The organism is Sphingobacterium siyangense (assembly GCF_023277505.1).
Classification (GTDB): domain Bacteria; phylum Bacteroidota; class Bacteroidia; order Sphingobacteriales; family Sphingobacteriaceae; genus Sphingobacterium; species Sphingobacterium siyangense.
On record NZ_CP080574.1, the window covers coordinates 1,037,904 to 1,095,574 of the forward strand.

Below are 57,671 nucleotides of genomic sequence, written 5' to 3' on the forward strand. Positions count from 1 at the left end.
CGGAGGCATTGGTTTCAAAGCTCTCGCTTAAGTCACAGCACGCCGCTTTGAATAACTCCTTTCCTGTAAGAACTTCCAGTCGTGCAGGTGTCATACGGTCGATGTAATTTGAGCGTCGTGTTCCTTTTACCTCGACTTCCATCAACACATTTCCTTTTGCTGTAATCATGATGACTTCATGAAGATCTTTGATGGTGATGGTGTCAGGTTTCATCCCAACATAACTTACAACCAATTTGTTGAATCCTTCTTTATGGTCCAATTTAAAAACACCATTTTCGTTTGTCCTTGTGTTTTTGGTTGGAAGGTTGGCCCAGTGTAAATTGGCACCAATAATGGGTTTAAGATCCCCCTTTTCATTTTCTTCAACGACAACACCGGTAACTGTATGTGGATGGTCATGGTTATCGGTTGTTACAGTTTTCTTTTCGGGTATTTTGCCATTTTCCAATCGCGGATACATACAACATTCATGGAGTTTAGCGTAGGATTCATCAGTGGCAACCAAGTTGTCTACATCATGACCAACTTGAGCAATATTTTTCTTGATTGTCTCCAGTTGAACTTTTTGGGGGTTATATTTGATTTGCAATAAGTTGTCTCCTGCATTCCAAACGGCCGTTTCTACGCCATGCATTTTTGCGGCAGTTTCAATACGTTTTTTACACATGGCACAGTTCCCAGCCACTGTAAGAGTCCTCGTACTGTCGGTCTGTGCCTGTACAAATGCCAGAAAAAATAAGGATAGAATGGTTGTCGTATATATTTTTTTGAAAATTTGATTCATCATTTTAATTAAGAGTATTCGCTTCAACTAGCATTTAATTTTTACCTTCATGATACCACGCAACCACATTCAAGGGGTACGGATTTATTTTTTCAGTTCTACTATTTTTGCTGAATGATTTAAAATCCACTGTTTTTTGTTCCGTGACAAGCTACGGAAAGATCAATGTTGGGAATGACAGTCTGCCGTTCTCACGAAATATAAAAACTATACTGGACTTCGGTCAATTCAAGAAAATGAACTGCGTTCGGTGAAAAGAGGTGATATTAAATTCTAAAATTTTGATTGAGAATAAAAACAGGTGGGTTCTGTCTATTATCGCTCGCAAAATCGGTATACTTTAATTTAGAAAAATCGTCCTCCTCCCCAGAGAAATGATAATAATTAAGTATCCAATGAAGCGTAACTATTGCGGGAGAAAAAGTGTTAAAATCAAGATTTTGTGTTACTCGGCTGAAGTGATCGACCTTTTGTGCTTCGATCTTAACATCTTTACAGCTTCCTGTTTCATGACAGTGGTTCTGCTGTTTTTTTGCAGACTTGGCACAAAGAGGGCAGGCCATAGTATGGCTTTCCGATAACGATACACTTTTTGTTTCCCCTTGGCAAAAATGAAGATGCAGTGAGGCACCACTTGCTGCGAGCAAATAGAAAAATAAGCCGATAAATAGTGCAATTTTCTTCATCGAAGCAAAAATAAAGAAAATATGTAATTTTTTTTTGTAATATTTTGGATAAATGTTATAACTTGTAGTAACAAATGAAAAACCAAAAATTACCAGAGTTATGTATTTATTATTTATCAATCCGGTCAGCTCGTATTTGTTAGCTATCTTTTTGATTGTTGGGGCAATTCTATTGTACAAGGGATTCTATCATCTGGTTCGTCGTATACAGGAATAGTACAGTGTGTTCGATCTTTTTTCGGAACACTTTATCGGATAACAGCGTATGTAATTTAATTCCTGAAATTTACCTATTCCAGGAAGATGTTATAAGAATGGGAACATTTTTTAAATGCTCCCTTTCGTTTTGTTTATCGGCTTAATAGAGGATCACTTTTTCCCGCATTTCCAATCTCTACACGACCCGCATATTGTTCCTCAAAGTTTAGAAAACCGGCGCAGGTGAGGCGGAAATCATACCAAAAGTTTTGCTTAGCCAAATCAAAATGTATCCTAATGGATTGCCCACCTTTAAGTTGCAGACTCCTTTTTTCTTTTCCATAGCTGATATCCTCGAAAACAAGTTGCTGGGTTGTTTTCCCCTTGTTTGTACATGAAAAAGACAAACGCCCAGTAAACGCGGATTCATTTTTACTTTTTTCATAGGTACAGCGGACCTTTAACTCTGGGTTGTTTGTGTCACCTTTAAACGCTCGATAAAATCCATTTGGGCCATAGATTTCGAGGTGGTACATTTTTTTATCGAAGGCGTCTAGCGACCATTGGTCCGTTACACGATCTCCAGGAGAAACAGCATAATTTCTTGAGGTTCCAACTTCTCCTTTGTAGCTAGCAGCATGGTAGACGGTAAAAGGTGAGCCCGCAGCATGTTTGCCAAAAATTTTATTTGAAGCTTCAAATGTGACCAAGTAATCCCCTTTGGATTGGTATTCGCCATGCACATAAAGTTCATAGGGAAGGATACATGAATCCCGGAGCCCTTTTTCTTGTTTTGGGAAGTAGGGAGAACTGCTGGGGTCTTGCTCTATTTGTTTGATCTCCATTGCGCTGAGCGCTTTGAAGCCCATGGGAAGGCCTTTGAACTTGGCTTGGTGAATCTCTTGGATAAAAGGTTCCCGTTCTAGTACAATCGGTTTGTTAATGTTTTCGCCATGATAGGGCCTAAATGCCGAAGTTAAATCTCCACATACTGTACGCCGCCAACTGCTGATGTTGGTTTCTTTTATATCTTTCTTGATTTTGTGGTTAATAAACTTCTCTAGGAATTGTAAACTGGAGGTATGGTCAAACACTTGCGAATTGACCCAACCACCTCTGGTCCATGGAGAAGCAATGATCATCGGTACACGATAGCCAAGACCGATATTGCTTTCTCTTCCGCTTTCAGGATAATATTGCTCATCGCGGCGTACATATTCTAACCCAGGGTTGATTCCCGCTGATACTTTTCCGCTTTCTGTATCATCCGGATTTGGAGCTGTAAAGGGGGCAAAGTGGTCAAAATACCCGTCGTTCTCGTCATATGTAAGTATAAAGATTGTTTTTTTCCAAACTTCTGGATTTTGGGTAAGAATGTCCATGATTTCGCTAACATACCATGCGCCAAACCAAGGAGAATCAGGATGGTCAGAAAAAAGCTGCGGTGGAGCCAGCCATGATACGGTTGGAAGTTTACCTTCCTCGACATCTTTTCGGAATTGATACAGAACATCCCCTTTAGGGATCTGTAACTCGCGCTGTTGTCCCCCTTCTTGATAATGCATTGTTTCCAATTCCATATAATCGGGCTGTGCACTGTTGTTAACAAAAGCACGGCGATGAATATCTTTTGTCCGCTCATCGAACTTTTCAAAGTTCTCGGCAGTATATAGCTGTAATTCTTCTAGCGTATGTTTGAGATTTTTCTTTAAATTTTCAAGCGCTTCGCCAGCTGTTGTTTCGCTAATTTTGCGTTCGAGATCTTCTTGTTTTAATGTCAGGAGCTGACGATAGCGCGGATGATATTTGACTTGATATTGGGGGAAGTATTCCATCGGATTACAACCAAAATTGGCGAGCCAGCTATTTGCTTCGCCACTATAACCAGCGCTGCTCGAAGAAATTTCATTTTGATAGATTTTCCAGTCTACGCCTAATTCCGAAAGGCGTTCGGGGAAAGTTGTCCATGTTGCTTTCCCGCTAAACTCGGAGTCTCCATTCCAAACCAAGGCTTTTCCTGTAAGATTTTCCCGGATATTGGCTGTCCAGAAATAAAGCCTATTCGGATTCGTGCCGGTGATGCTCGAACAAAAGTGTTGGTCGCAGATTGTGAAAGAGTCCGCGAGAGAATAGTAAAATGGAATATCTTCGCGACTATAATGTCCCATAGTCAACGGTAGATTCGAAAATTCTTTAAATCCGGAATGTTTTACATCCAACCATTTGTTCATCTTGCCTTTATTGCGAGCATCTGTTTGGTCGGTCCAGTTGTGCGGGAGACAACCCATCCAGGTGACTTTTGAATCTTTGATATCCAATCGGAAAGGAGCAAATGTTTCGCCGGATTTTTGCGTCTGAAACCAAACTTTATTCCGATTGGGTTGACGGATAGCTCTAGGATCATTGAAGCCTCTTACACCACGCAGTGTTCCAAAGGCATGATCAAATGAACGGTTTTCCTGCATTAATAAAACAACGTGCTCGGCATCATAAAATGTGCTGCCCAATGCTGGATTTATAGCCATCGCTTTCGCAATAGCGGATGGAATAACATGGGAGATAGAAGCTCCCCCAGCAAGCATAGCCGCTTTCTTTAAAAAATCTCTTCGCGTATCCATGGTTATAACAGTATTGATTTGATTGGCTGCCTATTGCTTGGTTGATCAAGGCAACAAAGTTATTCTCTTCGAAAAATCACATTTTCGAAAACTGCCTTAAAAATAAGAGTTCGATCCAAGAAAAAAGACTTTAGACCGAACTCTTATTAAAAAATTAACGCTTTGCTAATTTCTAGCCTACATATTAAGCTTTGATAGACGCAATAAATGCTGGAATCTGTGTAAGATAATCCGGTTCTTTTAGCCGTTTGACAAATGCTGTACCTATAATGGCACCGGCCGTATGCTTACTTGCTTTTTGAAAGGTAGGTTTATCGGAGATACCGAAACCAACGATCAATGGGTTTTTTAATTGAAGATCATGTATCCGCTTGAAGTAAGCAGCTGTATCGTCTCCAACATCAAGTGTTTTACCTGTCGTTGCATTGGAAGAAAGTAAATAAATAAAGCTCCTGGAAAGGCTGTCTATTTTTCTGATTCGTTCTTCAGAAGTCTGCGGTGTTACAATGAATATATTTGCAATCCCATTTTTCTCGAACGTCTCTTTGTAAAGTTCTTCGTATTCATCCATGGGTAGGTCAGGTATAATGACACCGTTTACACCTGCATTTTTACATTCTTCACAGAATCTTTCAACACCAAATTGGAGCACAGGATTAAAGTAGCCCATCAAAAATACGGGAATGCTAACATGTTTACGGAGGTCAATCAATTGATCGAACAACTTTTTTACGGTCATGCCGTTTGCCAAAGAGACTTCTGAACTGTGCTGAATGACAGGCCCGTCTGCCACTGGGTCGGAATAAGGAAAACCGATTTCCAAAAAGTCCGCGCCAGCTTCTTCCAATTTCTTGGCAATACTTATTGTGCTGTCCAATGTTGGATATCCAGCTGTAAAATATATCGATAAAAGGGGAGTACCTTCTTTTTTTTCAATTGTATTCATGCCTTAAAAATCAAAGTATTTCATATAATTATCTAGATCCTTGTCACCACGTCCAGAAAGACAGACAACGACAGTCTCATCACCTTTAAAAGGTATTTTTTCCAAATAAGCCAGGGCATGAGAACTCTCAATAGCCGGTATGATACCTTCTAGTCGGGTAAGCTCAAGACCTGCCTGCATCGCTTCGTCGTCAGTCACACTTACATAGTTACCTCTGCCGGATTTGAATAACCAAGCGTGTTGAGGGCCAATACCGGGGTAATCGAGTCCTGCCGATATGGAGTAAGGTTCTATGACCTGGCCATCCGCTGTTTGCATCAGTATAGATCGGCTTCCATGTAAAACGCCCTCTTTTCCTAGTGCTGTTGTCGCAGCGGATTCGCCTGAATCAACACCATGGCCAGCTGCCTCTACGGCATACAATTGAACCGATTCTTCATCGAGGTAATGATAGAACATACCTGCCGCATTGGAGCCTCCACCGACACAAGCCAATACGATATCTGGATTTTCTCTTCCTGTTTTTGCTAATAGTTGTTTTTTCGTTTCTTCAGAAATAATAGACTGAAAGCGAGCAACCATATCGGGATAAGGGTGTGGTCCCACAACAGACCCAATGATATAATGGGTGTCGACAGGATTGTTGATCCAATCGCGCAAAGCTTCATTGGTCGCATCCTTTAGCGTTTTGGAGCCCGATGTTGCGGGAATAACTTCGGCCCCCATCATTTTCATCCGTGCTACATTTGGAGCTTGACGTTGAATATCAACTTCTCCCATGTACACTGCACATTGTATACCTTTCAGCGCACAAACGGTAGCTGTGGCAACGCCATGCTGTCCTGCGCCTGTCTCGGCAATGATGCGCTTTTTACCCAAGCGTTCCGCTAATAGAATTTGGCCAATAGTATTGTTGATTTTATGCGCTCCGGTATGGTTAAGGTCCTCCCGTTTTAAGTAAATCGTAGTTCCATATTTTTCAGAAAGACGCTTGGCATGATATAATGGAGAAGGACGTCCGACATAATCGCTGAGCAGTTGGTTAAATTCCTCCTGAAAGCTCTCTTCTTCGATAATTTTGAGATATTCTTCACGTAGCTCTTTCACATTGGGATAGAGCATCTCAGGGATATAGGCTCCTCCAAAGGGACCATAATATCCTTTTTCATTGACTTGATATATACTCATTTTTTAATAGTATTTATACTGTGGCTTAATAGCTCAATATCTTTTAAGCCGGGTTCTACTTCAAATTTTGAATTTAAATCCAGTGCATATAGCCGTGGATCATTTCTTTCTAGCGCTGTTTTGATATTTTCGGGATCTAAACCGCCGCTGAGAAAATAGGGGGTAGTAAGTTTGTATTGGTCCAATAGGGACCAGTCAAATTGTACTCCTGTACCACCATAGGAACTACTTTTTGTATCAAATAAAAAGTAGTCTACAATTTTAGCGTAAGGATCCAGCTGTATCCAGTCAAAGTTTTTATCTACTCCGAAGGCTTTCACGATGCTAACTGCTGATTTTTCTTTCAATTCAAGACAGTATTCCGCAGATTCATTTCCATGCAGTTGAATTGCATTTAGTTGGAATTCAGTTATTTTATCTAGAATTTCTGAAAGGCTGGCATTGACGAAAACTCCGACCTTACTTAGGCTGTCAAGGTCCTTAATGTATGAGGAGGAGCTTTGACCAACATAACGTTTGGATTGATCATAAAATATGAATCCCATATAATCGATGCCCAAGGAGGCTACAGCGGTTATATTGTCGGGATATTTCATGCCACAAACTTTTACTTTGATCGCCATTTTATTTTTTGATTAGTTTTTGGAAACTGCGCAAAGCTTTACCTCCCATCAATGAACTTTCAGCTTCATAAAAACAGTCACCAAAAGATTTTTTGGGATTAAAGGTCTTAATCGCAAATGCGGCATTCGTCAAAACAACATTGTTCTGCACATCTGTACCCTGATTGTTCAATATAGATAAGAATGTCTGGGCGGCATCTGCTATCGTTTCACCTCCCGTCAACTCCTGAGCTGAGACTGGGGTAAAACCAAGTTCTTCCATGTTGTAGTAATTCTCTCCTTGGTTGTTGATTACCTTAAAATCACCGGTCATGGATATCTCATCATAACCGTCCAAAGCATGAATAATGGAATATTGTTTGTTGGTATTTTGGTATAGATAACCATACAGTCGTGCTAATTCCAAACTAAATACACCAACAGACTGAAATCTAGGATTGGAAGGATTTGTCAATGGACCCAGCATGTTAAAGAAAGTCTTAACACCCAATGCACGACGTATCGGGGCAACGGTTTTCATGGCAGGGTGAAACAATGGCGCATGTAGGAAACAGATATTGGCTTCATCAAGTTGGCGTTGTAGCTCAGCCTTGTCGTTGCTGAACTGATAGCCTAAATATTCCATGACATTGGATGAACCACAGCTCGAAGATACCCCGATATTACCGTGTTTTGCGACATGGTAACCAGCCCCAGCAGTGATAAAAGATGCTATTGTCGAGATATTGAAGGTATTTTTACCATCCCCACCTGTACCGCAAAGGTCAATTAAATCATAACCGTTAAAATCCAGCTTGAGGCATAAATCATACATCGCATCTCTAAACCCTCCAAGCTCTTCAACGCGAATACTGCGCATACCATAAGCCGTCATAAATGCCGCAATTTGGTGACTGTCATACTTGCCCATGGCAATGTTGGTTAGGATCTCGTAGGCTTCTTGCCGAGAAAATGTCTTGTATTCAAATAAATGCGCTAAAATTTCTTTCATGGTAATTTAAATAAAAAAAGGGCTTACCTTATTTAGGCAAGCCCATCATATCTTGACGTATTAATCAAATAATGCAATAGGAGTTTGCCACAACGTTATTCGTTGTGCCACCACCAAGCTTTATTTGATACAGTTGTTATCATTGTTATTTTTATTAATACAAATATGGTTGATAGAATTATAAAATGCAAGTGTTTTTATTGAAAAATTTTTAAGAAAGCATCTTTGGCTTAATATTGCTCACAAATATACTTTAAAATAAAACCTGATAAGCGTGCATTTGTGTAAGACTAAGCGTGATATTTAAGGATTCTAACAGCAGGCGTCTGATAAAATAGGGGCAATGAAAACTAATAGAATACAAAATGAGCTTTATTGTTCCCTTTGGAAACTAATGTAAAAGAGGCAATTTTGCTATCACGGATGACTGCTGCAAATACAAAACGCTTGAGGTATTTGACAAAGTAGACTTGTTGCGGGTCAATACCTTCGAGATCGATATCACTTGTTTCTTTTCTTCCTGCTTGAGCAAAGCTAAGATATTCCAGTTGGTTGATATCCTTGCTCTGTACATTTATCCTGATTTCATCGATGCTTGCCAATAGGTATTCCTGTAGATCTTCGTCCAGTTTTTTTGATGTTATTAGATCTTGGCTTAAAATAATATCAGTCGCTAAATTAGGATCATTCAAGCGCTGGACAAACTTTTTTAAAACAACAACCTGTTCATTGGAAGTTTGTTGTTCCTGAGCAAATAGGCTTTGGCTGACAATACAGCCAATAAACATGAACAACAATAGCTTTAATTTTATCTTCATACTTGTAAGACTTGTCTTCATCAAAATAGATTAAAACTATGGAATAAAAACCTTCGGGAGGTTATGGATATCGTACTGAGTTGTCTCCGAAGAGAGGGCGATGTCTTTAATAAAAAACGCCTTTTGAATAAAGGCGTTTTTTATTTTTTAGTATTCATCTTCATTGAAGAAGAAATCGTCTTTTGTTGGATAGTCGGGCCAAATTTCTTCGATATTTTCATATGGCTCACCATCGTCCTCAAGAGATTGTAAGTTTTCAATCACCTCAACAGGTGCACCCGAACGAATAGCGTAATCGATTAATTCATCTTTTGTTGCTGGCCATGGTGCATCTTCTAGATGCGAAGCTAATTCTAATGTCCAATACATATAAAAACAATTTAAGTTCTCTATTTTCGCAAAACTATGATTTAATTTAACTTAAGCAAGTAAATCACGTGTTATTTTTGCTGTATTAATATAAGTTGTTGATTTTTAGCGTTATAATATTTTTAGATATTCTCAAAGTCACTTCCCTTTTCGTTTAACGCATCAAGTCTTGGTGACACTGATTTGATTTCTGGGTTTGGATAATCATTTTCGATCAAGCCATCTCGCATGCGTACAATACGGTGTGCATGTAATGCGATATCCTCTTCATGTGTGACTAGAATAATGGTATTACCCTTGGAGTGAATTTCCTCCAGTAGGCCCATAATTTCAATGGACGTTTTGGTGTCAAGGTTTCCTGTTGGCTCATCGGCAAGTATAATGGAAGGATCGTTGATCAATGCTCTTGCAACAGCAACACGTTGTCGTTGTCCACCCGATAGTTCATTAGGTCTATGATCCATACGATGCCCTAAGCCGACACTTTCCAATGCTGCAGTAGCTTTTTCCTCACGTCTAACTTTATTATAGCCCGCGTAAATTAGGGGAAGCGCAACATTTTCAAGTGCTGTATTCTTTGGTAACAGGTTAAAAGTTTGAAAGACGAAACCAATTTCTTTGTTTCTTACTTCGGCGAGTTCATCGTCAGTCATGTCACTCACATTAATCCCATTGAGGATGTATTCTCCTCGGCTTGGCGTATCCAAGCAACCGAGAATGTTCATTAACGTGGATTTGCCTGATCCTGAAGGCCCCATTAAGGCAACAAATTCTCCTTTATGGATGTTGAGTGTAACGGAGCTTAAGGCATGAATTGTTTCCGCACCAATTTGGTATTCTCTAGCAATATCCTTGATTTCGATTAAGATCTTTCCTGACATATTTTTTGGAGGTTCTCTAGGTTATGAAAATACGATTTATTCTTCATAATCCAATAGGAATGCATTTTGTCGTATACAACTTTTTCTAGTTCTGATGCATTATCATCGTTAAAATCTTTAGTTTCTATCGGGTTGAATACATGGATTTTAACTATTCCCGGCCGAGATCCCCTTTTCGAGCCGTCATCGAAAAAGATATCCCAGGCATTTTCTATGATAATGGGTACTGTGGGAACGTCATTCTGAATAGCGATTCGAAAGGCTCCGGATTTAAATGCATGAATCTGTGGCGGAAAACTATCGTCGATTTTTCCTTCTGGAAAGATAACGACACTTCTGCCATTTCGGACGAGTTCATTGGCACGTTGGAAGGCCTTGAAAGAAGATACTTTACTTCTTCTTGTGACCGGGATATCTATTGTTTTGAAAAAAATACGTGTAACCGGATTTTTAAGCAATGAAGCTTTTCCGATAAAAGAAAAAGGAGCTGGGCACAAATAGGTGAGGGCTGTTATATCCAAGACCGAAGTATGATTGGGACACAATACCATGGAACGGTTCCAATCTATTTTTGATTCATAGCTCACCTTAAAAAATACACCAGCTAGGGCCGAACCACCAACTGATACCCAGCGTCGCATACGGGCGATTCTAGCATAGTTTTTTTCGGGACGTCGTGCTAAAAAATAGATATAAGGGAAAAACAGAAGAAAAACAAGTAGAACGCTGATAAAATACCAATACCGATGGAGTTTTTTGAGCAATAGGATCATACAAGTCAACTAATTTTGACCTAAAGTAAAGAAAGAAAATGGATAATTAATTATCCATTTTCTTTTTTAGTCTACTGTGAAACCATATTTCTTGTAAATATTCTTGGCCGTTGGTGAGTCCATGAATTTTAAAAAGTCATCTGCAGCCTGCGTATGGGGGGCGTTTTTAAGCTTTGCAGCAACGTAAGTTGCCGTTGTATTTTGCGCATCAGGAATGGTGATCCCTTCAACTGGATGGCCAATTAGTTTTTGGTAAACGACTTCAGAAGCCCAAACGGGAGCCGCATCTGCCTGTCCATACAATATACGCATGGGGCTCTCCCTATGGTGGATCTTGGTCAGATAAGTGCTGCCATCTTTGACCTTATCATCCATGATTTTCTTGACGAGTTGTTCGCCCCCGGCTTTTTTATAAGATGCTTTGATCTGCACCCCAATTCCTTCCCATTGGGGATTAGGCATGCTAATACGAACTTTGTCATTCCCCAGATCATTCAATGTTCTGATATTAGCGGGATTTCCTTTTGGAATCATCAAACAGATATTGTTGTAGCAATAAACCTGTGTATGGCTGAAGTAATCTGCCATCTCGTTGATCGCTCGTTTGCTCGCTGTGTAAATATCGGGCTTATGCGTAATACGTAGGTTGCCTATCGTGATTGATCCGCCTTTAATCTGTTTAGCTAAAATGCCCGGCGGCAGAGTTTCAACAAAAATACGTTCGTATTGTGGGTATTCTTTTTTGAATGATGCAAGTAGATCATCGACAACCATAAATTGATTGCCAGCGAAAAAAACGGTAAGCTGCGGATTCTCGATATCACCATATAAATCTGGAATATTGTCTATCCCGGGTACCGTAAAATTTAGAGCCGATTCTGGTGGATTATTCCAGGGGGGATCAAAACGATGTTCTTGTGCCTTAATTTCCTGGGCTCCCAATAATGCTATTGTTAGACCAAGCAGTAGAAAATTTTTCATTATACTTATGGTTTAACGATAACCCAACCTTCATTTGCTCTTAAGATTAATTCACCATTTCCGCTAGGAACATAGCCTATAAAATCAAATAGTTCTTCTTTGGCAATATGTTTCTCTTCCAACGTATTCAGGCACTGGGCTACGATAACGCCTTTCTCGACGAGGTCTTTCAAAGGTTTCTCATATTGGCTGTTCTTTTTTAGGTAAGCTTCGGTACCACCGGAAAATGCAACCAACTCAATCTGTAAGTGTCCTTTTAACCGTGGGTCTTTCAAAACATTGTTAATATTACGGATTGCTTTTTCAATTGTTTTTGGATCATTGCTGTCCAGCTGATAAATGGCTTTATACGCTTTTTTCTTAGCAACGGCACCGCTATATTGATGGTTATTGAGCAACAATTTATTGTCCTGTGCTTTCGCTTGAATAGTCATTATCGCTACTAAAATGCAAGCGATTGTAAATTGTTTTTTCATATTTATTATTGATTTAATGGGGTATTTATGTTTAAAAATTAAAAGGTCCGAGTTTATGTTGTTCTGTACTAACGTTATCGGCATAAGGTGGATAGGGGCTATCTTTGGGTTTTTTGCTTAGATTAGGATAGTCCAATTGCTTGTTTGTTTTTTGAGGTCTATCGAAAGAATTGATATATGCTGCGACATCATAGGCCTCGTCGTCTTTCAATTGAGGTGCATCATAAGTTGCGCCTAAAGGCATATTAGCTTTGATAAAACGAGCCGCGGTAAGCAATCGTGCCATTCCAGCACCATCATTGTAGCTGTCTTTTCCCCATAAGGGTGGATATTGATATCCTTTTCCCGCTGTTTGTGGTAGCCCCTGACCATCCTTTCCATGACAACTTGTACATTTATTCTCAAAGACCAATTGACCATGTTTCAAGTCCGCAGCACGGTTGGGAATATCCATTTTTATAAATCCTTGGCCTGCCAACCGACCTTTATTAACTGTATTTATGCTGATGTTTTTAATATAGGTGATAATGGCTCTCATTTCCTTGCTATTTTCAGGAATGGCTCGGCCGTTCATGCTTCTCTCAAAGCAACCGTTGATGCGCTCTTCAAGTGATTCAACCTTATTTTCTCGTCCAATATAGGTTGGAAAGACATTGGTGAGCCCGACATAAGGGGCGGCAAAAGCCTTTGTGCCTCCATTGAGATGGCAGCTGCTGCAGGCAAGCTTGTTCCCGATTTTGACCTCCCCATCATAGAAATAATCGTATGTATTTTTGATTAGCTTTTCACCATAACTGGCCATTTTACCTTCGGGATTATCTTTGAATGAGATTTCCTTAAATTGGGAAACGTGCGTAATAAGCGAGTCGTTGCGCATTTCAAGAGAATCTGTTTGCTTTTTGTTTTCCTCATGTTTTAGTGGAAATACACATAAGGTCGTACATGTAATAACCAATGCTACAATGATCCAGCTGAGTGCCTTTAAATAATCTGTTAGTTTTTTATATTCCATTACGCTAATTCATTTGTACAAATCTAGCCGCCTCAAATCTGGAATTAAAACGAAGTTTGTTTATGAGATATAACATTTGGTTATAACTTGAAGTTTTGCCGCAGACAGAATTGCAGAAACTGGTTGGGCGTACCGGCAAGGCCTCCATATAAATGGGTAAAATAGAAATAACGTTCTATTGTCAATTGTGGAATATCAACAATGGTCAATAGATTATTTAACACTTCTTTTTGCACTGTATGAATAGATAAAAAAGCAAAGCTATTGCGACGAGCAAGGTAGCCTTTGATACTCTCTGTTGAAGGCAAGATCATTTCTATCTGTACTTCGGATAGATTAATGCTTTTATCTTTTAGTGCATTCTCAATAATTGTTCGTGTACCTGAGCCCTGCTCGCGTAGTACCAAAGGTAAGCGCGTGATATCGGATAGTATTGGATTTTTTAATTGAGCTAATAGTGGGTTTTGGCTATTTGTGACCAGAACTAGCTCATCCTTCATAAAAGGAATGTATTTCAGCGCTCGGTTGTCGGTAGACCCCTCGGTGATACCTAAATCCAATGTTTTGTCGATAAGCTGCTCCTCAATACTGCGGCTATTGGATTGAAAAGACTGGATACGGTTGTTGGGATATTGGGATAGAAAATCGGCAAGCAGAGCAGGTAAAACATATTGGGAGATGGTTGTGCTGGCTCCTAAGACCAGATTTCCTTTTCGCCCTTCCTGCAACTCCTGTATTTCTTGGCCCGCCTGATTATACAGATTGATAATCTGTTGGGCATATTTATAGAGAATTTGACCTGAATCGGTTAAATTAAGATTGTTGCCCTTTCTTTCGAAGAGTGGTACGCCAAGTTTCTTCTCTAGTTCTTGGATGTTTTTGCTTACGGCTGGTTGTGAGATGAAAAGGGCCGAAGCCGTTTTGGTGAAATTAAGGTGCTGAGCCGCAGTGTAAAATACAATTAAACGAAAATCAAAATCCATAAAACGATAAAGGGTTATTTCTAAAATTTAAAAATAACCCTTTATCTAATGAAAAACTAAATTATTTGCTTAGTTCCGCGTAATATTTATGAAATAAAGGAATTGTTGATATTCCCATAAGGTAATTCTCAATACCATACTTTTCATTGGGAGAGTGTAGGTTGTCACTATCTAGTCCGAAGCCTAGGAGTACAGTCTTTAAACCCAATACTTCTTCAAAAAGAGCGACGATTGGGATCGAACCACCACCACGCGTTGGGATAGGTTTAACACCAAAGGTGTCATGCAGGGCTTTTTCTGCCGCTTTGTAAGCAACACTGTCGGTCGGTGTGACGACAGGTTCACCACCATGATGAGGTTTAACTTCTACTTTCACATAATCTGGTGCAATAGATTCAAAATGTTTTTTGAAAAGCTCCGTAATACGGTGAGAGTTTTGGTTTGGTACAAGACGCATTGAAATTTTTGCATTCGCTTTTGAAGGCAATACCGTTTTGGCGCCTTCACCGATATAACCACCCCAAATACCATTTACTTCTAAGGTTGGGCGAATACCGGTGCGTTCTAATGTTGTGAAACCTTTTTCTCCCCAGATATTTTGGATACCCAGGTCAGTTTTGTATGCTTCAATGTCAAAAGGTGCTTCATTTAATGCTTTACGTTCTTCAGCCGTCAATTCGACAACATCATCATAAAATCCAGGGATAGCGATATGATTATTTTCGTCATGTAATGATGCAATCAGTTTTGCTAATATCGTCGCCGGATTGGCTACTGCTCCACCATATACGCCGGAGTGTAAATCTCTATTAGGCCCCGTAACTTCAACTTCAACATAAGAAAGTCCACGTAAGCCAGTTTCTAACGATGGTTGAGCCATGCTGATCATCGATGTATCGGAAATAACAATAACATCAGCTTTCAGTCTTTCTGTATTTTCTTTAACAAATGTGCCCAAATTGACTGAGCCCACTTCCTCTTCACCCTCAATCATAAATTTGATGTTGCATGCTAATGCATCATTTTTAATCATGTATTCGAAGGCTTTTACATGCATATAAAACTGACCTTTATCATCGGCAGAACCACGTGCATAGATTTTGCCATCACGAACCGTCGGTTCGAAAGGAGGGGTATCCCACAACTCGTATGGATCAGCAGGTTGTACGTCGTAATGACCATATGTCAACACTGTAGGAAGTGCCGGATCGATAATTTTTTCTCCATAAACGATTGGATTACCAGCGGTAGGACAAACTTCTACATTGTCGGCTCCGGCTTCACGCAATTTCTGAGCAACAAATTCAGCAGTTTTTTCAACATCTCCTTTAAATTTAGGATCGGCACTTACTGATGGTAAACGCAATAAATCAAACAACTCATCCAAAAAACGTTGCTTGTTTGCTTCTACATATTCTTTAATGTTTTGCATATTGTTTGTGTTTGAAACAAATTTACACAAATCGAGACATTTAACTCAATTTGTTGTAACCTTTTCGGGGATGGTTGCGACTAATGTAAAAACTAATTCAAATAATTATGGAAAAGCAATCAGTAGGAGCCATTTTAGGAATCGGACTATTTACATGTATCACCTTGTGTGTTTATTTTATTATGCGGTATCGGAGCGTGGCTGTACAGATTCCGGGTGAAAATAAGAAAAGAGAGTCACTAGATTGGCAAAAGCCCGGGATTTTGGTACTTGGTATAGGAATAGGATTATTCATTGTGGGAATTTTGGACAACTACATGAATACTGATTTGCCAGATTCACTTGCCGTCGCAATTTTGATTATTTCTGCGGGTGTTGCAATGATAATTGCTAACCGATTGGATAAAAAACGCGATATTTAACCCGCCAATGGATGAAATCTATATTCGAAAAGTTCTATCAGGCGATGTGGAATCCTATCGTTATTTTATAAAAACGTATAAAGATATGGCATTTTCTGTCGCTCTTTCTATTGTAAAGGAAGAGCATTTGGCAGAAGATGCCGTTCAGGATGCATTTATAAAATGCTATCAATCGCTGTCTTCCTTTAAAGGGAAATCGAAATTTAGTACCTGGTTTTACCGAATTGTTGTGCATGTTGCTTTTAATGCCATTCGTCATAAGAAACTGGAGTTGGTCAATTTTGATCTATCCCACCATGACATGTCGCATGAAGATTCCGTATTGGATGAAATAATTGAACACGAAAGAAAAGAAATGATCAACGATGCACTCACTATTCTGCCCGCTCGCGAGTCTGTTGCATTACGGTTGTTCTATCTCGAAGAACAGTCGATGGATGAAATTAAAGAGATTATGGGCTGGACATTAGCGAATACCAAAGTGATCTTGCACCGGGCCCGTAAAAATATGCAGATCATTTTAAGTCAGTTAATTAAAAAAGCGGAGTATTATGGATAAGGAACAGGAAAAATTCAAGAAAGTTATGCAAATGAGTAAAATAGAAATGCCATTTGATGATTTTGAACAACGTATCATGAACGGTATTGCTGCGCTCGAGAAAGATAAAGAGAAAGCCCTGTCAAATAAAAAGTATGCGATTACATTTTTTCTTCTTGGGACTGTTTGTGGCATGATGTTCAATAATTATCTGATGGCCAAAATTCAAGTTGCAGACATTGCCCCGGATCTTAAAAATTATAGCACGATTGGTGGCCAGTTATCTTTTGCTGTTTTGATATGCTTTTTCTGTCTTCAGTTGTGGCGTTTGATCAATATGCAAAAGAAGAGGCATTATCAGGTATAGTGAAGATCTTTTGTATGAATACATCGGATCTGAGCTGCTGTAAAAAGGACCTCTTATTTTGCTCGAATGGGGAACTATGAACCAAAATCCAATTTTTAAGAAATAAAATTAAATTTACTGTAACAAAACATTGGTTTTATCTACTAATGTTATATTGATATTAATTTACTATCCAACAATTTTATGAAAAGAGTTTTACAAATTCTCTTATTTTTCATTTTTGCTATTCCTGGTTTGGCTTTGGGCCAATCCAAGATTGCTGGAAAAATAAGTGATGTAAAGGACCAACTAAAGTTATCAGATGCAACAGTTATGCTGTTGACCGCTAAAGATTCCATATTAACAGGCTTTACGAGATCTGACGAAAATGGTCTGTTTTCCTTAGCCAAGCCTGATACAGGAGCTTACGTGCTGATTGTGAGTTATCCCAAGTATGGCGATTTTTATACGGAGATTCAATCTGGTGTGGATTACTCCAAATTGGCTATTGGTCTAACAAATACAGCCACATTATTACAAGAAGTCATCGTTACTGGACGCATCCCAATCACAATTAAAGGTGATACCACAGAATATGATGCCGGCAGTTTTAAAGTTGAGAAGAATGCCAAGGTTGAAGACCTGTTGAAAGCTTTGCCTGGCATCACGGTTGATGCATCTGGAAAGATTACTGCACAAGGTAAAACAGTCAAAAAAGTATTGGTAGACGGTGAGGAATTTTTCGGTGATGATCCGACACTGGTGACACGAAATATCCGATCGGATATGGTGGATAAAGTTCAGGTATACGAGAAAAAATCCGAGCAGGCAGAGCGAACAGGAGTGGATGACGGTCAGCGTGAGCAAACGATCAATGTAAAGCTAAAAGAAGGCTCTAAAAATGGCATGTTCGGAAAAGCGCTTCTTGGCGGTGGAACCGACGACTACTATATGGGGCAATTGATGTTGAACAAGTTTAAGGGATCGCAGAAAATATCAGTTTATGGGCTTTTCGGTAATAATGGTACCACGAGCATGAACTGGCAGGATGCACAAAAGTATGGTGGTGATTCAGGTGTTTCCTATGGTGATGACGGATCGATGAGCTGGTCTAATTTTACGGATCCTTTTTCTGGACAAGGAGTTATTGGTGTACCTAAGGCCATAAATTCGGGCGTTAACTTCTCGGATAAATTTGATAAGGATAAACATACAGTCAACATTAACTATAAATACGGAAGATTGAGCAGCGATGGAAATGATGAAACGATTACAACTGGTTTGATCAATAACAAATCAGTGAAGAATGTAGATTCTGAAAATGACCAGCATCGTGCCAATCTGAAATATGACCTGAAATTAGATTCGTTAAATCTCTTAACCATACGAGGCGGGGCATCAAGAAAGAATCTCTGGTCAGATAACAAGCGTGAAGCTTATCAGTTTGGCCAAAATGCAGATACAACTATTGCTGAGAATACGCGAGAATTGGTGAAAAATAATATCAACGAGTTCAATTTTAGCACTTATTTTACGCACAAATTCAAGAAAAAAGGACGTTCTTTTACATTCGATGGTCAATGGAAAAGAAATGAGATGAAAGGTACTGGACATTTAAATTCCGACCTGAGAAATTATAGCTTAAAAACAGACTCAACTACAGATCAAAGTAAGGTGCGTAACAATACCAGTGACGTGTTAAGCGCTTCAATTTCCTATACCGAACCTTTATCCAAAATTTGGAACCTTGTTGTGGGAACAGGAATTGAGCAAAGTAATAGTAGTTCCATCGTGGAGTCTTTCAATAGTGATGGAGCCGGAAATTATACGCAATTGGATCGGCGTTTCAGTAATAACTATGATTTTGATAGAAGCAGCAATAGGTACAAATTGGCTGTTGTTCATACAACTGAAAAATTTAAGTTCACTGTGGCTAATAATTTCAATAATGACAAATTGAAACAGTTCAATAACTATACAAGCGAGGGGATTACAAGAAGTTACTTTACGTATAATCCAAATGTAAGTGCAGGTTATTCCTTTACAAAAACTAAGGGGTTATGGATGAACTATACCGGTAAAAATCAATTGCCTTCTTTAAGCCAGATCCAACCGATCTTGGATAACTCAGACCAGATTAATCGCTATTTGGGAAATGAAAACTTAAAACCATCATTTAGAAACTCATTAAATCTGAATTATAATTCGTTCCGTGTGTTGACCGGAAACTATGTTTATGTCGGTGGTAATATTTCTACCGAAAAGAACCCGATTACGCAGAATATTGATACCCTAAAAGGGATTAATACATATACTTGGAATAATGTTGATGGTAAGACAAATACTTCCCTGAACGTATGGTCTGGAGTTTATTTCAAGCTGAGCAAAAAACTTGGCCTGTCCAACTCGCCACAGTTTTATGTGAATATGAGTGATAATTATAATATGTTCAATCACCAATTGAATAAAGTAAATACGACGAACTTTAATTTTACGTATAATTTCAAGAGAGATACCAAGACAGGTTTAAATTTTGACCTGAACTTTAGTCCGCAATATCGTTTGATGAAATCAAGTTTGGAGCGCAATACCAACAGTAATGGTTTTGTTTTCGCTTCCAACGGAAGTGTGGAGTATTTTTTCAACAAAACATTTAAGGTTTATACCAATTATACCTACTCCTACGAGGCGGCCACCAAAGCTTTTGATGAGAAGTTTGAGCAGTTTTTGTTGCATCCGGGTGTAAGCAAGAAATTCCTGAAAAATGAATCGTTGGTGTTGGATTTTATGATCAACGATGTTCTTAACCAGAACAAAGGCTTTAGTCGATCGGCATCGACTTCTGTCTTTACCCAACGCCGATATGATACGATACGCAGATATTATATGCTTAAACTATCATGGGATTTTACAAAAATGTTTTTATAAAATATTAAGCGAAATACAATGTTAAAATATATCTTTTTTATCTTCTTCTGTTGTTCAGCCTTAGGTCTTAAAGCACAGTATACGTTGTTTGGTCGATCGGGAACTATTTCCTACGATAAGACGATGTATATGAAGAATATCGTAAGTAAAAAATTCATCGCTAAGGCCGATGATAACTCAAAACAGTTTTTTGAGCGTATAATACCGAGATTACCAGAAAGTGCCGTGTTAAAGAAGTCAATGAAATTCAATACCACGGAGACTTTGTTCGAGTCGGTAAAAGACGAGAGCCTGGATGCAGAGATTAAGCAGTATATTATGATGCTTGCGCTAGACTTTGATGCAGCAACACTTTCAAATATGTCCAACCGATCCTTTTTGAGATACAACGATATCGTAGGTGAAAAAATCATCGTTCAGGATTCCATGAAGCGTATCAAATGGAAAATCACAGATGAATACCGTGAGATCGCTGGCTACAATTGCAGAAGAGCCAATGGTATTACACCGGATTCCATTTATGTCATTGGATACTACTGCAATGAAATTCCTATCAGTGGCGGTCCAGAGTCCATCAATGGTCTTCCGGGAATGATTTTAGGCTTGGTCGTACCTAGTCAGCACGTTTCCTATTTTGCAACAAAAGTTGAACTCAGCAACACAGTTGTGATGGACAAAAAGAAATTTGAGAATACAAAGGTCAAGCGAATGACAAGAAAGGCCATGACAGATCAAATTACAAGTGTGCTGTCTCAACACATGAACAAAGAAACTGTTCAATTTATTATGGAACTTGGCAATTTATAAAGATCACAGCATGCTGTTTAAATAATATGTTGTGTATTTCTAACTGTTTAGATAAAAAAGCTCTTCTTTTGAAGAGCTTTTTTTATGATTTTTAATTTGTATTATGTTGTTAATCAATGGTTTGTTTTATTTTTTTAATATCTTTTTATTACTTGTATTTTTTTTGAGATAAACTAAAATTAACTGAAACAAAATATTAGTTTTGTGCACGAATTTTATTATTTATATAATTATATACTATCCAAAACTATATTATGAAAAGAGTGGGGCAACTACTTTTACTTATTTTATTCTGTTTCTGCGGAATAGTTCATGCTCAATCCCGTATTGAAGGAAAAATCACTGATGTAAAAGATCAGCTTAAGCTGCATAATGCAACAATTATGTTGTTAACAGCTAAAGATTCCATTTTGACCAATTTTGCCCGTTCGGATGAAAATGGTAAGTTCTCTCTTGAGCGGCCTGATACTGGACAATATTTTATCATTGTAACCTATCCGAAGTATGGTGAATATTACGCGGAGATCTTGCCAGGGCAGCATTACAATAACATGTCTATTGGAATGACCAGCAGCGCAACCTTGCTGGAGGAAGTCATTGTTATGGGACGGGTGCCCATTAGTATCAAGGGCGATACAACGGAATATGATGCAGGAAGTTTTAAAGTGGAAAAAAACGCCAAAGTTGAAGATTTGTTGAAAGTCTTACCTGGGATTACCGTCGATGCCTCTGGAAAAATTACTGCCCAAGGAAAAACAGTGAAGAAAATGCTTGTTGACGGGGAGGAGTTCTTTGGTGACGATCCTATTTTAGTAAGCCGGAATATTCGTTCTGATATGGTTGATAAAATTCAGGTCTATGAAAAGAAGTCTGATAAGGCTGAGAAAACAGGGATTGATGATGGTGAACGTACACAGACAATCAACGTGAAGTTAAAAGAGGAAGCTAGACGCGGAATATTCGGCAAAGTGGATGTTGGTGGAGGTAGTGATAAATTCTACGCTGGACAGGGCTTTTTGAACTATTTTAATCAATCGTTTAAAGCTTCGGCTTATTTGATTGCAAGTAATACCGGCAAGAGCGGACTCAGTTATGAGGAGGTATCAAGCATGGGGGGTGATTACGATAGAGGCGATAATTTTAATGGTGAAGGTATTCCTAAGTCCTTGAATACGGGATTTCTATATTCAGATAAAACCGCTAACAAAAAGCATGCTTGGCGAATCGACTATAAGCATATCCGATCCGATGTTGATCTGGATCGCAGCGTGTTTACGCGCAATGCGGCACGCGACACGATATTGACTAGCAATAGCAGCACATTGGCTTCAAATGAGAACAGAAAGCATAATATTGGTTTGAAATATGAATTTAAGGTCGATTCCATGTCGGATTTAACGGTTTGGGCAGGTGCAAACAAAAGACATGATCATAGTTCTTCAGAGACACAATCAACTACTGTAAATCAATTTGATCAAAAGATCAACGATAACATGCGAAAGTTTAAGAACGATTCTAGGTCAGAACAGTATAATGCCTCAGCACTCTATGTAAGACGTTTTAAAAAGAAAGGCCGTTCGTTATCATTCAACTATTTTACATCGGGCAATAAACAGGATGGCGAGCAAGATTTGTTTTCTAAACTTAGATTTTACAAAGAAGGGAATGCTGAAAGAGATTCGACTCTCGACCAGAAGAAATTTGTGAAAAATAGCTCTTTTTCCACGGGGGGTGAATTTGCTTATTCCGAACCGATTTCAAAAAAGATTATCCTTTCTTTCGAATATGGATTGAATCTCAACAGAAATAACAACGCAGTTAGGTCTTTCGAGAAAAATCAGAATACCGGTACTTTTGATAGACTAGATAGTTTGTATAGCAATGATTTCTTATATAAAACGATAAAAAACACCTATAATTTCGCAATTAATTACAAGCCCCTGGAAAAGCTGGTGGTCAATGTCTCGAATAAGTTCGAGAACAGTAATCTGTCGCAATTAAACCGCATGGAGAATTCGAGACTCTCACGATCATTTTTTGTGTATAATCCGCTGGTTGATGTTAATTATGAAATACAGAAAAATAAATCGATCAATTTGGAATATCAGGGTACCAATGGTTTGCCCTCTTTAAATCAGATCCAGCCACTCCGGTCGAATTTGGACCCTTTGAATGAATATCTAGGTAACGAAAATTTGAAACCATCCTACACCAATAATCTGAATCTAAGCTTTAGAACGTATTCCGTATTGGAAGATAAGTTTATAGGTATATTTTTAAGTGCATCACGTACAAACAATGCTTTGGTGCAAAATACAACGATTGATTCACTGGGTAAGACTACATTTGTTTGGGGAAATTTGAATCATAATAGCAACAATCAAATTAGTATCAGGCCAATGTATTACGGCAAATTATGGAAAAAAATTCAATTGAGACATGGAGGCGGTCCATCGGTATCTTTCAGCAACAATTATAACTATGTCAATACTGTTTTGGCGAATGCCAAAGTGCAGCGTTATGGATTCAATTATAGTCTACAGCGATCGACAACGAAAGGCTTGGACTTTGGTATTGAATTGTCTCCAGGCTATCTTATACAAGACAATTCCATTGGTGCAATGGAAGATAGTAAGGGATTTACGTTTTCATCTGAAGGAAACCTAAAGTACTTTCTTCCGGCTAAATTTATTGTGCGGGCAGATTTTAGCTATAATTATCAGGCTCCTACGGCGGTGTACAGTAAAAAATTTGAACGATTTGTGCTGAGCCCTGCATTATCGAAAAAATTCCGAAAAGATGAAAAGTTGGAATTGACCTTTATGGTTAATGACCTCCTCAAACAGAATGTGGGTTTTGACAGAAGTCAAAACGGGACACTACTGACCGAACGCCGATACAACACAATCAGCAGATATTATATGGTTAAGCTCACTTGGGAAATAAATAAAATGCTCGTAAAATCGAAATAAAATGAAAGATATCAAAAATTTACTCGCCCTATTGCTGTTCTTTTTCTGGGGAACCACAGCTTTTGGACAATATGCTTATTTTCCTACGCAAGGAACAATTACTTATGACAAAACCGTGTTTCTTAAAAACCTGCTCAAACGCTATGCAACCTATGCAAAAGACGAGGATACACGTAACTCCATCAAAGAAATGATCGGGCAGATTCCCGAAAACCAGGTGTTAAAAAAGAAACTGACATTTTCTAATGATGAGGTCCTCTATGAGCATATTGCTGAAGAATATTCGGATGTTGTTAGCGGGCTGATGCGGTCTGGGATTTTTGAGTCAGGAATAAGTGGCTACCAAAATTTGAAAAGTAAAGCATTTAATTCTGTCTTTGAGTTAGGCGGGGAACGGGTTGTCGTGACAGATTCGACATTAAAGATCAAGTGGAAAATCACGAATGAATACCGTGAAATCGCAGGTTACCCCTGCCGTAGGGCCAATGGACTTGTATTGGATTCCATCTATGCCGTTGCTTTTTATACGGATCAAATTCCTGTTTCGGGAGGTCCTTCGGCCTTTAATGGACTACCGGGGATGATTCTTGGTTTGGCTGTTCCAGAGCTGCATTACAATATGTTTGCAACGAAGGTGGAGTTGGGAGCCGTAAACCCTTCATCGGCTACCCTGTTAAAGAAGAAAGATAAACCCTTGACCAGGCAGCAGGTTTATGATAAACTGAAGGCCTCTTTCGGTGATTACCTGGGTATTAAGATTTATAATTTGGTGATAGCCTGTACATTTCTGTAAAAACCAACAAAAAAGGCCTTTCATTTGAAAGGCCTTTTTTATGTTTAACTTCGAAAAAACTATTTTCCGTCGTTTTTCTTAGCAGTAACTTCGTTACGAAGTTCTTGTGCTAAGGTTTTGATTTCTTGTAATCCTTTACGTACACGTGTACCAGCTGCAGAATTACCATTGTTGAAGAACTTGTCTGCATCAGCTTCGATAGAAGCTACTAACTCTTTTAATTTTACGTAGTTTTCCATTTTTTTATAATTATAATTTTAGTTTTTATGGTTTTTCCTAAACACTCCTTAAATATACAAAAACGAATCAAATAGAAAATAAATTTCGTTTTTTTTTATCGAAAAAGCTTAAAAAAAACTATTCAACAATCTTAAGTTCGTCAATAATGTTGGTTGCTCCTGCAAATTTATCGATGATAAATAATACATAACGGATATCAACTGAAATTGTACGTTGTAGCTTATGGTCGAAGATCACGTCACCAGCCATAGCTTCAATATTACCATCAAAAGCTAGGCCAATTAATTCGCCGTTGCCATTTATTACTGGTGAACCTGAGTTTCCGCCTGTTATGTCGTTGTCACTTAGGAAGTTTACTGGTAAATATCCTTTCTTGTCGGCATAACGACCATAGTCCTTATTATTGTACAGATCCATCAAACGTTGTGGTAAATCAAACTCTTCGTCGCCTTTTTTGTACTTCGCAATAGTGCCTTTTAACGTCGTGTAAAAGTTTTTGTCGGCGTCATTACGGGGATCTTGTGGTAGGCCTTTGATCGAACCGTAAGTTAAACGTAACGTACTGTTCGCATCTGGATAGAATTTACCTTTTGGATTCGAAGCTAATACCCCAGCGACATATTTACGATAAGCACCTTCAAATTTGTCGTCTTGTGTTTTCCAGCTAGGATCTACTTGACGGTATCTGTTAAGTAAGGCGGAAGAAAGTTTATACAATGGGTCATTGGCTAAAATTTCAGCGTTAGGGTTCTCCAGGTAATTGTTCAAACGCTCAGCAGAAGCGAAGATGCTGTTCTTCACAGATTCTTTGACATAAGCCGTAAAGTCACCATTATTTTTAGCAGCCAATTCTGCAATATATGGTGCAATATTTCCTGCTTTTTTAGCATAAAGATTCAATTCGTCAATCAAAACTTGCTCTTCAAGCGGCATGTAAATTTTTTCATAACCTGCATCGATGGCGGATTTTAAACGAGGAAGAATAGCGTTTCTTCTTGCTTCATCTCCAGCAGTATATACTTCTAAACCTGATCCAATTGTGTTCGGTAAAGCTGCAATTGCACTAGAACGCAACATGCCCATTAAATAGTTGTCATGTCTAGCTTTCTCGTTTGTCGAAGCATAAAATTCGTTGATTGTTTTGATGACATCACCGTATTCTGCTTTGTTTGCGGCTTTATTTGCCCATTTGTCAAATTTAGCTTCGTCTTTTGCTTTAGATTCCGCAGTTTTATGTAATGTCAAAGCATCAATCATTCCTTGACGGTTTTTCCAGTAATTTGCTACCTGAGAGTATTTTGAAGCGTAGTTCAATTTTACAGCTTGGTCTTGATCCATGAATTTTTTCATGGCATCCATACCTGTTTTAGAAGCTTCCACCCAAGCTGGATAAGCGAATTTAACATTCTGATTGATTCCCCCAGCGGGCATCCAGCGATTGGTACGACCAGGATAGCCTAAGATCATCGCGAAATCTCCTTCTTGAACACCTTTTAAGCTGACAGGTAGGAAATGTTTAGGTTTCAAAGGGACATTATCTTGTGCATACTCTGCTGGATTACCATTTTTATCGGCGTAAACTCGGAAAATTGAGAAATCTCCGGTATGACGAGGCCATTCCCAGTTATCCGTATCACCGCCAAATTTTCCAATGCTATTTGGGGGTGTTCCCACCAAACGGACATCATTGTAATCTTGGTATACAAAATAATAATACTCATTGCCTTGGTAGAATGATTTTACTTCAACTACATACTTACCATTTTCGCTATTCTCTTTTTGAATTTTGGCAATTTCACCAGCAATGATTTTTTTTCGTTCATCTTCAGCCATTTTGTTGTTGACCAAACCTAAGATGCGTTTTGAAACATCATCCATGCGTACAAAAAAGCGAACTGACAAAGATTTAGGCTTTAACTCTTCATTTTTTGATTTGGCCCAGAAACCATTTGTTAAATGATCATTTTCTGGTGTAGAAAGTTCAGCAATAGCACCGTATCCACAGTGGTGGTTGGTGAATACCAAGCCTTGATCAGAAACGATCTCAGCAGTACAGCCACCATTGAATTGTACGATTGCATCTTTTAAGCTAGAGTGGTTAATGCTGTAGATTTCTTCGGCACTTAAGCGAAGCCCTTTTTTCTGCATATCTGACTCATTCAGACGCTTTAGATACATTAAAAACCACATTCCCTCATCGGCAAATGCAGCAAAGCTTGTTGTGATGAACAACAAACACATCCATAATTTTTTCATATCAACCTGATAAAAAGTTTGTTTATACCCTACAAAAATGCTTTAATTCTCTTAAAAACCAAAATATTAGACTTTATAATATGCTTTTTACCAATTTTTATGTCAATTGAAAGTAAATGTGTACCGTATTGGTTGTCAAGGAAAGTCAAATGGACTCTTTTCCTTATCTTTGCAAGATGCAGCAATCATTTGAAAATTTTAAATTCAATAAACAGATCTTAAATGCGATAGCGGAGGCGGGGTATCAACAACCGACAGAGATCCAAGAAAAGGCAATTACTCCAATATTGGCCGGGCAGGATGTGATGGGAATCGCTCAGACGGGAACTGGAAAAACAGCGGCATTCGTTTTGCCGATGCTGATGAAGCTAAAATATGCTCAGGGAAATGATGCGCGTGCGTTGATTTTGACACCAACGAGAGAATTGGCCATGCAGATCGAAGAAAATATTAAGTTGTTTTCTACTTACCTTGATTTGCGTTCAGTGGTACTTTATGGTGGATTAGGACCAAAAACTCAGATAGAAGAACTCGAAAAAGGAGTGGATATTATCGTGGCAACTCCGGGTCGATTTTTAGACTTGTACCTCGAAGGGCACATTGTTGTCAAATCACTCAAATTTTTGGTCTTGGATGAGGCCGATAAGATGATGGATATGGGTTTTATTAGTAAGATCCATCGTGTACTTGAAATTGTGCCACGCAAACGTCAGAACTTATTGTTCTCAGCAACAATGAGTGAGCTTGTTCGCAAAATTGCAGGTGATTTCTTAGCGTTTCCGACCATTATTGAGGTGTCCGAACAAGCTACACCAGCCAAGACGGTAAGTCAGGCGCTATATGTTGTTCCCAACCAAAAGACAAAATTGAATTTACTTCAACATCTCTTGAAAGATGATGAAGCGTTTAGTCGACTAATTGTTTTCTGTAAAACAAAGCAGGTAGCAGATAATGTCTTCCACTTTTTGGAACGTAAATACGGTAAAGATGAGGTTCGTGTTATTCATGCCAATAAAGGTCAGAATACACGTATCAACTCCATCAATGCCTTTAAGGAAGGGAATATTCGTATTTTGGTCGCAACGGATGTGGCGGCGCGAGGGCTTGACGTTTCTAATGTAAGTCATGTGATCAACTTTGAAGTACCTATTGTTATAGAAGATTATGTGCATCGTATTGGACGTACCGGGCGAGCTTTCAATGAGGGGGATGCTATTACGTTCTGTAATGATGCCGAGAAATATTATGTTCGCAAAATCGAAAAATTGATCAAGCAAAGTATCCCTGTCTACGCACTACCAGAGGATGTCTTTATAGAGAAAACACCCTTTCATGAAAAACAGGATATTGCGCGCGAGATTGATAATCAAAAGCGGAAAGATGATCCAGATTTCCAAGGTGCTTTTCACGAGAAAAAATACGTTATCAAACAGAAAGAAGTGCGGGAGGCACAACGAGCTTCCGGATTTAAACCAAAAGCAAAAAGTAAAAGTAAGTCTGCAGGCGGAAAATCGGGAGGAACAAATCGCAATTTTAAAAAACGTTAATTTATTGTGCGCTTTACACCACTAAATATCGCTAGTGCATGCCTTGTTGCCTGGTTTGTTATGGAAAACCCCAATGACGAAAAGGCCTTATTTACTTGGGGCGCATTTATCCTATTGTTGTTGATATTGACCGTCATTGATATTGTATTTAGGGTCTTTGTAAAGCCAAATAAAAAAATGTGGTTATTACAGTTGGCATTTTTGGTAGTCGTTTGTGTCACCAGTTTAATTGTCAAAGTAACCTTTGGGTAAGAGGTAAAATTAAAAATAAAGACGAGTTAGGTTGTGAATCAATGGCAAATATAGTTCCTGTTTCAAAAAACATAGCTCAATATAAATAGCTCAATAATATTAAAATGAAAAAAGCTGAAATAAAATTACAGGTAGAGTTAGATGAAAACAACGTGCCTGAAAATATCATGTGGTCTTCTACAGATGGAAATAATGCGGAGGAATTACCTGCAAAAGCGATGTTTTTAGCCCTATGGGATTCACATTATAAAAATTCAATGCGTATCGACCTTTGGACTAAAGATATGCCCTACGATGAGATGAAACGTTTTTTCTATGAAACGCTGCAAACATTGGGCGACTCTTTTATCCGTTCTTCAGGCGGTGATCCGATGGCGGAAAAAGTTATTGGCGACTTGCGTGATTACTGTGCGCATTTTGCAGATAAAATGGAAGTTTTAATGCCACAACAATAGTTTTTAACGCTTAACAGAAATTTGACCATGCAATACTTCTTAGTAAAATCTGAACCATTTAAATATAGCTGGGAACAATTTAATAAAGATGGCCGTACATTTTGGGATGGCGTTCGTAATTATCAAGCTAGGAATAATATCAAAGCCATGAAAGAAGGGGATCTGGTCCTGTTCTACCATAGCAATGAAGGAAAAGAAGTTGTGGGGGTGGCCAAAGTCGTCAAGGAATTTTATCAAGATCCGACAACAGATGATGAGCGTTGGGTGGTTGTGGATCTGGCGCCTGTAGAGACACTGAAGAAATCCGTTACGTTGGAAACCATTAAGGCTGATGAGCAGTTGCAGGATATCGCTTTGGTCAGACAAGGACGTTTGTCTGTAATGCCGTTGAAGCCAGAAGAATTTGATCGGATTTTAGCGCTTGGCAACGCGTAAGCTATCGCGAATAAATCAACCCAGTGTATGGGGATATAACTAAAAAAGGGAAAACGATCGTTTTCCCTTTTTGATTATTTACACGGTATGTAAGTCATGCACATCAAGCATTAGTTCTTTTGGCTAAAAAGACTGACTAGCGCTTTTAATTTTTTTGCATTTTCAGGCTTTAATTTCCCCGCGAGAATAAGGCGCAGTTCTCTTCGTTGTAATGCATCTTCGTAAGCTTTGTGTTCTATATCTGTTTCCGGAATTAATACCGGCACAGCTTTAGGATTGTTATCCGCATCAACAGCAACAAAGGTGTAATAAGCTTCGTTGGTTTTTACACGGGTGCCTTCCGGTAAATTAGAAGCGAAAATTTCCATGCGTACCTCCAAAGAACTATTAAACGCACGCGTTACCTGAGCTTGTATCGTGACGACCTCTCCAAGTTTAATGGAGCGCTTAAAAGATACATTGTCGACTGATACTGTTACGACGACATTGCTGCAGTGTTTTTGAGCAGCAATAGCCGAACAGATATCCATCCAATACAATAAACGGCCACCCATCAAATTCCCAAAAGTATTTGTGTCGTTGGGTAATACCAATTCGTTCATCTCAGTGTATGACTCTCGCGCAAATTTCTCTATCATATCATTATTTGTCATTATCGTCCAAACGTTTTGAATTGATTATCTATGATTGCCAAAGAATCCATAAATGACGTCGGCACATAACCCAATTCAGCGTTAGATCTAGTCAGATCAAAGCCTGTCTGCCGTGGCCTGTTCTCCGCCTGTCCAATGCTGGCAGCACTGATCTCCGAAATCAATTCTTTGTCTAGCTGCCAATAGTCTGCAATTTTGTAGACAGCCTCATTGATCGACATTAATTCTGCTCCTGAAATATGAAATATTCCCTGCGCTTTTCGGTCAATCGCGAGTTGGCATGCATAAGCTAAATCATCCACAAAGGTAGGCATTCTCCATTGGTCATTGACTACTTTTATGGGTTCATTTTGCGACAACTTACTTTTAGCCCATAATACTAGATTCGAACGATTGGGGTCAGCATTGATCCCATATACTAATATCGTGCGAAGGATAGCATAATTACAGTTGGATTGTACAAGCACTTGTTCGGAAGCATATTTACTCTTTCCATATTCACTTTGTGGATTGGGGAGATCTGTTTCATCATAAGGCGCATTTTTTTTGCCATCAAATACAAAGTCCGTGGATAAGTGGATCAGTTGGGTCTGATGTGCAGTACAATAGGAAGCAAGATAGGTTACGAGATCGACGTTAAGCAATTGACATGCTGCTTGATCTGCTTCACAAGCTTCCACACTGGTCATAGCTGCTGTATGCACAATTGCATCAAAAGTTTGCGCAGATAGAAAATCTGTCAATTTTTCCCGATCCGATAGGTCTACCTGAAAGAAAGCATAATTCACTTGATTCGGGTTGCGATTTGGACCCTTTGAAACGGCAACAACATCATATTGGTCATTTTTAGCAAGTAAATCAACGACTTTTTGGCCAAGGAATCCATTGGATCCTGTCACTAGAATTTTTTTCATCAACAATAATTAAATGGTATCCAAGCACCTGTTTATAAAGACTCGTTTGCAGGGTCTTAAGTGCGCTGTTTAGTTTATTCACAAATCCGCTTTTTTTGTTTTAGTTGGTCCATATAAAATCCATTTTACTGGATTGTTTCATGATATTTTCAACTACTGTTTTTTCTAGATCCAAAATGGATTTTAAAGCGTTATAATCGATTTTATCGGCATCATCGGTCGGCATATGATAGTCTGGGTGTCCACCAGTATGGAAAAACAACACCGGTATATTCTTTTTATAGAATGAAGTTTGGTCAGATCCGCCGTTGCCATCCTTGCTAAGATTAAATTTTATAGGTGCCTGAACATCTTTGAATATAGCTGGCCATTGACTACTTGTTCCATAGCCGATTACGGCAAGGCCATTGCTGGGATTATAACGGCCGATCATATCCATATTGAGCATGGCTGTGATTTTCTCCAATGGTAGGGTAGGGTGTTCCGTAAAATATTTGGAACCAACTAATCCCAATTCTTCCGCTCCGAAGGCAATAAATAACAAGTTGTAGGGTTCTTTTTCATTGTTGCTGCTAAAGTAACGTGCGAGCTCCAATAAACCAGCTGTACCGGAGGCATTATCGTCGGCTCCATTGTGGATTTTGCCTACCCCTAAGGAATCTTTTGAACTTCCTTGACGACCTGTTCCCAAGTGATCGTAATGTGCGCCTATAACAACTGTTAAGTCTGCACCATTGTCAATAAATCCAATGATATTATCTGCATTACGAATGCTGTCTGCAACTTTTACTTTCCAGACTTTGGCTTTGAAGGATTGGCGGTACCCTTTTTCACCTTTAGGCTCAAGTTTGTATTTTTTGAATTCCTTTTCAATATAATCTGCAGCTTTAAATACTTCCTTACTGCCCGTTCCCCGTCCCTGCATTTTGTCGTCAGCGAGGTAATAAATATGTTTCTTTAAGTTGGAAACTTCGATCTGCTGTGCCTGTGCTATTTGGATTCCTAGTAGGCAGCAAAATGTCAGAAGTAGGCTAATGTTTTTCATGCTAATAGTAGAGTTTAGATAGTTGTATTGGGTTATATGTACAAAAAATAAAAGCCTTGGGATTAACAAGGCTTTTAGGGATATTTCGTTAATCTTCAACGATTTCACTGTGGATGCTGGATTTCTCTTCTTTTTCTGTTTTGAAATACCGTTTTTGAAATAACAGGATCAAAACCACCCCAACAGAAATTGCCGAGTCGGCAATGTTGAATACAGGTCGGAAGAAGAGGAACTCTTCACCGCCCCAAAAGGGCACCCAGGAAGGGAAGTTGCCTTGAATTAATGGGAAATAAAGCATATCGACCACTTTTCCGTGCAGGAAGGAAGAATAACCACCACCTGCTGGGAATAAACTCGCTTTATCATACCAGGTACTTTCACTAAAGATGACGCCGTAAAAAGCAGAATCGATGATATTTCCTAAGGCACCGGCAAGAATTAGGGCAACATTTAGGATGAAACCACGGTTATACTTATTTTTGATCATGTAATGTAGGCCGTATCCAATACCAGCTACGGCTAAAATACGAAATACCGTCAAAAATAATTTTCCATAATCACCGCCAAATTCCATACCATAGGCCATTCCATTGTTTTCAATAAAATGAATTTGGAAAAATTTGCCCAATACATGGTGGCTTTGTCCAATTGTCATTGTGAGCTTAACCCATATTTTTGACAATTGATCTATTAAAAGTATCGCTACGATGAGCGCGATCGGTTTCGTATAACCCTTCATTGTGTTATAAAAATGGTCCTTGCCTAAGCAAAGACCATATATTTAATGCCTAAAATTAATATTGTTTGTTTTTTGCTTCGATGCTCAACGTTGTATGTGGAACAGCTTTCAAACGTTCTTTTTGAATCAGTTTTCCGGTCTCTCTACAGATACCATACGTTTTGTTCTCGATGCGCACCAACGCCGCTTCTAGGTTGTCGATAAATTTCTTTTGACGAGCAGCCAATTGATTTGTTTGCTCTTTTTCTAAAGTAGCTGAACCGTCTTCCAATGTCTTGTACGTTCCAGCAGTATCGTCGGTACCATTAGCATTACTGTTATTAAGCGTTGCGGTCAACGAGGAAAGCTCTTCTTTTGCTATTCTAAGCTTGTCCAAGATAATATCTTTAAATTCTTGTAATTCTGAATCGCTATAGCGTGTTTTCTCGTTGTTGTTTGCCATAATTTAATTTTTTTGGATTAATGCCTTAAGTTCTTTGCCATCGATCTCGATGGTCTCTCCTTCAGTTAGTGAATCTTCAAATACCAGTGAATCGGCCAGAATTTCGGTGCAAATATACGATAAATTTTCGTTGGCAGCATTGACCACTTCTGAAGCAGCTGTTAACTTTACGTTAATTCTATCAGTGACTTCTAATCCTTTATCCTTCCTTAGATTTTGTAGGCGGTTGATCAATTCTCTTGACAAACCTTCTTTTTTCAATTCTTCGGTGATATGTACATCTAATGCTACGGTCAATTTACCTAGATTTGCTACTTGCCATCCTTCAACGTCTTCTGCTATAATTTCTACATCGCTCAGTAAAATCGTATATGGCGTGCCTGCTAGGGCCAATTCGCCTGTTGATTCCAATGTGCTGATTTGATCTATAGTCAACGATTGGATAGACGAAGAAACTAACTTCATATCCTTACCAACTTTCGCGCCAAGAGCTTTGAAATTTGGTTTTATTTTTTTCTTAATAATACCAGTGGTGTCTGTAATGAACTCGATATCTTTGATATTGGTCTCAGAAAGTATCAGATCTTTTACTTTCTCTACCTTTTCTTGGAAAGCACTATCAAGTACCGGAACCAAAATTTTGTTTAATGGTTGACGTACATTGATGGAAGTTTTCTTCCGTAAAGAAAGTGTCAGCGATGATATATCCTGCGCTAAAGCCATGCGTTCTTCCAGATCTTTATCGACTAGACTTTCATTATAAACCGGGAAATTCGCCAGGTGAACAGATTCAACTTGTTCCTTGTTCGTGGCTGAATTCAAATCCAGGAATAATCTATCCGAGAAGAAAGGTGATATTGGCGACATCAATTTCGCAATTGTATCAAGACATGTATAAAGTGTTTGATAGGCCGAAATTTTATCTTCTGTATAATCTCCTTTCCAGAAACGACGACGGCAAAGACGGACATACCAGTTGCTGAGATGTTCATCAACAAAGTTTTGAATAGCGCGCGCGGCCTTTGTAGGCTCGTAATCCGCTAAGTATTCGTCTACCTCCTTGGTCAACGAATTTAACAAGGAGATAATCCAACGGTCAATTTCAGGACGTTTTTCCAAAGCGATATCTGGTTCTGAATACGAGAACTTATCGATATTGGCATACAATGCAAAAAAAGCGTAGGTATTATATAAAGTACCAAAGAATTTACGGCGGACTTCATCCAATCCTTCCATATTGAATTTAAGGTTGTCCCATGGTGCGGCATTACTGATCATGTACCAGCGTGTTGCATCGGCACTGTATTGATCGATCGTCGAGAATGGATCAACACCATTGCCTAGGCGTTTGGACATCTTATTTCCATTTTTATCCAACACCAAGCCATTGGAAACCACGTTTTTGAAGGAAACCGATTTGTACATCATTGTAGAAATCGCATGTAAGGTGAAAAACCAACCCCGTGTTTGATCAACTCCTTCAGCGATAAAGTCTGCAGGGTATGCATGATCAAATCCAGCTTTAAAAGGAAACTCTTCGCCTTTGGCTAGTTTTTCGTGATCCAATCCCCATTGTGCATAAGGCATTGCGCCCGAATCAAACCATACGTCTATCAGATCAGGTTCGCGGAATAACTTTTGTCCGGCATCAGAAACAAGAACGATATCGTCAACATATGGACGGTGAAGATCCAGTTGCTCGGTGTCGAATTTATCCAAGTAAGCTTTATTTTTCGCTTTTTCATCGTCAGACAAAACGTCTGAGGTCAAAGAAGCTTCCAATAAGGATTTTAATTCAGGTAAGGAGCCGATACAAACTTCTTCATTTTCGTCTTCTGAACGCCAGATAGGAAGTGGAGTTCCCCAGTAACGCGAACGCGAAAGGTTCCAGTCCACCAAGTTTTCTAACCAGTTTCCAAAGCGGCCGGTACCGGTTGCTTCAGGTTTCCAGTTGATGGTTTTATTTAATGCAACCAAATCTTCCTTCACTGCTGTCGTGCGGATAAACCAGCTATCTAATGGATAGTATAGAACAGGTTTGTCTGTACGCCAACAATGTGGATAGGTATGCTCATATTTTTTGACATCGAAAGCTTTGTTGTCCTCTTTTAGTTTGATAGAGATCAACACGTCTGTGGGTTTGAAGTCTTCTTTTGAACGTTCCTCAGCGCTGTAATATTCCTCTTTGACAAATCTTCCGGCAAAATCTGTGATTTCACTTACAAAACGTCCAGTACGGTCAACAGTAGGTACCTCTTTTCCATTTTCATCTTTCACCAAGATGCCCGGTACACCATGTTCTTTTGCTACACGAAAGTCATCCGCACCATAAGTAGGAGCAGCGTGGACAATACCGGTACCGTCTTCAGTCGTAACAAAGTCACCTGGAATAATGCGGAAAGCATTTTCTTGTAAGTCCTCGTTGGTGATATAAGGCAACAATTGCTCATAGCGCAAGCCAACAAGTTCTTCACCTACAAATTCTGCTGCAAGCTCCCAAGGAATTACTTTGTCGCCCAATTTATAGTCTTGGAAGGACGCATTTTCTCCTTCCGCTTTAAAATGTTTGCTGATCAAATCTTTCGCTAACACGACAGATACAGGAGCACCAGTATATTTATTGAAAGTTCGGATCTTAACATAATTTATTTTCTTGCCTACAACCAAAGCTGTATTGGACGGTAAAGTCCATGGCGTGGTCGTCCAGGCAATGAATGCTACATCCTCCGCATCGTCGTCAACTAATTTTTCTATAGCTGGATGAAGCTGACTTTTGATCAGTCTAAATTCTGCAACGATGGTGGTATCTTTAACATCTTTATAGGTGCCGGGCTGGTTAAGTTCATGCGAACTCAATCCCGTACCTGCTGCCGGAGAGTAAGGTTGTATCGTATAACCCTTGTACAAAAGACCTTTTTTGTAAAGTTCTTTCAATAAATACCATAAGGTTTCGATGTATTCATTCTTGTAAGTAATGTAAGGATGTTCAAGGTCAACCCAATAGCCCATTTTGGTGGTTAGGTCATTCCATACATCGGTATATTTCATTACCTCCTTGCGACAAGCGTCATTATATTGTTCTACGGTAATCTTTTTGCCGATATCCTCTTTTGTGATTCCAAGAGCTTTTTCGACAGCAAGTTCAATGGGCAGACCATGGGTATCCCAGCCGCCTTTTCGTTTCACTTGGTACCCTTTCAAAGTCTTGTAACGACAGAAAATATCCTTAATCGTACGTGCCATCACGTGGTGAATTCCAGGCATTCCATTTGCAGAAGGCGGACCTTCAAAAAATGTATAGGTCTTGCTTTCAGGACGATTATTGATACTTTTTTCGAATATTTTTTCCTGTTCCCAACGGGTCAAAATCTCTTTACCTATCTCGGGTAAATTTAACTGCTTATATTCTTTGTACATCAGACTGTTGTATGCTTCTTTTCTAAAGGTCGCTAATTTAGTGATTTATGATGGAAAATGAAAGAGGGCTTTGTTGTGCTTATATCATTAAATGGAGGTTGAACTTTTTGAAATCTCCCCCTTGATCAACTCGCGAAAAGCGACGGTAGTATCTGCTACGACAAAGGGACTACCCATGGCAGTCCCTTTGTTATTTCATTCTTGCTGAAATTCAGTTATGCTGAAAAACTGCTTCCGCATCCGCAGGTACTTGTTGCATTGGGATTGTTGAATGTGAAGCCCCTTGCATCGAGTCCCGATTTGAAGTCGATTTCCATACCGGCAAGATATAGGCCATGTGCTTTGTTCATAAAGATGCGAATTCCTTGAATTTCGTATTCGTTATCGCCGTCCTTTTTCTGGTCAAAGCCCAAGATATAACTCATACCGGAACAACCGCCGCCTTCAACACCGACACGTAAACCAAAATCATCAGAGATTTCTTGTTGATCCTTTAATTTATTTAGTTCCTTGATTGCCCCTTCTGTTAAGGAAACAGGAGCAACTGCTGTATGTTCTGTACTCATTGTAATAGTGTTTTAGCCAATCCAATACAAAAATACATTTTTTTAATGGCAAAATGCTTGACCGGAATTTTTTGACATTTTCGAAACATTCAATTCTTCGTACGCTTATTCGGTCCGATAGCACCATAAAATGATCTTGACCTAATTAGGTAATTCGCATAAATAAGGCTGTTTTTCTAAGAATATTTAATAAAATAGGACTTTTTGTCGATATTCTTTATGGAATATGCTATCTTTGAGGCATTAAAATAAACTACAAAATTTACTTTACAACATTTAAAAACAATGGAAAGAGATCAAGCCATTTTTAATTTAATAGCTGATGAGCTTAAACGCCAAGAAGAAGGTATTGAATTAATTGCTTCAGAAAACTTTGTTTCAAAACAAGTGATGGAAGCTGCTGGTTCAGTGTTGACAAATAAATATGCAGAAGGCCTCCCAGGAAAACGTTACTATGGAGGTTGTGAAGTTGTGGATGAGATTGAAACCATCGCAATTGATCGTGCAAAACAATTATTTGGCGCAGAATGGGTAAATGTTCAGCCTCACTCTGGTGCTCAAGCAAATGCGGCTGTTTTTTTGGCGACAATCAAACCTGGTGACAAAATTTTAGGTCTTGATTTATCTCACGGTGGTCACTTGACACACGGTTCACCAGCGAACTTATCTGGTAAGATCTATCAACCATTATTTTATGGTGTAAAAGAAGATACAGGTCTAATTGACTACGAGCAATTGGAAGAAACAGCGCTTCGTGAAAAACCAAAGATGATCATCTGTGGTGCTTCGGCTTATTCTCGCGATTGGGATTACGCGCGCATTCGTAAAGTTGCAGACGAGATTGGTGCTATCGTAATGGCTGATATTTCTCACCCTGCAGGTTTAATCGCTCGTGGTTTATTGAATGATCCACTTCCTCATTGCCATATCGTTACGACAACGACACACAAAACGCTTCGTGGTCCACGTGGTGGTATGATTATGGTCGGTAAAGATTTTGAAAATCCATGGGGTATCAAAACACCTAAAGGTGAAATCCGTACAATCACTCAATTATTGGATTTAGCTGTATTCCCAGGTACACAAGGTGGTCCTTTGGAGCATACAATCGCAGCGAAAGCGATCGCTTACGGTGAGGCTTTATCCGATGAATATATGGAATATATCGTTCAGGTAAAGAAAAATGCAGCTGCATTGGCACAATTCTTTGTAGAAAGAGATTACAAGATCATCTCTGGTGGTACAGACAATCACTTGATGTTGGTGGATCTTCGCAACAAAGATATTTCTGGTAAAGAAGCTGAAGCTGTATTAGGTAAGGCCGGTATCACAACAAATAAAAATATGGTTCCTTTCGATACACGTTCTCCTTTTGTGACTTCAGGTGTACGTTTTGGTACTGCAGCAATTACAACACGTGGTATTAAAGAGAATGAAATTATACAAATCGGTGAATTGATTGATGAGGCATTGAAAAATGCATCTAACGATGCTCAACTGGATTTGATCCATGGTAAAGTAAGAGCAATGATGGCTGAGTTTCCATTGTATAAATAAGAAATTCCCCTAGGAATAAAAAAAGCGGAATCACCGATGCGGTGTTTCCGCTTTTTTTATTTTCTTACAGCTATTTTCAGCGTAACATGCATGGTATAAGTCCGTACCAATTTAACTTATCAAGGGAATTATATAATAACCTGAACCGTATTTTATACGGTTTAAATAGGGGCTCATCCGAATGAGGCCCCTATTAGGTCCCTATTAACTCCCTATATAGTTCGGATTAAATAATGCCGCATTGGCGTGCCATCCTTCTCATGTACAACTGCTGGTTCTAGCTTGTTTCGGAGGAATTGGGAGAATTGCCTTAAGAGCTCGGTTTGGAAATGTGAGGCAGATAACTTATTTTTAAATGTTAAAAAACCTTAAAATAAATTGTAATAATTTGATTACTCATTTATTTTGCGGTAATTTGGTTTTAGATTAATTGATTGTTTTACAATAAGAAAGGATAGTTATACGGCAAACATTTACATTTTAACACAGAACTGATAATTTATTTGCGAACTGCTAAAAAAGTAAGTGACGTATGAGACTTCTAAAAGGTAAAAGCGATCAAGAGTTGATCCAAATGTATGTCGGTGGCCAAGAGTCCGGTCTAGAGGCATTGTTGAATCGATATAAATCGAAAATATATACTTCCATATATATGAAAGTAAAAGATGAATATCTTGCTGAAGATATTTTCCAGGAGACTTTCATTAAAATCATCAACACATTAAAATCCGGTAAATATAATGAAGAGGGTAAGTTTTTACCTTGGGCTATTCGTATAGCACACAATATGATTGTTGACTTTTTTAGGAAAGCAAAACGTGCTCCAAATATTGTGAATGCGGATGGCTTTGATATTTTTGAGGTGCTCGAATTTAGTGATGAAAGCGCAGAGTCAAAAATGCTCAAACAACAGGTTGATGTTGATCTTAAGAAAATGATCCAAAAACTTCCGGACGATCAAAAAGAGGTGCTCATTATGCGACACTTTTGTGATATGAGTTTTAAAGATATTGCGGAAATAACCGAAGTAAGTATCAATACTGCTTTGGGGAGGATGCGCTACGCATTGAGCAATTTACGTAAGATGATCGAAGGTACCGATCTTACCCTGCAAATGGGCTATTTATAATAAAGGGGGCATTACAAAACGCCCCTTTTTATTTACGTTCCTAATTTGGATTACAGGAAGTTTCGCTGCTTTTGTATTTTCCCACCGTTTGTTTGTAATTAAGGCAATACTACAATCCTTTGCGCATCATGCCTTCAAAAGCCATTTACTTCAATAATCTGCTCCTGATTGAACTTAAAATAACTGTGCGCCTTCGGAAATGACCGATGAGTATACGTATTGAATTCTTTTTAATCAGTGTAAGTGTTTCGTTGGACCGAAGCTGAAAGCGGAGTTATTTGTCCAAATGATGTGGCAATTATGTCATGTGGAGATCAGAAGAACCTGTTCTTTTTGTCAGGTCAAAGACTTTTTTTATCTTAGAAATTTATGCATATACCTTTTTTCAACGATTGGAATAAGGTTTGATAGTCATATTATAACTATAAAACGATTGAATAGCTATGTACTTGATTTTATTTATTGGAATAATGGTGGTAAGCCTAATTGTCCAAACAAGATTCAAAAACAAATTTAAGAAATACTCCGAAATGCCTTTGAGTAACGGGATGTCTGGAGCTGAGATTGCGCAAAAAATGTTAAATGATAACGGTATATATGATGTAAAGGTATTGTCTATCCCAGATCGTTTGGGAGATCACTATAATCCGTCGGATAAAACCATTAATTTAAGCCCTGAAGTTTACAGTGGCCGCAGTGTTGCAGCTGCAGCGGTAGCGGCGCACGAATGTGGTCATGCTGTACAGCACGCCAAAGCCTATAAATGGTTAGGATTCCGTTCTGCAATGGTACCTATGGTCAATGCGGCTTCCAAAATGACATCATGGGTGTTGATGTTGGGCGTTATGCTGTTTGCTTTTTCTAAAGGCGGTAATCCGTGGCTTTTAGCTGTTGGAGTTGGGGCGCTGGCTATTACGACCTTATTTTCTTTTATCACCTTGCCTGTAGAGTTTGATGCATCGAACCGCGCGCTGGAATGGTTAAACCATGCTGGTGTAACCTATAATGGCGAAGAACATGACGGTGCAAAAGATGCTTTGAAATGGGCAGCGATGACGTATGTTGTAGCAGCGTTAAGTGCATTGGTAACACTTTTATATTATGCATCGATTTTATTCGGTGGCCGTAGAAGTGATTAAATACGGATATTGTAACTTTATCCTACAAAAATGCGATTATTTTTTATAGTCGCATTTTTTATGGTGTGTTAATGAGGTTACTATAGACAATTTTTTTAACTTTGCTGTTTATATAGAATAAGATTCAGATTTTATGTTTTCAAATCTTCAAGATAAGTTAGATAGGGCCTTTAAAGTATTAAAAGGACAAGGTAGTATTACCGAGATCAACGTTGCAGAAACGATGAAAGAAATTCGCAAAGCGTTGTTGGATGCCGATGTGAATTATAAAACTGCCAAAACTTTTACCGACGATGTTAAACAAAAAGCTTTAGGCGAAAATGTACTGACAAGTATTTCCCCGGGCCAATTGTTGACGAAGATCATGAATGATGAGTTGACAGCTTTGATGGGCGGATCTGTTACAGAGCTTGAGACTGGAAAAAATCCAACAGTCATTTTAATTGCGGGTTTGAATGGTGCTGGTAAAACAACGTTCTCAGGTAAGTTGGCCTTGTACCTTAAAGATAAAAAGAATAAAAAACCATTGTTGGTGGCTGGTGACGTTTACCGTCCTGCAGCGATTGATCAATTGGAAGTGCTCGCGGAACAAGTGGGCGTACCCGTGTATGTGAATCGTGAATCTAACGATCCTATTGCGATTGCCAAAGCCGGTGTGGAAGAAGCAAAACGTAATGGAAATAATGTTGTAATTATCGATACAGCTGGTCGTTTGGCGATCGATGAGCCATTAATGGTAGAGATTACTGCAGTTAAAGAAGCGACAAAACCAGACGAAATCCTATTTGTTGTGGATTCAATGACTGGTCAAGATGCCGTGAATACGGCTAAAACGTTCAACGACCGTCTGGACTTTACAGGTGTAGTATTGACTAAGTTGGATGGTGATACACGTGGTGGTGCTGCATTATCGATTAAATCTGTCGTTAATAAACCCATTAAGTTTATTGGTACAGGTGAAAAGATGGATGCATTGGATGTATTCCACCCTGATCGTATGGCATCTCGTATTTTGGGTATGGGTGACGTCGTATCCTTAGTGGAACGTGCGCAGCAACAGTTTGACGAGAAGCAAGCTGCAGAGCTCCAAAAGAAAATCCGTAAGAATAAATTCGATTTCAACGATTTTAAATCCCAGATTCAACAAATCAAGAAAATGGGTAATATGAAAGACCTCATGGGAATGATCCCTGGTGTTGGTAAAGCAATGAAAGACATTGAAGTAGATGACAATGCTTTCAAACCCATTGAAGCGATTATCGATTCCATGACACCTTTTGAACGTGAAAATCCAGATGTCATTGATCAAAAACGTCGTTTACGTATTGCGAAAGGATCAGGTACTGATATTAATGAAGTGAATAAGTTATTGAAACAATTTGGTGATATGCGTAAAGTCATGAAGCAGATGTCTAATCCAGCGATGGCAGCTAAAATGATGCGTAATATGCCCAAAATGCCAGGAAAAATGTAATTTTTAGAGAATAGTTACATCATAAGAAGGGCATCGTTTTATACGATGCCCTATTTTTTTTCTGAAAGTGTCTGATCCTATTGGCCAGAAAGAACCTTCAGTCCACTTTCATTGCTGTTGGTGTCTGCGAAGTCATGCAGGTTTTGATCATTGTATTGCCTTTTTGATTAATTTTTTCGTTTCTCCTATGCGCCGTGCAAGATGAATCTAGGTTACTTGCGGACAGGATACTGGTGGTTGATTCCGTAAAATTCGAACTGTTTTTAAAGAAATAATTCGTAATTTCAAGTTCCTCACCCGAGTGAACGAAATATTTGTTAAATTTGTAATTATTATGGATGACCCCGCGCAATTATCGGAATACGGCAAAATCCTTATCATTCTTCTGATAGGGGCGCTGTTAGTCTGTGCGACCATTTTTCTTGCACGTTTAATCTCTCCGAAAAAGAATAATCCCATCAAATCTGGTACCTACGAATGTGGAGAGGATCCCATTGGTTCTTCTTGGGTTCAGTTTAATCCACGGTTTTATGTGATCGCCCTTGTATTTTTACTTTTTGATGTGGAGCTTATTTTTATTTTTCCATGGGCCACTGTATTTGGACAGTCTGAATATATTGCGGCAGATGGAAGATGGGGGTGGTTTACCATGATAGAAATGGCTATGTTCATTGGTATTTTAATTCTAGGGTTGGTTTTTGTCTGGAAAAAGGGCGATTTAGAATGGGTTAAACCGAATGTGTCCTTACCTAAAGTTCCTGTACCTATCCCGGATAGCGCCTATGCAAGCCTGAATAGCAAGACTTATCAGGTGCGTGATTATGCACTGGTTGTAGATGAAACTGTCGCGCACAAAACAACGGTAGATGAACAGGTGTCGACGCCGAAACCAGCCTTTAAACCTCGATTTAAAAAACCTGAGTAAGCATGAGTTTAGATAGTCAATTGCAGAATAATGGTGTTATTGTTGCCAAATTAGATGATTTGCTAAATTGGGCAAGATTATCTTCGATGTGGCCTATGAGCTTTGGTATTGCTTGCTGTGCCATTGAAATGATGGGGGCAATGGCTTCAACTTACGATTTAGATCGGATGGGCGTATTCCCAAGGCCTTCTCCAAGGCAATCCGACGTGATCATCATTGCTGGAACGGTTACCTTTAAGATGGCCGATCGTATCAAGAAACTATATGAACAGATGCCAGATCCTAAATATGTTATTTCGATGGGTTCTTGTTCCAACTGTGGTGGTCCATATTGGCAGCATGGTTATCATGTGGTCAAGGGGGTAGATCGCGTTATCCCTGTGGATGTTTATGTACAGGGATGTCCGCCACGTCCAGAGGCACTAATTGGTGCTTTTATTGAATTGCAAAAAAAGATAGACAAAGAAAGCTTGTTAGGTGAGCAATTGTTCAACGGAAAAGCTTAAAAGATAAATTTTATAAGATTTTAAATCAATTATGGCAAAAGATTTTTATGGTGAATTGCAATTGGGTATTCTTGGCGGTGGTCAACTGGGAAGAATGCTCATCCAGGAAGCCATTAATTACAATGTAAATGTTCATGTATTGGACCCGGATAAGAATGCTCCTTGTCGCAAGTTGTGCAATAAATTTGAATGTGGTTCATTGGGCGATTTTGAAACGGTCTATAATTTCGGTAAGGATTTGGACATGATCACGATCGAGATCGAGAAGGTGAATGTAGATGCTTTGGAGAAACTGGAAGGCGAGGGAGTAATCGTGTATCCACAATCACGTATCATTCGTCTGATTCAAGATAAAGGCCTACAAAAGCAATTTTTTAAACAAAACGATATACCAACTTCGGCGTTTCAATTGATATCCAATAAGGATAATTTAGTAAATGCCTCGTTAAACTTACCGTATATCCAGAAATTACGTAAGGATGGATATGATGGAAAAGGGGTGAAGAAGATTGTTACCCAACAGGATATACAAGAGGCGTTCGAAGAAGCTAGCTTAATTGAAGAATGGGTAGATTTTGAAAAGGAAATTGCGGTCATTGTTGCCCGGAATGATAAGGGGGAAGTGTCTACATTTCCAATGGTGGAGATGGAATTTAATCCTCAGGCTAACTTGGTGGAATTTTTGATTGCGCCGTCTTTGTATGGTGTAGAGATTCAACAACGCGCAGAGGCGATAGCAAAAAAGATTGCCGATGATTTGCAGATCGTAGGTATATTGGCTGTAGAGATGTTCCTAACGAAAAATGGTGATATTTTGGTCAACGAATTGGCTCCGCGCCCGCATAATAGTGGTCACCAGACAATAGAGGGTAATTACGTGTCGCAATTTGCACAGCATTTAAGGGCTATATTCAATCTACCGTTAGGTGATACCAGATGCAGAACGAATGCCGTTATGATTAACCTGTTAGGTGAACTTGGCTATGAAGGATTGGCCAAATATGAGGGAGTAGAAGAGGTGTTGGCAATGGAAGGCGTATATATCCATTTATATGGAAAGAAATATACGAAGCCATTCCGCAAGATGGGCCATGTTTGTATCATCAATGATGATCGGGAGAAAGCGATCTCCAATGCAAGAAAAGTACAAGAAATATTAAAAGTTAAAGCTTAAACAATACTATGTCAATCAATAATAAGGCCCAGGTAGGCATTATCATGGGAAGCAAATCAGACCTTCCTGTTATGCAGGATGCTATAGATGTGCTCAAAGCCCTTGGGGTGGAATTTGAGGTAACGATCGTCTCAGCACATCGTACACCACAACGTATGTTTGATTATGCGAAAAATGCGGCATTTCGTGGTTTGAAAGTTATTATTGCTGGAGCGGGTGGAGCGGCGCATTTGCCAGGAATGGTCGCTTCTATTACACATTTACCCGTAATAGGCGTTCCTGTAAAATCATCAAATTCCATTGATGGATGGGATTCGGTACTTTCCATTCTTCAGATGCCCAATGGTATTCCTGTAGCAACTGTCGCTTTAAATGCGGCGAAGAATGCAGGTATATTGGCTGCTCAGATTCTTGGTACACATGATGAAACAATCAGCAAGAATATCATCGAATTTAAAGAAGAGTTGGCGAGAAAAGTAATCGAGACCGCAGTAGATGTAGAAGATACCGAATTTTAAGCTGACAATCTTACAAAATAAAAAAGGGAGCATTGCTCCCTTTTTTATTTTGTAAGATCTGCCTGTACATAATCGTAGCTTTTTTTGAGACTTTCCATCTTATTTGGCATATAGATATTGTCTTGCTCAACAAAAGCATATTTAAGTCCGGCTTTATTCCTTTCTTTAACGATTTCAGGGAAGTTGATGCTTCCGGTCCCCACTTCGGTATACTTGATATCATTGAAGATTTGCTCAATCGGCAATTTCCCATCTTTGGGCCATTCAATAGGATTGGATTTTGTTTTATCCATATCCTTGACATGCCAAAGTTTAAAACGGTTGGGGAATTTTTCAAACAAAGCTATCGGGTTTTTACCAGCTTTCTCTGCCCAGAAAAGGTCTAATTCAAAATCGACCAAATCAGGTTCAGTGAATGCTAACATCACCTCTTCACCCGTTGTATTATTGCCCAGATCCCTAAATTCCCAGAAGTGGTTGTGATAAGCAACTTTTAGACCTAATTTTTTAGCCTGTTCACCAGCCTTATTCAATTGCTCTGCAGCATAGAGATAATCGTCTTTTTTCAATGCATTCAGATCAAACATCGGTGTTACAGGAGCAATTACATATTCTTGACCAAGTTCTTTTGCTGCATCAAAATAAACCGCAAGGTCTTCTTTGTCGGTGTGGGCTTTACTTAGGTATTTGGACATATCGTAATGGCCTGAATGTGTTTTTAGACCGTTATCATCCAATATTTTCTTCAACTCTTTGTAGGGCAATTTCCAGAACTGTTTGGCTTTGGCGTCTATCCCATAGAGCTCAACATGTTTATACCCAATTTTGGCAATTTGTTCCAAAGATCCTTTCGGATCTTTATCCATTAAATCGCGGATGGAATAAAGCTGTACGCCTATATTCTGTAATGGATTGTCGCTGATTGCACCGGCTTTATTTTGACAAGATATAAAGTTGGGCACCAGATAAGCTGCCGAAAGACCTATTCCAGCTTGCTTTAAAAATTGACGGCGAGAATTGTTCATCATATAATTGATTACTTGTTAGTGTACAATGTACAATTATTTGTTCAGAAATCAATGGTGCAACAAGGAATATTTTTGAAGAGTATGTTGATTTTATAAACTATAAAATCTTCGGAGAGCCAAGGTTTTGTAGGTCGGTAAGAGTCCGTTTAAAGGGGGGAGTGGGGAGGTCTTCATACCAATAAAAAAGGTCTGAATATTTTTCAGACCTTTTTTCTATTCAAGTAGGAAAATTTAAACAGTCATGATATCTTTTTCTTTCAGTTCAGCCAATTTATCAACTTTTACAATGAATGCATCTGTTAACTTTTGAACTTCACCTTCGGCAGTTTTGATTTCATCTTCTGAAGCACCGTCATTTTTTAATTTTTTGATGGATTCGTTAACATCCTTACGAATATTACGAACACCAATACGGCCTTTTTCAGTTTCCTCTTTTACTTTTTTAACAAGGTCACGTCTTCTTTCTTCTGTCAAAGGAGGAACATTTAGACGAATAACGATACCGTCATTCTGCGGATTGATTCCTAGGTTGGCGTCTGTGATAGATTTTTCAATTGCGTTGATAAGCGATTTTTCCCAAGGCTGAATGACAATAGTCCGTGCATCAGTTGTATTGATGTTGGCCACTTGTGAAAGCGGAGTGGCGCTACCATAATAGTCTACTGAAATTCCATCTAACATAGATGGAGAAGCTTTACCCGCACGAATTTTAGTTAATTCGGATTCGGTGTGAGCAACTGCTTTGGACATCTTGTCTTTACAATCGTCCAATTCAATTGAAATTAGTTCGTTCATATAAGATTACGTTTTTTACAGATTTAAAATTATTTAACCACAGTTCCGACATGTTCACCATTGGCAAGTTTTAATAAATTGCCAGGTTTGTTCATATCAAATACAATGATCGGTAATTTGTTTTCTTGACAAAGGGTAAAGGCAGTCATATCCATGACATTTAATCCTTTCTCATAAACCTCTGTGAATGATATTTCTTCAAATTTTGTTGCACTAGGATCTTTTTCAGGATCGGCAGTATAGATACCATCTACACGTGTTCCTTTCAATACAGCATCGGCATTGATTTCGATTGCACGCAAAGATGCAGCAGTATCTGTCGTGAAATATGGGTTTCCAGTACCAGCTCCGAAAATAACAATACGGCCTTTTTCCAAGTGGCGAACGGCTCTTCTACGAATAAATGGTTCGCAGATTTGCTCCATTTTGATCGCAGTAAGCAAACGTGTCTTTTTCCCAACTTTCTCAAGCGCATCTTGAAGAGCCATGCTGTTGATTACTGTGGCAAGCATGCCCATATAGTCTGCTTGAACACGGTCCATGCCTGATTTTTCAGCGCTTAGACCACGGTATATATTACCGCCACCGATAACAATTGCAATTTCTAAACCTTGATCGTGAATTTCTTTGATATCATTAGCGTATTGTGATACACGGTTAATATCGATACCATAGCTTTGGTCACCCATTAAGGATTCACCGCTAAGTTTTAATAAGATACGTTTGTATTTCATAATTGTTTTTTTGGAAATTTTCCAAAGGTCAAAGATAAAATATTTTTTTCATCCCTTAAGCCTTAAAGTGATATTTATTGTGCTTTTATTGTTTGATTAATGACTTCTTGGTAATACTGCTCATACAAAGGCATAATATTAGACAATTGGAATCTTTTTGCATGATTTAATGCTGCTTCTTTAAATTTCTCTAAGCGTTCCCCATCTTCCAAGATATAAATTGCATTCTTCGCCATATCATCAACATCACCAACAGCACTGAGAAACCCAGTGATACCGTTTTCATTCAGCTCGGGTAAACCTCCGGTATTGGAAGAGATGACTGGAACTTGACATGCCATGGCTTCTAAAGCCGCAAGACCGAAACTTTCCGAACTTGAAGGCATCAGAAAGAGATCTGATACAGACAATATTTCTTCCACTGCGTCCTGTTTCCCTAAGAAACGGACGTCTTTGCATACATCAAGTTCTCTGGATAGTTCCTCTGCATTTCGACGTTCTGGACCATCACCTACCATCAATAATTTGGAAGGGATTACATCATGTACTTTCTTAAAAATACGAATAACATCTTCTGTATTCTTAACCTTCCTAAAGTTGGAGGTATGAACCAATATACGTTCATTGCCCGGTGCAATGGCTTTTTTGAAATGTGACCGATCTTTATTGCTGAACCTGTCCAGATCAATAAAGTTTGGGATCACTTTGATGTCTCGGGTAATGTCAAAGTATTGGAGCGTTTGATCTTTCAGATTCTGTGATACCGCAGTTACGCCATCGGATTGATTGATGGAGAATGTAACAACAGGACTAAAACTCTTGTCTTTACCAACCAGTGTAATATCTGTACCATGTAAGGTCGTTACTACAGGAATATTAATGCCATACGTAGTGAGTAAGATCTGTTTTGCCATAAATGCCGCCGATGCATGTGGAATGGCATAGTGGACGTGAATCAAATCCAACTTTTCAAAACGAACAACATCAACCAGTTTGCTGGCTAATGCAGATTCATAGGGTAGAAAGTCGAAAAGTGGATACTGCGAAACAGCTACCTCATGGTAGTATAGGTTTTCAGAGAAGAAATCCAGACGTGCGGGTTGTCGGTAGGTGATAAAATGGATCTCATGTCCATTAGCGGCCAAAGCCTTTCCTAGTTCGGTTGCAACAACACCACTTCCACCAAAGGTGGGATAACAAACAATTCCTATTTTCATCTGCGTAATTATGTCTGAGCGTATATGTTTAACGGCATCCCGTTATACGCGCTGTTTAATTTGTGTTTAAAGGTTCCAAGGAACCTAATGTTAGTATTCTGCGTGTTGTCGTCCAAGACATGTGATGTCTATCACATATAAACTATTTTTATTCATAAGGCACCGACGAAGTTATTTACCTTAACAATTGTCTTTTTAAATTATTTCATGCTAACATGAAAAATTGATAACGCTTATTCATGAATTTTGTGTTGCAAATTTCGTCTATTTATGCGTAAAATAACAAAAACCAATTGCCATAGTTTTGTGAATTTTTTGATTGGTTAAAAAGCACTATCTTTAAATAGACATTAAATCGGTATATGGATAACTTTATAAGTGATATTTCAGGACAGCAATTTCCTTCGGAGCAACGTATTTTGGGGGCTTCAATCCGACAACCTATTTTTAAGCTGATAAAAAAGGAATATCCAAGTTTTAGTAAGGACAAGTATGTCGCTGCAAGCGAGTTGAAACGATTTAAGGAAACTTATATCTCCGAATTTCTGAAAGATGAGTCGGGGCAATTAAGTCAATTGGATCAGCAGGTAATCAATAGCTTTAAGGAAAATAAAGTAATCAGCGCAAGTCTGGACGGAGATAATAAGGAGTCAGTCAGCGTAGGAGATCGGGTTGCAGATAAAGTGGCTGAGTTTGGTGGAAGCTGGACCTTTATTATTTCCTTTATCTTATTTTTGATCGTTTGGATTGCAGCCAATATCTTTTGGTTAAATAATAAAGGCTTTGACCCGTATCCCTTTATTTTACTTAACTTGATTTTGTCCTGTGTGGCGGCCTTGCAGGCTCCGGTTATTATGATGAGTCAAAACAGACAGGAAGATAAGGATCGTGAACGCGCAAGAAATGACTATATGGTCAACTTGAAGGCTGAACTCGAAATCAGGGAATTACATGAAAAAATAGATCATCTCATTATCCGAAAAGAACAAGAACTTGTCGAAGTACAACGGGATCAAGTGGAAAAATTGAGCTTTCTATTAAAAAAGATGGAAAAAATAGAAGAAGCATTTAAAAATAAATGAATTTAGAAGGAGTAATAGGAGAACTTACGTTTAGGTTTTCCAGGTCGGGTGGAGCAGGTGGACAACATGTAAACAAGGTGTCATCGAAAGTATTGCTGCAGTGGGATGTTGCGCTATCGACAGCTGTTTCTGCTGAGGAAAAAGCAATGGTGTTCACCGCATTGGCAAATCGTATAAATAAAGAAGGAATACTGCAATTGGAATGCGATATCGACCGGTCGCAGGTCCGCAATAAAGAAATCGCAATCGATCGCTTTAAGCGTATATTGACGGCCGCACTTGTGCCAGCAAAACCTCGTAAGAAAACCAAAACTCCGTATTCGAGTGTTCTCAAAAGGCTGGATCGAAAGAAACAACAATCGCAATTAAAAGCTTCAAGGAAAAAGAATTTCGATGAATAAATATGACAATATTCCGTATTGACAAAAAATAATAAGTTGGTTATCAGTCTATTGGTTTTTAAACTAATTTATTAGTTGTTAAACTATGTTTTTAGTTATAACTTGTCTATTGATTTATTATTCAGGTATTTAATTTATTCTTGAGGAGTTATGGAGGATTTTAAAGAGTTAACGAAAGCTGAAGAGCAGATTATGCAAGAGCTCTGGGAGATGGGCCGTGGCTTTGTCAAAGAGATTATTGATCGACTTTCGGAACCGAAACCTGCTTACAATACGGTCTCGACCATCGTTCGTATTCTTGAAACGAAGGGCTTTGTAACGCATGAATCCTTTGGTAAAAGTCATCAATATTTACCAAAGATTTCAAAAGAGGAATATAAGAAAGGTATTACAGGTAAGTTATTAACCAATTATTTTGATAATTCGCCCAAAAGTATGCTCTCTTATTTTCTGGAAGAGAACAGGTTGGACATCAAAGAACTTGATGACATCTTGTCCATCATCGAACGTAATAAATAACAACCAATACTCTTTTATAAACTTTTGATTATGATTTACTTATTGATTGTCAATATTTCATTGATTATCAGTTTTGTGCTCTACAAACTGATTTTTAGAAAACTTACTTTTTTTCAATGGAATCGGATCTATCTGATTGGAATGGTTGCATTTTCTTTACTAGCTCCCGTGGGTATTTTTATTGAATTGCCCAAGACAGAGATGATTTCCAATCATATTCCACAGGTCGATTTAGGAACATATATGGATGTCGAAATCGGGAGCCCGATCGAAGAAAAACCTCTTTTTCTATTGGATATTCTTACCAAGATCTATTGGATAGGAGTGGCCGTCGCCTTTTTTTTCCTGGCGGTGCGTATCAGGCAACTTGTTCGGGTATTGCGCTCTTCTCCTGAATACCTGAGTTTTTCTTTTTTTAATAGGATCGTGATTGGAAAATCGATTAAAAACAAGGAGAATATTGCATGGCATGAGCAGGTCCATACTGCCCAGGGGCATTCTTACGATTTGGTGTTGATTGAGCTGCTGAAAATTTTTAATTGGTTCAATCCTGTTGTGTATTTCTTTCAAAAGGAAATAAGGTTTCAACACGAGTATATTGTAGATGAAATATGCTCGACCGATAAAGTGGCTTATGCAGAAATGCTGGTTGCTCATGCATTACGTACAGATCAATTGGCTTTTTCACATGAGTTTTCCAATCATTCTTTTTTAAAGCAGCGCATCACGATGTTATTTAAAGTTAAATCCGTACAAAGACAACGCCTGTTATATGTGATTGTGTTGCCCATGCTATTGGTGGTAGCGGGGTCTACGTTGATCTTTAATACGAGTAGGGCCAAGGATATGGTAGCGGATGTTGAAGAAAGCGTCAATAGGTTAACTGTGATTGACGAGCAGACATTATCGAACCAACCTGAGGAGTTAAAAAACGAACAGGTAAATGAAGACAGGAAGGTCTACAAAGACCCGGAGGTATTGGCCATTCCAGTTGGAGGAATGAAAAAGTATGTCATGGGATTGAGCAGTAGAATCCACGTGAGTGATGAAGCAATCAAGAATAATGTGATCGGGGTAATTGTCATCACAGCCATCGTGGAGAAAAACGGTGAGTTGAGCCATATAAAGGCTAAGAATGATTTGGGGCATGGCCTGGCATCAGCTGTGGAAAATGCTGTAAAAGCAAGTGGGAAATGGAAACCTGCAATCGTCAATGGGAAAGTCGTTCGATCGCTGCTTTCCTTGCCCGTCACCGTTGGCGGGAAAACAACTTATTATTGGGAGGAAACCGACACATTGGGCAGAAAGGTCCGGATGTCATCTCATTCATTCCCGGGCGCTGAATCTGGTGAAGAGACGGAAAAACAACTCAAGGAAGTAAAATCGATAAGGACGGAAAATGAGAGCGACCGCTGGAATCTTTCATTGGATTTTCAGTCCGACTTAGTAACTTTTGATAAAGTTGAGGTGCCACCAACACCTATTGGGGGAATGCGATCTTTTATGATCTGGGTAGGCGATAATTTTGTTTTTCCTGAAGCAGCAATTAAACGGGAGGTTAATGGCATTGTTGAAGTGGCTTTTATTGTCGAAAAGGATGGTAGTTTATCCCATGTTGATGTAAAAAAAGATCTTGGTTATGGAATCAAAGAGGCGGCATTGGAGCTCCTAAAAGGTGCGAAAAAATGGAAACCGGGATTAGTCAACGGTAAACCGGTACGCGTGGCTTACACATTGCCGATTCGTTTAAATTTAAAGAAGTAAAGATTAGATCATAAATATGCAGAGCAGATTCATTCAAATTTTCTATTTTATTGTGGTTTTGGCCATGCTTTCTTCCTGTAAGTCCTATAAAGTGGTTCCCAACGGTTTTGCTGTACAAGGAGATGAGTATTTTGTTAATATTAACAAAGAGCTCACCGTATTCCTCGGAGATGATATTATGGAGGATAAAAATTGGCAAGGTAAGACTAATCCGATTAATGCAAAGCAGGTTGACAATCGATTTCGTCGTGTATTGCGCCATTTACGCTATTCAGATACCGCGTATCAGGTTTTGTTTTCTGGACATCTGGAAGGAAAATATCGGTATGACATGCTTGCTGTAGTCAACAATTCGCCAAATGTAAAAGGGAAAAAAAATCACCTACTTGATTTAAGTTCTTTTCAACGGGAGCAAAATAAGGAGGGGCGATATTTTTATACGACTACAACTTTTAAAGGGCAAAAACTGCTTCATTTTGTAATACCTTTTAATGGGCGCCTTTGGCAAGAGAAAATGGTGTCGCTGATCTTTCTCTTCCCTGAGGATTTTACCGATATCGCGTGGGCGAAGGATGTAGTGATGTCTAATGTTGCTATGTATCGCGATCGTTATAAATTTACCCCGAGCCGCACGGAGATTTTATGCCCCGATGATGGTAGTAGCCGTTCGCATTTGGATTATAAAATACCTGAAGAAAAGGTGAATAAAACAGGCTATATGTTAATGAAGGCTTATGGCGAAGTTGACGGAGAACGAAAGCTGGTTGTTTACCGCGTGATGAAGCCCGGAGATTTTTATGGGTCCTTTGTGACCTGTAAAGGGGATTATGAAATTCTGTATACCACATTGCAAGACAAAATTGTTTGGCAGACTAAGGTGAATACAGAGCGGGATGTCGAATTCTAAAGAAAAAATTGAAAGCCTTGGATCAATAATCCAGGGCTTTCAATTTATTCTTTAAATGTAAAATTTCATTTTGGAGCTGCTCAACTTTTTCCAATAGATGGCTAGCAACCTGAATTCCTGCAGGATTTACTTCAAGATCATAATAGAGATTTGAAAAACGCTCCAATTTTTGGAGCTCCTCTTCATCAATATATTGTTCTTCTTGTTGAATGACAATATGTATGAGTCCGTATTCCTCCATGCTTTGAAGAAAGGCTGTTTCAACCTTTCTGGACTGGCAGAAGTCGATGACTTTAATGAGTGTCGTTTCCATAAGATTATTGTTTTAAATCCTTCAACTGTTGGAACAATGCCTTTTCTTCGGCAGACAGATTATTGGGCATTTGGATATTCAATGTGACATAAAGGTCGCCAAATTCACCTTCTTTACGGTATAAGGGAAATCCTTTTCCTTTAAGTCGCATTTTTGCGCCATTTTGACTTTCGGCTTTAATCTTCAGTTTAACCTTTCCGCCGAACGTATCTAAGGTCACTTCGCCGCCTAGAATAGCTGTATAGAGGTCTACATCAAGTGTAGTGTATAAGTCATTCCCCTGGCGTTTAAAATGGGCATCTGGTGTGATATTAATTGTGATATAGAGATCTCCCTTTGGCCCCCCGTTGATGCCCTCACTGCCATAGCCTTTCAGTTTGATTTTTTGACCATCCTCCACTCCGGCATGAATCGTGATGCGGATACTTTTTCCATTGATATTGAAGGTCTGTTGATGTGTCGTGTAAGCTTCTTGTAAGGTTAAGCTGAGTTCGGCATTAAAGTCCTGTCCACGAAATGTACTTTGGCGGCCTCCCCCGCGTCTGCTGCCAAACATCTGTTCGAAGAAATCCGAGAATTGCCCATCATCAAAGTTTCCGGTGTACTCGTGGGAACCGCCGCTTCCAAATGGATTTCCCCCAGCTCCGAATGGATTTCCTCCGGCGGATTGGGACTGACGGTATTGTTGCTGCGCTTTTTCATACTCCTCTCCATGTTGCCAATGTTCGCCGTATTGGTCATATTTTTTGCGCTTTTCGGGATCGGATAGTACTTCATTTGCCTCATTAATCTCCTGAAATCGTTGTTTGGCCTCATTGTCATTGGGGTTGACATCAGGATGGTATTTACGGGCTAGTTTTCGATATGCTTTTTTGATCTCATCAGCTGAAGCTGTTTTATCAATGCCAAGCACTTTATAGTAATCTACAAAAGCCATAAATTATACTTGTTTTGTATTAAAGATAACAATAATTGTGGATAAAAGGTTTATGATAAAGGTCATTTTAATACATAAAAAAGCAAGTAAACAATCATTTACTTGCTTTTTTATTTAGTATAAAGTAATCCTTATTACAGCCGATAATTTGACCTTACTCTTTATTATTGTCAACCACCAGGCGATTTTCCCGATTGGCTATTTGCCATGCGGTGTAAAATGCGAGCTTTTCACGTTTAACCATCAATGGAAAGTCGATCTTGTCATAGGTATCTGCAGGTGTGTGGTAGTCCGGATGCAAGCCCGAAAAGTAAAATACAGATGGTATACCTTTCTTGGCAAAGTTATAATGATCGGAGCGATAGTAGAGGCGCATAGGATCCTTTGGATTGTCATACATATAGTCAATCTCCAGTTTCGTATGTTTTTCATTCTCATTTTTATTGATCTGATATAACTCCGAGCTCAATTTATCTGAACCGATCGCATGGATATAATCGTGATTACCTTTGAGATGTTTGTCGTCAACACGGCCAATCATATCAATATTAATGCAGGCAACGGTGTTTTTCAGTGGAAATATGGGATTTTCTGTATAGAATTTGGAACCCAATAAACCTTTTTCTTCTGCCGCATAGGTGATGAACAAAATACTGCGCCGAGGGCCATTTCCGGTTGATTTAGCTTTCGAAAAAGCACGTGCCAACTCTAGGACAGCTGCTGTGCCCGAGGCATTGTCATCGGCCCCAAAGAAGATATTTCCTTTGGAATCCATTCCATCGTGGTCATAGTGGCCCCCGATCACAACGATTTCGTCTTTTTTATCTGTTCCTTCCAGATAGCCAAGAATATTAGGATCGGCTAAAGGTGCAGCATTGGTGCCAAACTCAGCTTTAAAATTTGTTGAAATAGAAAAGGAATTCGGTTGTCCCGTACGATTAATTTTTGCAACCACAGTAGCAAGATTGGTTCTCGCCAGGTTTAGAATATAATTTGCTGCATGGTCTGTAATATTGACCACGGGGATCATGGGCGACTTTTCCGGCGCAGGTTGATCCACCGCCAAATTATAACGGCCCTCAATAGCTCGGTCTCCTGCATCCTCCAAAAGTTGAGACAGCTGACTATTGATGGCTAGTACCATTTTGGGACTGTGTTTAAGGATTTCCTTGACTTTTTTATTTCGGGTTGTTGCCCAGTCCGAAGTAGTCTTTTTGCTGGTAATCCATGAATTCCCTTTCTCATCTGTTGGCTCATTCTCATTGATCAACATAACGATCTTATTGCGGAGATCCATGCCTGAGATATCCGAATACTTGGGATCATCTATACCATAGCCAATAAACACAATTTCATTGCTTTCGAAGAACTTGTTCTCATTGTTGCCAATGACAAAAATGTCCTTACCGTGTTGGAAGGGTCTATCGTTAATACTAAATTGCTTTACCTTAAAGCTGTTGCGAATTAGCTGCAGGGGTTGGAAATAGGATCCATTGACAGGCGCACTGAGTCCATATTTTTTAAATTCATTGGCAATATATTCTGCTGCCAGGCGCCCCCCTTTTTGGCCGGTCCCTCGGCCTTCAAAATCGACAGAAGCTAAAGTACGCAGATGCTTCTGCGTCGATTCTACTGTGATTTCATCCGCATATTTACTGTTTACGTCCTGTGCTTTTGCGCAGCTCATCAGGGAGCATGCGATCCAAAGCAGGTTGTATATTTTTTTCATTGTTTATTTTTTACTAGTGCGACTTTCAACGCTTTATTTTTGTAATTCTAATTAACCGGATTAAGCGAGCATCATCTGCTTAATCTTATAACAGGTGTCAGTATCTGCACAATATATAAAAAAAAGCGGATGAAAAGTGTAGTTTACCTTTCATCCGCTTCTTAAAAAATGTTAATTTATTAACAGCTACAAGCTATTTTGTTTACACGATTAGCGTGACGTCCACCCTCGAATTCCGTGTCCATAAATGTGTTGACGATCTTTTTAGCAAGGTCAATGTCAATAAAGCGTGCA

At 39.0% G+C, this 57,671-nt stretch carries 57 protein-coding genes (2 of these 57 cut by a window edge); 24 read left to right on the plus strand and 33 right to left on the minus strand.

Annotated features, from left to right (window positions below):
* From K2F45_RS04250 to K2F45_RS04325, 16 genes are all read right to left on the minus strand, one after another.
* Nucleotides 1-790, minus strand: partial view of a TonB-dependent receptor domain-containing protein gene (locus K2F45_RS04250; RefSeq protein ID WP_083663486.1) — the 5' end (the start) only. It extends 1,796 nt beyond the left edge of the window; 790 of the gene's 2,586 nt are visible here — the first part of the coding sequence; the start codon lies at nucleotides 788-790; the stop codon falls past the left edge of the window.
* A gap of 263 nt (nucleotides 791-1,053) precedes the next feature.
* A complete protein-coding gene (locus K2F45_RS04255) occupies nucleotides 1,054-1,473 on the minus strand; it encodes an HYC_CC_PP family protein (protein WP_145327817.1) in 420 nt (139 codons plus the stop codon).
* Nucleotides 1,474-1,823: 350 nt separating this feature from the next.
* The gene (locus K2F45_RS04260; RefSeq protein ID WP_075991096.1) at nucleotides 1,824-4,289 is read right to left on the minus strand and encodes a phosphocholine-specific phospholipase C; all 2,466 of its coding nucleotides are present in this window, start codon (nucleotides 4,287-4,289) and stop codon (nucleotides 1,824-1,826) included.
* A 184-nt stretch (nucleotides 4,290-4,473) separates the two neighbouring features.
* Nucleotides 4,474-5,235 carry a tryptophan synthase subunit alpha gene (gene trpA, locus K2F45_RS04265; RefSeq protein ID WP_075991097.1) on the minus strand — a complete coding sequence of 254 codons (762 nt, stop codon included), beginning with the start codon at nucleotides 5,233-5,235 and terminating at the stop codon, nucleotides 4,474-4,476.
* Nucleotides 5,236-5,238: 3 nt separating this feature from the next.
* Nucleotides 5,239-6,423, minus strand: a complete 1,185-nt coding sequence (trpB, locus tag K2F45_RS04270) for a tryptophan synthase subunit beta (RefSeq protein ID WP_075991098.1) — start codon at nucleotides 6,421-6,423, stop codon at nucleotides 5,239-5,241.
* Entirely contained in the window at nucleotides 6,420-7,046 is a 627-nt protein-coding gene (locus K2F45_RS04275; protein WP_075991099.1) for a phosphoribosylanthranilate isomerase, read from the minus strand. Before K2F45_RS04275 ends, trpB begins: the two co-directional genes overlap by 4 nt.
* Nucleotide 7,047: 1 nt before the next feature.
* Nucleotides 7,048-8,037 (minus strand): anthranilate phosphoribosyltransferase, encoded by a 990-nt coding sequence (trpD, locus tag K2F45_RS04280; RefSeq protein WP_075991100.1) that lies wholly within the window; start codon nucleotides 8,035-8,037, stop codon nucleotides 7,048-7,050.
* A 350-nt stretch (nucleotides 8,038-8,387) separates the two neighbouring features.
* Nucleotides 8,388-8,855: a hypothetical protein gene (locus tag K2F45_RS04285; RefSeq protein ID WP_083663487.1), complete on the minus strand. Its 468-nt coding sequence runs from the start codon at nucleotides 8,853-8,855 to the stop codon at nucleotides 8,388-8,390.
* Nucleotides 8,856-9,002: 147 nt separating this feature from the next.
* Nucleotides 9,003-9,224 carry a DUF2795 domain-containing protein gene (locus K2F45_RS04290; protein WP_028072584.1) on the minus strand — a complete coding sequence of 74 codons (222 nt, stop codon included), beginning with the start codon at nucleotides 9,222-9,224 and terminating at the stop codon, nucleotides 9,003-9,005.
* A 122-nt stretch (nucleotides 9,225-9,346) separates the two neighbouring features.
* Nucleotides 9,347-10,105, minus strand: a complete 759-nt coding sequence (locus K2F45_RS04295; RefSeq protein ID WP_075991101.1) for an ABC transporter ATP-binding protein — start codon at nucleotides 10,103-10,105, stop codon at nucleotides 9,347-9,349.
* A complete protein-coding gene (locus K2F45_RS04300; RefSeq protein WP_075991102.1) occupies nucleotides 10,087-10,878 on the minus strand; it encodes a lysophospholipid acyltransferase family protein in 792 nt (263 codons plus the stop codon). The genes K2F45_RS04295 and K2F45_RS04300 overlap by 19 nt, the downstream gene beginning before the upstream one ends.
* 66 nt (nucleotides 10,879-10,944) lie before the next feature.
* Nucleotides 10,945-11,859: a substrate-binding domain-containing protein gene (locus tag K2F45_RS04305; protein WP_075991103.1), complete on the minus strand. Its 915-nt coding sequence runs from the start codon at nucleotides 11,857-11,859 to the stop codon at nucleotides 10,945-10,947.
* Between the two features lie 5 nt (nucleotides 11,860-11,864).
* Nucleotides 11,865-12,335, minus strand: coding sequence for a DsrE family protein (locus K2F45_RS04310; protein WP_075991104.1), 471 nt, complete (start codon nucleotides 12,333-12,335; stop codon nucleotides 11,865-11,867).
* A gap of 31 nt (nucleotides 12,336-12,366) precedes the next feature.
* On the minus strand, nucleotides 12,367-13,347 hold the full coding sequence (locus K2F45_RS04315) for a c-type cytochrome (RefSeq protein ID WP_075991105.1): 981 nt from the start codon (nucleotides 13,345-13,347) through the stop codon (nucleotides 12,367-12,369).
* An 80-nt stretch (nucleotides 13,348-13,427) separates the two neighbouring features.
* Nucleotides 13,428-14,330 (minus strand): LysR family transcriptional regulator, encoded by a 903-nt coding sequence (locus tag K2F45_RS04320; protein ID WP_075991106.1) that lies wholly within the window; start codon nucleotides 14,328-14,330, stop codon nucleotides 13,428-13,430.
* Nucleotides 14,331-14,391: 61 nt separating this feature from the next.
* A complete protein-coding gene (locus tag K2F45_RS04325) occupies nucleotides 14,392-15,762 on the minus strand; it encodes a dipeptidase (protein ID WP_075991107.1) in 1,371 nt (456 codons plus the stop codon).
* Nucleotides 15,763-15,869: 107 nt separating this feature from the next.
* Between K2F45_RS04325 and K2F45_RS04330 the strand changes: the two genes are divergently transcribed.
* The 7 genes from K2F45_RS04330 to K2F45_RS04360 all read left to right on the plus strand — a co-directional run bounded on the left by K2F45_RS04330 (nucleotide 15,870) and on the right by K2F45_RS04360 (nucleotide 24,568).
* Nucleotides 15,870-16,184: a hypothetical protein gene (locus K2F45_RS04330; protein WP_145327816.1), complete on the plus strand. Its 315-nt coding sequence runs from the start codon at nucleotides 15,870-15,872 to the stop codon at nucleotides 16,182-16,184.
* 7 nt (nucleotides 16,185-16,191) lie between these two features.
* Nucleotides 16,192-16,743 carry an RNA polymerase sigma factor gene (locus tag K2F45_RS04335; RefSeq protein ID WP_075991109.1) on the plus strand — a complete coding sequence of 184 codons (552 nt, stop codon included), beginning with the start codon at nucleotides 16,192-16,194 and terminating at the stop codon, nucleotides 16,741-16,743.
* Nucleotides 16,736-17,089 (plus strand): hypothetical protein, encoded by a 354-nt coding sequence (locus K2F45_RS04340; RefSeq protein WP_075991110.1) that lies wholly within the window; start codon nucleotides 16,736-16,738, stop codon nucleotides 17,087-17,089. The genes K2F45_RS04335 and K2F45_RS04340 overlap by 8 nt, the downstream gene beginning before the upstream one ends.
* Nucleotides 17,090-17,272: 183 nt before the next feature.
* Nucleotides 17,273-19,996 (plus strand): outer membrane beta-barrel protein, encoded by a 2,724-nt coding sequence (locus K2F45_RS04345; protein ID WP_075991111.1) that lies wholly within the window; start codon nucleotides 17,273-17,275, stop codon nucleotides 19,994-19,996.
* Nucleotides 19,997-20,014: 18 nt separating this feature from the next.
* Nucleotides 20,015-20,803, plus strand: a complete 789-nt coding sequence (locus tag K2F45_RS04350; RefSeq protein WP_075991112.1) for a GLPGLI family protein — start codon at nucleotides 20,015-20,017, stop codon at nucleotides 20,801-20,803.
* A 254-nt stretch (nucleotides 20,804-21,057) separates the two neighbouring features.
* On the plus strand, nucleotides 21,058-23,775 hold the full coding sequence (locus tag K2F45_RS04355) for an outer membrane beta-barrel protein (RefSeq protein WP_248933029.1): 2,718 nt from the start codon (nucleotides 21,058-21,060) through the stop codon (nucleotides 23,773-23,775).
* Between the two features lies 1 nt (nucleotide 23,776).
* Nucleotides 23,777-24,568, plus strand: coding sequence for a GLPGLI family protein (locus K2F45_RS04360; protein WP_075991114.1), 792 nt, complete (start codon nucleotides 23,777-23,779; stop codon nucleotides 24,566-24,568).
* A 59-nt stretch (nucleotides 24,569-24,627) separates the two neighbouring features.
* Here K2F45_RS04360 and K2F45_RS04365 read toward each other — a convergent pair whose 3' ends face one another.
* Complete coding sequence (locus K2F45_RS04365) at nucleotides 24,628-24,807, minus strand: histone H1 (protein ID WP_070562307.1); 180 nt, start codon at nucleotides 24,805-24,807, stop codon at nucleotides 24,628-24,630.
* A gap of 118 nt (nucleotides 24,808-24,925) precedes the next feature.
* Nucleotides 24,926-27,064: a S46 family peptidase gene (locus K2F45_RS04370; RefSeq protein WP_248933030.1), complete on the minus strand. Its 2,139-nt coding sequence runs from the start codon at nucleotides 27,062-27,064 to the stop codon at nucleotides 24,926-24,928.
* Nucleotides 27,065-27,240: 176 nt separating this feature from the next.
* On the opposite strand from K2F45_RS04370, the gene K2F45_RS04375 reads away from it, so the two are divergent.
* The 4 genes from K2F45_RS04375 to K2F45_RS04390 all read left to right on the plus strand — a co-directional run bounded on the left by K2F45_RS04375 (nucleotide 27,241) and on the right by K2F45_RS04390 (nucleotide 29,753).
* Nucleotides 27,241-28,611 carry a DEAD/DEAH box helicase gene (locus tag K2F45_RS04375; RefSeq protein ID WP_075994642.1) on the plus strand — a complete coding sequence of 457 codons (1,371 nt, stop codon included), beginning with the start codon at nucleotides 27,241-27,243 and terminating at the stop codon, nucleotides 28,609-28,611.
* Nucleotides 28,612-28,617: 6 nt separating this feature from the next.
* On the plus strand, nucleotides 28,618-28,863 hold the full coding sequence (locus K2F45_RS04380) for a hypothetical protein (RefSeq protein WP_075991115.1): 246 nt from the start codon (nucleotides 28,618-28,620) through the stop codon (nucleotides 28,861-28,863).
* Between the two features lie 104 nt (nucleotides 28,864-28,967).
* A complete protein-coding gene (gene gldC / locus K2F45_RS04385) occupies nucleotides 28,968-29,318 on the plus strand; it encodes a gliding motility protein GldC (protein ID WP_088160288.1) in 351 nt (116 codons plus the stop codon).
* A gap of 27 nt (nucleotides 29,319-29,345) precedes the next feature.
* The gene (locus K2F45_RS04390; protein WP_075991117.1) at nucleotides 29,346-29,753 is read left to right on the plus strand and encodes an EVE domain-containing protein; all 408 of its coding nucleotides are present in this window, start codon (nucleotides 29,346-29,348) and stop codon (nucleotides 29,751-29,753) included.
* A gap of 110 nt (nucleotides 29,754-29,863) precedes the next feature.
* On the opposite strand, the gene K2F45_RS04395 is transcribed toward K2F45_RS04390, so the two are convergent.
* From K2F45_RS04395 to K2F45_RS04425, 7 genes are all read right to left on the minus strand, one after another.
* Nucleotides 29,864-30,391 carry an acyl-CoA thioesterase gene (locus K2F45_RS04395; protein ID WP_046674180.1) on the minus strand — a complete coding sequence of 176 codons (528 nt, stop codon included), beginning with the start codon at nucleotides 30,389-30,391 and terminating at the stop codon, nucleotides 29,864-29,866.
* Nucleotides 30,392-30,405: 14 nt separating this feature from the next.
* Entirely contained in the window at nucleotides 30,406-31,320 is a 915-nt protein-coding gene (locus K2F45_RS04400; RefSeq protein WP_075991118.1) for an SDR family oxidoreductase, read from the minus strand.
* A 100-nt stretch (nucleotides 31,321-31,420) separates the two neighbouring features.
* Nucleotides 31,421-32,365, minus strand: a complete 945-nt coding sequence (locus K2F45_RS04405) for a M20/M25/M40 family metallo-hydrolase (RefSeq protein ID WP_075991119.1) — start codon at nucleotides 32,363-32,365, stop codon at nucleotides 31,421-31,423.
* A gap of 88 nt (nucleotides 32,366-32,453) precedes the next feature.
* A complete protein-coding gene (locus tag K2F45_RS04410) occupies nucleotides 32,454-33,104 on the minus strand; it encodes a lipoprotein signal peptidase (protein ID WP_075991120.1) in 651 nt (216 codons plus the stop codon).
* 55 nt (nucleotides 33,105-33,159) lie between these two features.
* A complete protein-coding gene (locus K2F45_RS04415; protein WP_046674049.1) occupies nucleotides 33,160-33,546 on the minus strand; it encodes a TraR/DksA family transcriptional regulator in 387 nt (128 codons plus the stop codon).
* Nucleotides 33,547-33,549: 3 nt separating this feature from the next.
* Entirely contained in the window at nucleotides 33,550-36,963 is a 3,414-nt protein-coding gene (gene ileS, locus K2F45_RS04420; protein WP_248933031.1) for an isoleucine--tRNA ligase, read from the minus strand.
* A gap of 215 nt (nucleotides 36,964-37,178) precedes the next feature.
* Nucleotides 37,179-37,529: a HesB/IscA family protein gene (locus tag K2F45_RS04425; protein WP_046674047.1), complete on the minus strand. Its 351-nt coding sequence runs from the start codon at nucleotides 37,527-37,529 to the stop codon at nucleotides 37,179-37,181.
* Between the two features lie 285 nt (nucleotides 37,530-37,814).
* Here K2F45_RS04425 and glyA point away from each other — a divergent pair, with 285 nt between their 5' ends.
* The 8 genes from glyA (at nucleotide 37,815) to purE (ending at nucleotide 45,951) form a co-directional block, all read left to right on the plus strand.
* Nucleotides 37,815-39,086, plus strand: coding sequence for a serine hydroxymethyltransferase (glyA, locus tag K2F45_RS04430; RefSeq protein WP_075991122.1), 1,272 nt, complete (start codon nucleotides 37,815-37,817; stop codon nucleotides 39,084-39,086).
* Between the two features lie 532 nt (nucleotides 39,087-39,618).
* Nucleotides 39,619-40,215 (plus strand): RNA polymerase sigma factor, encoded by a 597-nt coding sequence (locus tag K2F45_RS04435; protein WP_075991123.1) that lies wholly within the window; start codon nucleotides 39,619-39,621, stop codon nucleotides 40,213-40,215.
* Nucleotides 40,216-40,658: 443 nt separating this feature from the next.
* Nucleotides 40,659-41,354: a zinc metallopeptidase gene (locus K2F45_RS04440; RefSeq protein ID WP_075991124.1), complete on the plus strand. Its 696-nt coding sequence runs from the start codon at nucleotides 40,659-40,661 to the stop codon at nucleotides 41,352-41,354.
* Between the two features lie 133 nt (nucleotides 41,355-41,487).
* A complete protein-coding gene (gene ffh, locus K2F45_RS04445) occupies nucleotides 41,488-42,828 on the plus strand; it encodes a signal recognition particle protein (RefSeq protein ID WP_075991125.1) in 1,341 nt (446 codons plus the stop codon).
* Between the two features lie 334 nt (nucleotides 42,829-43,162).
* Nucleotides 43,163-43,753 (plus strand): NADH-quinone oxidoreductase subunit A, encoded by a 591-nt coding sequence (locus K2F45_RS04450; protein WP_075991126.1) that lies wholly within the window; start codon nucleotides 43,163-43,165, stop codon nucleotides 43,751-43,753.
* A 2-nt stretch (nucleotides 43,754-43,755) separates the two neighbouring features.
* Nucleotides 43,756-44,259 carry an NADH-quinone oxidoreductase subunit B gene (locus K2F45_RS04455; RefSeq protein WP_075991127.1) on the plus strand — a complete coding sequence of 168 codons (504 nt, stop codon included), beginning with the start codon at nucleotides 43,756-43,758 and terminating at the stop codon, nucleotides 44,257-44,259.
* A 31-nt stretch (nucleotides 44,260-44,290) separates the two neighbouring features.
* On the plus strand, nucleotides 44,291-45,433 hold the full coding sequence (locus K2F45_RS04460; RefSeq protein ID WP_075991128.1) for a 5-(carboxyamino)imidazole ribonucleotide synthase: 1,143 nt from the start codon (nucleotides 44,291-44,293) through the stop codon (nucleotides 45,431-45,433).
* Between the two features lie 8 nt (nucleotides 45,434-45,441).
* Complete coding sequence (gene purE / locus K2F45_RS04465) at nucleotides 45,442-45,951, plus strand: 5-(carboxyamino)imidazole ribonucleotide mutase (protein WP_075991129.1); 510 nt, start codon at nucleotides 45,442-45,444, stop codon at nucleotides 45,949-45,951.
* 44 nt (nucleotides 45,952-45,995) lie between these two features.
* Here purE and K2F45_RS04470 read toward each other — a convergent pair whose 3' ends face one another.
* The 4 genes from K2F45_RS04470 to bshA form a co-directional block, all read right to left on the minus strand.
* Complete coding sequence (locus K2F45_RS04470) at nucleotides 45,996-46,979, minus strand: sugar phosphate isomerase/epimerase family protein (protein ID WP_248933032.1); 984 nt, start codon at nucleotides 46,977-46,979, stop codon at nucleotides 45,996-45,998.
* 231 nt (nucleotides 46,980-47,210) lie between these two features.
* On the minus strand, nucleotides 47,211-47,774 hold the full coding sequence (gene frr / locus K2F45_RS04475; RefSeq protein ID WP_075991131.1) for a ribosome recycling factor: 564 nt from the start codon (nucleotides 47,772-47,774) through the stop codon (nucleotides 47,211-47,213).
* Nucleotides 47,775-47,803: 29 nt separating this feature from the next.
* On the minus strand, nucleotides 47,804-48,508 hold the full coding sequence (pyrH, locus tag K2F45_RS04480; protein WP_075991132.1) for a UMP kinase: 705 nt from the start codon (nucleotides 48,506-48,508) through the stop codon (nucleotides 47,804-47,806).
* Nucleotides 48,509-48,582: 74 nt separating this feature from the next.
* On the minus strand, nucleotides 48,583-49,725 hold the full coding sequence (gene bshA / locus K2F45_RS04485; RefSeq protein WP_075991133.1) for an N-acetyl-alpha-D-glucosaminyl L-malate synthase BshA: 1,143 nt from the start codon (nucleotides 49,723-49,725) through the stop codon (nucleotides 48,583-48,585).
* Between the two features lie 362 nt (nucleotides 49,726-50,087).
* On the opposite strand from bshA, the gene K2F45_RS04490 reads away from it, so the two are divergent.
* The 5 genes from K2F45_RS04490 (at nucleotide 50,088) to K2F45_RS04510 (ending at nucleotide 54,398) form a co-directional block, all read left to right on the plus strand.
* On the plus strand, nucleotides 50,088-50,807 hold the full coding sequence (locus tag K2F45_RS04490) for a DUF1003 domain-containing protein (RefSeq protein ID WP_075991134.1): 720 nt from the start codon (nucleotides 50,088-50,090) through the stop codon (nucleotides 50,805-50,807).
* Entirely contained in the window at nucleotides 50,804-51,208 is a 405-nt protein-coding gene (gene arfB, locus K2F45_RS04495) for an alternative ribosome rescue aminoacyl-tRNA hydrolase ArfB (RefSeq protein ID WP_075991135.1), read from the plus strand. Before K2F45_RS04490 ends, arfB begins: the two co-directional genes overlap by 4 nt.
* Nucleotides 51,209-51,358: 150 nt before the next feature.
* Complete coding sequence (locus tag K2F45_RS04500; RefSeq protein ID WP_075991136.1) at nucleotides 51,359-51,727, plus strand: BlaI/MecI/CopY family transcriptional regulator; 369 nt, start codon at nucleotides 51,359-51,361, stop codon at nucleotides 51,725-51,727.
* A gap of 30 nt (nucleotides 51,728-51,757) precedes the next feature.
* Nucleotides 51,758-53,491 (plus strand): energy transducer TonB, encoded by a 1,734-nt coding sequence (locus tag K2F45_RS04505; protein WP_075991137.1) that lies wholly within the window; start codon nucleotides 51,758-51,760, stop codon nucleotides 53,489-53,491.
* A gap of 16 nt (nucleotides 53,492-53,507) precedes the next feature.
* Complete coding sequence (locus tag K2F45_RS04510) at nucleotides 53,508-54,398, plus strand: hypothetical protein (RefSeq protein ID WP_075991138.1); 891 nt, start codon at nucleotides 53,508-53,510, stop codon at nucleotides 54,396-54,398.
* A gap of 22 nt (nucleotides 54,399-54,420) precedes the next feature.
* On the opposite strand, the gene K2F45_RS04515 is transcribed toward K2F45_RS04510, so the two are convergent.
* The 4 genes from K2F45_RS04515 to rpiB all read right to left on the minus strand — a co-directional run.
* Entirely contained in the window at nucleotides 54,421-54,711 is a 291-nt protein-coding gene (locus K2F45_RS04515; RefSeq protein ID WP_075991139.1) for a chaperone modulator CbpM, read from the minus strand.
* Between the two features lie 4 nt (nucleotides 54,712-54,715).
* A complete protein-coding gene (locus tag K2F45_RS04520; RefSeq protein WP_075991140.1) occupies nucleotides 54,716-55,648 on the minus strand; it encodes a DnaJ C-terminal domain-containing protein in 933 nt (310 codons plus the stop codon).
* Nucleotides 55,649-55,802: 154 nt separating this feature from the next.
* Nucleotides 55,803-57,377, minus strand: coding sequence for a M28 family peptidase (locus K2F45_RS04525; protein WP_075991141.1), 1,575 nt, complete (start codon nucleotides 57,375-57,377; stop codon nucleotides 55,803-55,805).
* A 179-nt stretch (nucleotides 57,378-57,556) separates the two neighbouring features.
* On the minus strand, nucleotides 57,557-57,671 hold the 3' portion of the coding sequence (gene rpiB / locus K2F45_RS04530; RefSeq protein WP_075991142.1) for a ribose 5-phosphate isomerase B. 332 nt of this gene lie beyond the right edge of the window; 115 of the gene's 447 nt are visible here — the last part of the coding sequence; the start codon falls outside the window, past its right edge — the gene reads right to left on this strand; its stop codon occupies nucleotides 57,557-57,559.

Excerpts from the sequence above, each read along its gene's own strand:
- K2F45_RS04255 (WP_145327817.1), bottom strand. The coding sequence starts at position 1,473 with ATGAAGAAAATTGCACTATTTATCGGCTTATTTTTCTATTTGCTCGCA.
- ffh (WP_075991125.1), top strand. The coding sequence starts at position 41,488 with ATGTTTTCAAATCTTCAAGATAAGTTAGATAGGGCCTTTAAAGTATTA.
- K2F45_RS04455 (WP_075991127.1), top strand. The coding sequence starts at position 43,756 with ATGAGTTTAGATAGTCAATTGCAGAATAATGGTGTTATTGTTGCCAAA.
- K2F45_RS04400 (WP_075991118.1), bottom strand. The coding sequence starts at position 31,320 with ATGAAAAAAATTCTAGTGACAGGATCCAATGGATTCCTTGGCCAAAAA.
- K2F45_RS04290 (WP_028072584.1), bottom strand. The coding sequence starts at position 9,224 with ATGTATTGGACATTAGAATTAGCTTCGCATCTAGAAGATGCACCATGG.
- K2F45_RS04295 (WP_075991101.1), bottom strand. The coding sequence starts at position 10,105 with ATGTCAGGAAAGATCTTAATCGAAATCAAGGATATTGCTAGAGAATAC.
- K2F45_RS04525 (WP_075991141.1), bottom strand. The coding sequence starts at position 57,377 with ATGAAAAAAATATACAACCTGCTTTGGATCGCATGCTCCCTGATGAGC.
- K2F45_RS04285 (WP_083663487.1), bottom strand. The coding sequence starts at position 8,855 with ATGAAGATAAAATTAAAGCTATTGTTGTTCATGTTTATTGGCTGTATT.
- K2F45_RS04440 (WP_075991124.1), top strand. The coding sequence starts at position 40,659 with ATGTACTTGATTTTATTTATTGGAATAATGGTGGTAAGCCTAATTGTC.
- glyA (WP_075991122.1), top strand. The coding sequence starts at position 37,815 with ATGGAAAGAGATCAAGCCATTTTTAATTTAATAGCTGATGAGCTTAAA.
- pyrH (WP_075991132.1), bottom strand. The coding sequence starts at position 48,508 with ATGAAATACAAACGTATCTTATTAAAACTTAGCGGTGAATCCTTAATG.
- K2F45_RS04350 (WP_075991112.1), top strand. The coding sequence starts at position 20,015 with ATGTTAAAATATATCTTTTTTATCTTCTTCTGTTGTTCAGCCTTAGGT.
- bshA (WP_075991133.1), bottom strand. The coding sequence starts at position 49,725 with ATGAAAATAGGAATTGTTTGTTATCCCACCTTTGGTGGAAGTGGTGTT.
- K2F45_RS04330 (WP_145327816.1), top strand. The coding sequence starts at position 15,870 with ATGGAAAAGCAATCAGTAGGAGCCATTTTAGGAATCGGACTATTTACA.
- K2F45_RS04515 (WP_075991139.1), bottom strand. The coding sequence starts at position 54,711 with ATGGAAACGACACTCATTAAAGTCATCGACTTCTGCCAGTCCAGAAAG.
- K2F45_RS04450 (WP_075991126.1), top strand. The coding sequence starts at position 43,163 with ATGGATGACCCCGCGCAATTATCGGAATACGGCAAAATCCTTATCATT.
- gldC (WP_088160288.1), top strand. The coding sequence starts at position 28,968 with ATGAAAAAAGCTGAAATAAAATTACAGGTAGAGTTAGATGAAAACAAC.
- K2F45_RS04300 (WP_075991102.1), bottom strand. The coding sequence starts at position 10,878 with ATGATCCTATTGCTCAAAAAACTCCATCGGTATTGGTATTTTATCAGC.
- K2F45_RS04375 (WP_075994642.1), top strand. The coding sequence starts at position 27,241 with ATGCAGCAATCATTTGAAAATTTTAAATTCAATAAACAGATCTTAAAT.
- K2F45_RS04340 (WP_075991110.1), top strand. The coding sequence starts at position 16,736 with ATGGATAAGGAACAGGAAAAATTCAAGAAAGTTATGCAAATGAGTAAA.
- arfB (WP_075991135.1), top strand. The coding sequence starts at position 50,804 with ATGAATTTAGAAGGAGTAATAGGAGAACTTACGTTTAGGTTTTCCAGG.
- K2F45_RS04405 (WP_075991119.1), bottom strand. The coding sequence starts at position 32,365 with ATGAAAAACATTAGCCTACTTCTGACATTTTGCTGCCTACTAGGAATC.
- K2F45_RS04520 (WP_075991140.1), bottom strand. The coding sequence starts at position 55,648 with ATGGCTTTTGTAGATTACTATAAAGTGCTTGGCATTGATAAAACAGCT.
- K2F45_RS04315 (WP_075991105.1), bottom strand. The coding sequence starts at position 13,347 with ATGGAATATAAAAAACTAACAGATTATTTAAAGGCACTCAGCTGGATC.
- K2F45_RS04320 (WP_075991106.1), bottom strand. The coding sequence starts at position 14,330 with ATGGATTTTGATTTTCGTTTAATTGTATTTTACACTGCGGCTCAGCAC.
- K2F45_RS04425 (WP_046674047.1), bottom strand. The coding sequence starts at position 37,529 with ATGAGTACAGAACATACAGCAGTTGCTCCTGTTTCCTTAACAGAAGGG.
- trpA (WP_075991097.1), bottom strand. The coding sequence starts at position 5,235 with ATGAATACAATTGAAAAAAAAGAAGGTACTCCCCTTTTATCGATATAT.
- K2F45_RS04415 (WP_046674049.1), bottom strand. The coding sequence starts at position 33,546 with ATGGCAAACAACAACGAGAAAACACGCTATAGCGATTCAGAATTACAA.
- K2F45_RS04345 (WP_075991111.1), top strand. The coding sequence starts at position 17,273 with ATGAAAAGAGTTTTACAAATTCTCTTATTTTTCATTTTTGCTATTCCT.
- K2F45_RS04360 (WP_075991114.1), top strand. The coding sequence starts at position 23,777 with ATGAAAGATATCAAAAATTTACTCGCCCTATTGCTGTTCTTTTTCTGG.
- K2F45_RS04505 (WP_075991137.1), top strand. The coding sequence starts at position 51,758 with ATGATTTACTTATTGATTGTCAATATTTCATTGATTATCAGTTTTGTG.
- K2F45_RS04395 (WP_046674180.1), bottom strand. The coding sequence starts at position 30,391 with ATGATAGAGAAATTTGCGCGAGAGTCATACACTGAGATGAACGAATTG.
- K2F45_RS04410 (WP_075991120.1), bottom strand. The coding sequence starts at position 33,104 with ATGAAGGGTTATACGAAACCGATCGCGCTCATCGTAGCGATACTTTTA.
- K2F45_RS04365 (WP_070562307.1), bottom strand. The coding sequence starts at position 24,807 with ATGGAAAACTACGTAAAATTAAAAGAGTTAGTAGCTTCTATCGAAGCT.
- K2F45_RS04305 (WP_075991103.1), bottom strand. The coding sequence starts at position 11,859 with ATGAAAAATTTTCTACTGCTTGGTCTAACAATAGCATTATTGGGAGCC.
- K2F45_RS04325 (WP_075991107.1), bottom strand. The coding sequence starts at position 15,762 with ATGCAAAACATTAAAGAATATGTAGAAGCAAACAAGCAACGTTTTTTG.
- frr (WP_075991131.1), bottom strand. The coding sequence starts at position 47,774 with ATGAACGAACTAATTTCAATTGAATTGGACGATTGTAAAGACAAGATG.
- K2F45_RS04390 (WP_075991117.1), top strand. The coding sequence starts at position 29,346 with ATGCAATACTTCTTAGTAAAATCTGAACCATTTAAATATAGCTGGGAA.
- K2F45_RS04435 (WP_075991123.1), top strand. The coding sequence starts at position 39,619 with ATGAGACTTCTAAAAGGTAAAAGCGATCAAGAGTTGATCCAAATGTAT.
- K2F45_RS04370 (WP_248933030.1), bottom strand. The coding sequence starts at position 27,064 with ATGAAAAAATTATGGATGTGTTTGTTGTTCATCACAACAAGCTTTGCT.
- K2F45_RS04490 (WP_075991134.1), top strand. The coding sequence starts at position 50,088 with ATGGATAACTTTATAAGTGATATTTCAGGACAGCAATTTCCTTCGGAG.
- trpB (WP_075991098.1), bottom strand. The coding sequence starts at position 6,423 with ATGAGTATATATCAAGTCAATGAAAAAGGATATTATGGTCCCTTTGGA.
- K2F45_RS04355 (WP_248933029.1), top strand. The coding sequence starts at position 21,058 with ATGAAAAGAGTGGGGCAACTACTTTTACTTATTTTATTCTGTTTCTGC.
- K2F45_RS04510 (WP_075991138.1), top strand. The coding sequence starts at position 53,508 with ATGCAGAGCAGATTCATTCAAATTTTCTATTTTATTGTGGTTTTGGCC.
- ileS (WP_248933031.1), bottom strand. The coding sequence starts at position 36,963 with ATGTACAAAGAATATAAGCAGTTAAATTTACCCGAGATAGGTAAAGAG.
- K2F45_RS04310 (WP_075991104.1), bottom strand. The coding sequence starts at position 12,335 with ATGAAAAAACAATTTACAATCGCTTGCATTTTAGTAGCGATAATGACT.
- trpD (WP_075991100.1), bottom strand. The coding sequence starts at position 8,037 with ATGAAAGAAATTTTAGCGCATTTATTTGAATACAAGACATTTTCTCGG.
- K2F45_RS04500 (WP_075991136.1), top strand. The coding sequence starts at position 51,359 with ATGGAGGATTTTAAAGAGTTAACGAAAGCTGAAGAGCAGATTATGCAA.
- purE (WP_075991129.1), top strand. The coding sequence starts at position 45,442 with ATGTCAATCAATAATAAGGCCCAGGTAGGCATTATCATGGGAAGCAAA.
- K2F45_RS04460 (WP_075991128.1), top strand. The coding sequence starts at position 44,291 with ATGGCAAAAGATTTTTATGGTGAATTGCAATTGGGTATTCTTGGCGGT.
- K2F45_RS04275 (WP_075991099.1), bottom strand. The coding sequence starts at position 7,046 with ATGGCGATCAAAGTAAAAGTTTGTGGCATGAAATATCCCGACAATATA.
- K2F45_RS04470 (WP_248933032.1), bottom strand. The coding sequence starts at position 46,979 with ATGATGAACAATTCTCGCCGTCAATTTTTAAAGCAAGCTGGAATAGGT.
- K2F45_RS04260 (WP_075991096.1), bottom strand. The coding sequence starts at position 4,289 with ATGGATACGCGAAGAGATTTTTTAAAGAAAGCGGCTATGCTTGCTGGG.
- K2F45_RS04335 (WP_075991109.1), top strand. The coding sequence starts at position 16,192 with ATGGATGAAATCTATATTCGAAAAGTTCTATCAGGCGATGTGGAATCC.